The following is a 56,525-nucleotide window of genomic DNA, read 5'->3' as shown; positions in this document are numbered from 1 at the left end:
GCGGAACTGCTGGCTCGCGTAGCCGAGGTAGGCGTCGCGGACACGCGGTGCGCTGAGGAACGCCGACCGGATGGCGATCAGGCGGTCACCGAGCTCCGTACGGGTCTCGTAGCAGTCGTCGGGCAGCCAGATCAGCTCGGTGGCCGTCGGGTTGCCGCTCAACGCCAGCCGGGCGTACTTGCCGGCCTCGTGCAGGGTGACGTCCGGGTCGGTGGTGACCACCGACTCCCGGGGCGGCCGCAGGCCGTGGAAGGCCACCGTCGGGGCGGCGAAGACGCCGATCCGGTCCACGTCGGAGCCGGGGCCGGCCAGCCCGTAGGCGACCGAGCCGACGATCCCGGAGAGCAGCAGGTGCATGCCGGGAGCATGCCGGACCGAACCGCTCCGCGAAACCGGACTTCGGTTGTCAGGTATCACTGCCACCCTCGACGGTATGACGACGACACCGTTGGAAGGAAAGGTCGCGCTGGTGGCCGGCGCGACCCGGGGCGCGGGCCGGCAGATCGCGGTCCAGCTCGGCGCGGCCGGGGCGACGGTCTACGCCACCGGCCGCAGCAGCCGGGCCGGCCGCTCCGAGCTGGACCGCGCCGAGACCATCGAGGAGACCGCCGAGCTGGTCACCGCCGCCGGAGGCACCGGCATCGCGGTCCGGGTCGACCACCTGGTGCCCGAGCAGGTACGCGACCTGGTGGCCCGGATCGACACCGAACAGGGCTGGCTCGACGTGCTGGTCAACGACGTGTGGGGCGCCGACCCGCTGATCACCTGGGAGAAGCCGGTCTGGGAGCAGCCGCTGGACGCCGGGTTCCGCACCCTGCGGCTGGCGGTGGACACCCACATCGTCACCAGCCACTTCGCGCTGCCGCTGCTGATCCGCCGCCCCGGCGGCCTGGTCGTCGAGATCGGCGACGGCACCCGGGCGTACAACGACACGCACTACCGGCTGTCCGTCTTCTACGACCTGGCGAAGGTGTCGGTGACCCGGCTCGCGTACAGCTGGGGGCACGAGCTGGCGCCGCACGGGTGCACCGCCGTGGCGCTCACCCCCGGCTGGATCCGCTCCGAGGCGATGCTGGAACACTTCGGGGTGACCGAGCAGACCTGGCGCGACGGCGCGGCGACGGACCCGCACTTCCTCATCTCGGAAACCCCGGCCTTCGTCGGGCGGGCGGTCGCCGCACTGGCCGCCGACGAGGACCGGGCCCGCTGGAACCAGGCGTCCGTCTCGGCCGGCGAACTGGCCCGGGTGTACGGCTTCACCGACCTCGACGGCAGCCGGCCGGACGCCTTCCGCTACCTCACCGAGGTGGTCGAGACGGACCGGCCCGCCGACGTCACCGGCTACCGCTGACGGCTCGTCGGCCCGGTCGCCGTCAGCGGGTCGGGTGGTCCGGGCCGACGCCGTATCGGGCGGCCGAGCGGGCCGCCGCGTCGGCGAGCAGGGCACGCAGCTGCGGTGGGTCGAGCACCTCCACCTCGGGGCCGAGGCCGAGCAGTTGCGGGTACGCCACCTCGACGGACTCGACGGGCAGCTCGGTCACCACCCAACCCTGCCCGTCGGGTGTGCCGGCGGCGGCCACTGCCTCGTCGTACGCGAAGGGGGTGTCGGCGAGGAAGCGGAGCTGGCGCAGACCGGCGGGGCTGAGCCGCACGGTGACCCGTGCGGCGAGCATGTCCCGCAGGAACGCCTCGGCCTGCTCCCGCCAGTAGCCGCCCAGGTCGAAGCCGTCGTGCCGGGTGAAGGTCGCCGGGTCGGCGACGACGTCGAGCACCCGGTCCACCCGGTAGGTGCGCATCGTGTCGTCGACCCGGCCCACGAGATACCAGGTGCCGCTCTTGAGCACCAGCCCGTACGCCTCGACCCGGCGGGTCACCTCCCGGTCGCCGCGCCGGTACCGCAGGGCGACCACCCCGTCCCGCCACACCGCCCGGGCCAGTTCGGCCAGCCAGCGCGGCGGGGTGGACTCGCGGAACCAGCCCGGGACGTCCAGGTGGAACCGCTGGCCGGTACGGGCCGGGGCGTCACGCAGGCCCGGTGGCAACGCGGCGAGCATCTTCAGCTCGGCGGACGCCACCGCGTCGGCCAGTCCCAGGTCACCGGCGGGGCCGGGCAGTCCGGTGAGGAAGAGCGCCTCCGCCTCGTCCCGGGTCAGCCCGGTCAGCCGGGTCCGGTAGCCGCCGAGCAGCCGGTAACCCCCGGCCCGCCCCCGGTCGGCATAGACCGGCACCCCGGCGGCGGAGAGCGCCACCACGTCCCGGTAGACGGTCCGCTCGGAAACCTCCAGCTCACGGGCGAGTTCGGCGGCGGTCATCGTCTCGCGGGACTGCAACAGCAGCACCAGGGAGATCAACCGGGCGGCGCGCACCCCCGTATCCTGCCGGCCCGACCCGTCGGGCGGTGCCGTCGGGTGCCCGGTGGCGGTGGCCCCCGGCCAGTAGGCTCTGCGGTCGTGAACGGACCCCGTACCCTCGCCGCGCCGGTCACCGGTGCCACCCGCCGCTTCTTCGGCGGCGTGGGCCTGCTCGTGCGTGGCCTCGGCCTGTATGTCCGCAGCCCGGGGCTGATGCTGCTCGGCGTGGTGCCGGCGCTGTTGTCCGCCGCGCTCTTCGTCACCGCGTTCGCCACCCTGGTCTACTTCGTGGACGAGCTGGCGGCGTGGGTGACCCCGTTCGCCGACGACTGGTCGGACACCCCGCGCAGCCTGGTCCGGGTGATCGCCGGGTTGGCCTTCCTCGGGTTGGGCGGGCTGCTCACCGTGGTCGGCTTCACCGCGGTCACCCTGGTCATCGGGGACCCGTTCTACGAGAAGATCTCCGAGCGGGTGGAGGACCGGCTCGGCGGCACCCCGGGCGCGGTGGAGGTGCCGTTCGGGGCGTCGCTGCGGCGCAGCATCGTCGACTCGCTGCGGCTGGTCGGGCTCTCGGTGCTGTTCGGCATTCCGCTCTTCGCGGCCGGGTTCATCCCGGTGGTCGGGCAGACCGTGGTGCCGGTGGTCGGCGCGGCGGTGGGCGGCTGGCTGCTCGCCGTGGAGCTGGTCGGTGCGCCGTTCTCCCGGCGCGGGCTGCGGCTGCCGGACCGGCGGGCCAGGCTGAAGGCGGACCGGGCCACCTCGCTCGGTTTCGGTGTGGCGGTCTTCCTGTGCTTCCTGATCCCGCTGGGTGCGGTGCTGGTGATGCCGGCCGCCGTCGCCGGGGCCGCGCTGCTCGCCCGCCGCTCGCTGGGCCAGCACATCGAGGAGAGCCGAGCCGGCGGCCGGCCGACGGCGTGACCATGGTGGGCGGCCCGCCGGTCGTGGTCGAGCCTCTCAGCGCAGCTCGCGCAGGCAGGACCAGGCGGTGGCCACCGGCCGGTAGCCGAGGCGGGTGTTGACCGCCAGCATCGGCGCGTTGGCCTCGTCGTTGGAGGTGTAGGCCGTGCGTACTCCGCGACCGGCGGCCCGGTGCAGCGCGACCTGCTTGGTCAGTCGGGCCAGCCCCCGACCCCGGTATTCCGGCCGGGTCGCGGTGAAGTCGGACCACATCCGGTCGCCGTCCCGCTTGACCAGGCTGAGCGCGACCAACGTGCCGTCGACCTCGGCGACCGTGCTGGCGTCCCGGTCCAATCCCGGGTTCTCCCAACACTCGGAGCGCCAGTGGGAGTAGCTGATCGCGTCCACCGGCACGTCGCCCGGCTCGCTCGTCGAGGCGACGGCGTCGAGGAGGTAGACCTGGTACGGATCGATCCCGGCGAGCGGGAGCAGCCGTACCCCGGCGGGCGGCTCGGGCATCGGTGGGGCCGGGTGCAGGTCGAGCGCCGAGTAGCGCAGCTCCCGGCTGGGGGCGAACCCGTGCCGGCGGGCGTACGGCAGCGAGTCGGTCTGCGCCCAGGTCCGCACCCGGCGGATCCGGAGGGATTCCAGGTGGGCCAGCGCGGCGGCGAGCAGTGCGGTGCCGGTGCCCCGGCCCCGGTGCTCCGGATGCACGTGCAGGATGGAGATGTCCCCGAAGTCCGGCACTGAGGTCTGCGTGTTCCGGTACGCCGAGGCCCAGCCGACGAGTTGGCCGTCCGCCTCGGCCACCCAGGCCGCCCACTTCTCCTCGGGTGGTGGCTGGGCGATCATCTGCCGGGTCGACGCGATGCCCCGCACCAGGTACGGATGGACCAGGGACCGCAGCGCCACCACCCCGGGCGCGTCGTCGGGCCGGGCGGTGCGGATGCGCCACCCCACCCCCGGTTGGCCGGTGGACCGCGCGGTGTGGTCGCGGGCGGGCGGCAACTGGGGCCGGCGCTGCCGCTCGGTGCTGGTCGGCACGGGCTGCGGTGCAACGGCGTCAGGCATGCCCGCGAGCGTAGGCACCGGCCGGAGTCCACAGCCACACCTTTTCCCCACCCGCCATGCCGATGACTCTGGGTAACGCCTCTCTCTGGCTGCGACTTTCCCACTCTCCGTAATCAACGGTCGACCCCTGCCCTATCACCCTCGCCCCCTTTGCTCTGCTGCCATGGAGGCGACAGGCGTTTGAGCTGCTAGTGCACATTTATTGCTCGGGCGGATGTGGCGTCAAGTCGGTCACCCTCGGTGCCTGTCGCGTGGATGGCAGCAGAGCAAAGGGGGTGAACCTGGGTGGGGTGGGGTCGACGAAATGTTGCTGAGGGTGACGGTCGCGGTCGACGTTCAGCCGTCGCGTGTGGGTGCCCGGTGGGCAGGGGTGGCCCGGCTCACGTGGCCGGGGCGTGCGGCCAGGCCGGAAACCGGGCGGGGCAGGCCGGTGCAGGGGTCAGGCGGACTGTCGGATCACCAGCTCCGTCGGCAACACCACCGCCCGCTCCACCTCCGCACCGTCGGCGAGGGCCAGCAGCAGCCGGGTCATCTTCCGGCCCAACTCGACGATCGGCTGCCGCACGGTGGTCAGCGGCGGCTCGGTGTAGGCAGCCGTCTCGATGTCGTCGAAACCGATCACCGCGACGTCCTCCGGTACCCGCCGGCCCGCCTCGTGCAACGCCCGCAGGGCGGCGTGCGCCATCAGGTCGGAGGCGGCGAAGACCGCATCCAGATCGGGGTACGCGGCGAGCAGCCGACGCATCGCGATGGTCCCCGACTCGCGGGTGAAGTCGCCGTACTCGATCATCTGGGGCAGGCCAGCGGCGACCACGGTGTCCCGGTAGCCGGCGAGCCGTTCGATGCCGGCGACCATGTCCTGCGGGCCCGCGATGGTGGCGATCCGGCGGCGACCGTTGTCGATCAGGTAACGGGTCGCCGCAGTCACCCCGCCGATGTGGTCCACGTCGATGTACGGCACGTCGGCGGCGTCCAGCGGCCGGCCGCTGCACACCACCGGTATCCCCAGCCGGGCGAGCCGGCCGGGCAGTGGGTCCTCCCCGTGCAGCGAGGCGAAGAGCACCCCGTCGACGTGCCGGCCGGTGGTGTACCGGGTGACCCGGTCGTGCCCGGCGGGCGAGCCGGCCAGCATCAGCACCAGCTGCTTGTCGGCGGCCTCCAACTCCTGGGCCGCACCCCGGATGAGCCCGGGGAAGACCTGGTCGTCGGAGAAGACCCGGGTGGCGGCCTCCGGCAGCACCAGGGCGATCGAGTCGGTCCGCTGGGTGACCAGGCTGCGGGCGGCCAGGTTCGGCACGTACCCCAGCTCGGCCACCGCCCGACGGACCGCCTCCTGGATCGGCTCGGCGACCGTGGTGGAGCCGTTCACCACCCGGGACACCGTCGCCCGGGACACGCCGGCCTGCCGGGCGACCTCCTCCAGGGTGGGCCGCTGTGCCGCCGTCATACCCGTTACCACCGCCTCGTCACAGCCCGTTCCGGGAGATCACCTCCTGGTACCACCGGGCGCTCGACTTCGGCGTGCGCCGCTGGTTCAGGTAGTCGACGTGGACGATCCCGAACCGCTTCCGATAGCCCTCGGCCCACTCGAAGTTGTCCAGCAACGACCATACGAGATAGCCGCGCAGGTCGACGCCGCGGGAGATGGCCTCGTGCGCGGCCCGCAGATGCCCGTCAAGGTAGGAGATCCGGTCGGTGTCGTCGATCCGGCCCGATCCGTCGGCGTCGTGGCCGGCACTGTCGTCCGGGAACGCGCCGCCGTTCTCCGTGATCATCAGTGGCAGCCCGGGATAGTCGGTGCCGATCCGCACCAGCAGCCGGGTCAGCCCGGCCGGCTCGATCTGCCAGCCCATGTCGGACACCGGGCCGGTGGCCGGCAGGAACTCCACCGCCCCCTCGGTGCCCGGGTAGGCGCTGCTGCCGCCCCCGTCCGGGCGTCCCGCGACATAGGTCGGTGCGTAGTAGTTGATCCCGAGCAGGTCCAGCGGCGCCGCGATGATCTTTTCGTCGCCGGGCCGGATGAACGTGGGCTCCACCATCCGGGCGACGTGTTCGAGCACGTCGGCGGGGTAGCCGGCCCCGGTCAGCGGGTCCAGGAAGATCCGGTTCTGGAGGCCGTCGACGAGACGTACCGCGGCGGCGTCGGCGGCGCTGTCCGGGTCGGCCGGTGCGACGTCCGCCGGGTTGAGGGTGATCCCGACCGTCTGCGCGCCCGCCGACCGCAGCGCCCGCGCCGCCAGGCCGTGCCCCAGCAACAGATGGTGTACGGCCCGGAACGCCGCCCCCGCGTCCTGCTCACCGGGGGCGTGCACCCCGTTGCCGTACCCGAGGTACGCCGAGCACCACGGTTCGTTGAGCGTCGTCCAGGTGCGGATGCGGTCACCGAGCCGGGCGTGCACGGCCAGGGCGTAGTCGGCGAAGTGTTCGGCGGTCTCCCGGCTGGTCCAACCGCCCCGGTCCTGCAAACCCTGGGGCAGGTCCCAGTGGTAGAGCGTGACGATCGGGTCGATGCCCCGGTCGAGCAGCGCGTCGGTCAACCGGTCGTAGAAGTCCAGGCCGCGCGGGTTGACCGGGCCGGTGCCGTCCGGCCTGATCCGGGGCCAGGCCACCGAGAACCGGTACGCGGCCAGGCCCAGCTCGGCCATCAGCGCCACGTCGTCGGCGTACCGGTGGTAGTGGTCGCAGGCGACGTCACCGGTGTGCCCGGCGAACACCTTGCCCGGCGTACGGCTGAAGGTGTCCCAGATCGACTCGCCGCGACCGTCGTCCCGGGCCGCGCCCTCGATCTGGTACGCGGCGGTCGCCGCGCCCCACACGAAGCCCTCCGGAAATCGAACCTCATTCACGCGGCTACCTCCTTCGTTCGCGACTGCGGGGCTCGCAAGACCGGCTCACTCCTCGCGCTCACGCGGTGCTTCCTTTCGTTCGCGACTGCGGGGCTCGCAAGACCGGCTCACTCCTCGCGCTCACGCTTTGACCGCACCTTCCATGATGCCGCCGATGATCTGGCGGCCGAACACGACGAACACCAGCAGCAGCGGCAGCGTCGCGATCGCCGTGCCGGTGAACACCTGCGACATGTCCTGGTAGTAACCGTCGGAGAGGGCCCGCAGCGACAACTGCACGGTCGGGTTCTCCGGGTCGTTGAGCACAGCGTACGGCCAGAGGAAGTCGTTCCAGGTGGTCATGAACGTGAGCAGGCCGAGCACGGCGGCGGCGGGCCGCAGCGCGGGCAGCACCACGTTCCAGTAGATCCGCAGCGTGTGGCAGCCGTCGACCCGGGCCGCCTCGATCAGCTCGGTGCTGACCGCCTGGGCCGCGTACTGGCGCATCATGAACACGCCGAATCCGGTGACCAGGGCCGGGACGATCACCGCCGGCAGCCGGTCGTTCCAGTTCAGCTTGGTCATCAGCAGGTACAGCGGGATGACCCCGAGCTGGGTGGGCACCATCATGGTGGCAATGATGATCATGAGTAGCGCGTTGCGTCCCGGAACCGCAGCTTGGCGAAGGCGAACCCGGCCAGGGTGGAGAAGAGCACCACCGAGAAGGTGACGCTGACCGCGACGATCGTCGAGTTGACCAGGCCGGTGAGGAAGTGCGCGTCGGGGTTGGCGAAGAGCCGGGTGATGTTCGCGCCGAGGTTGCCGCCGGGGGTGAGCGGTGGCGGCACCTGGCCCATCGCGTCGCTGCTGCGGCTGGCGACCACGAACATCCAGTAGATCGGGAAGATCGACAGCAGGGCGGTGAGCGTCAGTGCCGGGTAGGTGAGCCGGCCGGCCGACCAGATGCGGGTCATCGGTCCCCCTTGCGGGCGCCGCCGCCGAGCCGGCGCAGGATCAGTACGTTGATCGCCGCGACCACCGCGATCAGGGCGAAGAGCAGCCAGGCGACGGCCGAGCCGTAGCCGAAGTTGTAGTGCGGGGCGAAGGCGTTCTCGAACATGTACATGGTCATCGTCTGGGATTCGCGCAGCGGCCCGCCCCGGATCGCGTTGGTGCCGGAGTTGAACAGCCGGGGCTCGGTGAACAGTTGCAGCCCACCGATGGTGGAGATGATCACCGCGAAGATGATCGTGGGTTTGAGCAGTGGCACGGTGATCGACCAGAACTGCCGGGCCCGGCCGGCCCCGTCGATCGAGGCGGACTCGTACAGGTCGCGGGGGATGGCCTGCATCGCGGCCAGGAAGATCAGCGCGTTGTAGCCGGTCCACCGCCAGTCGACCATGGCGGAGATCGCCGTCCAGGCGGCGAACCGGTTCGCCTTCCAGTCGATCGCGTCGACGCCGACCAGATCGAGCAGCCAGTTGATCATGCCGAACTCGCGGCCGAAGAGCACCGCGAAGACGATCGCCACCGCCGCCGTCGAGGTCACGTTGGGCACCAGCACCGCCATCCGCCAGGTGGTCCGCGCCCGCAGCCGGCGGTTGAGCAGGTTGGCCAGCCACAGGGCGGCGAGCAGCTGCGGCACCGTGGAGAGGACGAAGATGCCAAGCGTGTTCACCACCGAGTTCCAGAAGTCGGCGTCGGCCAGCAACTGGGTGTAGTTCTGCGCGCCCACGAAGGCCGGGTCCACCCCCAACAGGTCCCAGTCGTGCAGCGACACCCAGAACGTGTACGCCAGCGGATAGAGCCCGAAGATCGCGAAGAGCAGGAAGAACGGCGTCACGTACAGGTAGGGCGAGTACCTGACGTCGAGCCGGGCCAACCGGTGCTCCCGCTCGGGCCGTCTGCTCCGGGTCCGTACCGCCCCCGGCGGCGGACCGTCGACCTGAACAACCATCTCCCGTGCTCTTCCTCTCGTGGTCCCGGCCTGCACCTGCCCGCCTGTCCGGCGGCGGGGCCACGGCGTGAACCCGTGACCCCGCCCCGCACGGGGTTACTTGGCGGCGGCCTTGCGGGCGTTGGTGGTGGCGTCGGTCCAGCCCTGGGTGGGGTTGCGCTGACCCAGCTCGACGGTGCGCACGGCGTTCTCCACCTCGGTGCGGACGGCCTGGTTCTTGGGGCCCATGTAGACCGGCTTGAGGCTCTTCGCACCGGCGGCGAAGATCTTGCCGACCGGGGCGTCGGAGAAGTACGCGTTGGTCGAGCTGACGACCGCCGGGTCGTCGAGCGCCTGCGGGGACGACGGCAGTGGCCCCTTCTCCTGGAACGCGCCGATCTGGCCCTTGGCGCTGGTCAGGAACTTGGCCAGCTCGATCGCCTCGGCCTGGTGCCGGCTCTGCTTCGGCACCGCCAGGTAGGAGCCGCCCCAGTTGCCGCCGCTGCCGGGCACCTGGGCGATGTCCCACTTGCCCTTGGCGTCCGGCCCGGCGTTGCCCTCGATCACCCCGGTCATCCAGGCCGGGCAGGCGATGGTGGCGAACTTGGCCTGCTTGAAGGCCGACACCCACTCCTCCGACCAGGCCCCGTACCGGCCGGAGAGCCCGGAGTCGATGATGTCGACGGTGGTGTCGTACGCCTGGCGTACCGCCGGGTTGCTGTCGACCACCAGCTTGTCGGCGGTGTCGTAGTAGCTGTAGCCGGTGGTGTTGCCGGCGGTCTGCAACAGGATGGTGTTGAAGGTGTTGGTGGCGGCGTCCAGGAAGGCCGCGCCGGTGTTCCTGGCCTTGAACTGCTCGCCGACCCGTACGTAGTCCTGCCAGGTGGGCCAGAGCTTGGACACGGCCTCCCGGTCGGTGGGCAGGCCGGCGGCGGCGAAGAGGTCCTTGCGGTAGCAGATCGCCATCCCGCCGACGTCGGTGCCGAGCCCGATGAGCTGCTTGCCGTCGGCGGTCAGCCCGCCGTTCCACTTCCACTCCAGGAAGTTGCCCTTGAGGTCGGCGGCGCCGTGGTCGAGCAGGTTGACGAAGTTCTGCGGGTTGGCCTTGTACTCGACCAGCAGCCCCTCCTCGATGGCGACCACGTCACCGGCGCCCTTGCCGGCGGCGAGCCACTGGGTGAGCTTGGGGGAGTACTCGTCGAGGTTGCCGCCGGTGCCCCGCTCCACGATCTTGATGCCGGGGTGGTCGGCCTCGTACTGCCGGTAGAGCTTCTCGTAGCCGAACTGGCCGAACACGTCGACGGTCAGCGTGACCGGTCCGCCGTCGGCGGCCTCGTCGTCGCCGCCGCAGGCGGTGGTGGTGAGCAGTGCGGTGGTGGCCACCAGGGCGATCGCCGCGAGACGGCGGCGGGTGAAGACACCCATGGGTCGGACCCCTCTCAGGTCGGGTGGTGGGGTGTGGACCTGCGTATGAGCGGGCCGTACGGATCGTCGGCCCGGATTCGATCTCTGTGAGAGAGCGCTCTCCCGACAGGGTGGTGGGTCGATGGACTCCTGTCAAGAGAGCGCTCTCTCGGATCGTCGCCGAACCGCAGGGCCGACCGCCCGAGCTACACCGGGGACCCCGAGAGCGGCCGTCCCGCAGCTACGCCGTGCGCAACCGACCCCGATCTACGCCGGGAACGCCGAGAGCGGCCGTCCCAGTCGGAACGGCCGCTCTCGGTACACGGCATGTGGTGGCGGGCGTCAGCCGACGCGCAGGCCCTCCAGCAGGGAACGGTCCCCCGCCACCCCGAGGGTGTCGAAGCTGACCCGGCCCCACAACGCCAGCAGCAGGTCGCTGGCCGAGCCGGTGACCTGCACCCGGGCGTGGTGGTCGTCGTGCCCGAAGACCGTCGCGGTGTCCAGCAGGGCCACCCCCTCGCCGCGCATCCGCAGGTACCAGTCCTGGGCGGCGTCGGTCGCGGTCAGGTGCACCACCCCCTGCCACTGCCCCCGGTTGCGCCGACGGCCGGACGGCAGCCAGGTGTCCAGCACCTCGCTCACCCCGTCGGCGGCGAGCTTCGTCTCGATCGGGTCACCGGCGGCGATGGCGAGCTGGGCGTCCCACCGGTGCACCGCCGTCTCGTGCGCCACCCGCCGCGGCCAGAAACCGGCCTTCTTGGGCTGCGGCATCGGGTTCCAGGCCGGGGCCTCCGGGTCGAGCGCGTCGAACAGGGTCACCAGCTGGTCGTACTCGTGCTGCCAGAGCTGGAGCGGGGACACCCCGGCGGGCAGCTCGGCGGTCTCGTCGCGGCGGGCCGGCTGGGCGGTGTCACCGGCACCGGCGAAGGAGTGCACCCAGTGGTAGAGGCCGGCCAGGTGCAGGGCGAGATCGGACACCGTCCACCCCGGGCAGGACAGCACAGGTGTCTCCGGCGGGGCCTCGGCCACGGCCGCGGCGAACGCCGGGCCGTCGACCCGGAGCGCTCCCAACCAGAAGTCCTTCGTGGCGTGCAGTCTGCTCATCGCAATCCTCCCCGGGGTGACCCGGCGACCAGTGGGTGCCGTGGCTACCCCTCAGCCTAGGGTGAAAGGCGTGTCAGACGTCTACGCCAAACCGACAACGAGCGCCGAACCCGCCGATCCGGCCGCCCTGGCGGGATACACCACCCTGCGCCTCGGTGGCACCGCCGCCCGGTTGGAGACCGCGACCAGCGCCGACGAGATCGTCCGCCGGGTCCGCGAGGCGCACCGCCGCGACGAACCGGTGCTGGTCCTCGCCGGCGGCAGCAACGTGGTCGTCGGAGACGCCGGCTTCCCCGGCACCGTCGTGCTGATCCGGTCGCGGGGCTACACCGTGGTCGCCGAGGACACCGATACCGTCACCGTACGGGTCGAAGCCGGCGAACCCTGGGACGACCTCGTCGCCGCCACCGTCGGCAACGGCTGGTCCGGCCTGGAGTGCCTCTCCGGCATCCCCGGCTCGGCCGGTGCCACCCCCATCCAGAACGTCGGCGCGTACGGCCAGGAGGTCGCCGAACGGATCACCGCCGTTCAGGTGTACGACCGCGCCGGGGACCGGCTGACCACCGTCGCCGCCCCGGACTGCGGGTTCGCCTACCGGGGCAGCATCTTCAAGTACAGCGACCGCTGGGTGGTGCTCTCGGTCGACTTCCGGCTGGACCGCTCGCCGCTGTCCGGGCCGGTCCGCTACGCCGAACTGGCCCGCTCGCTGGGGGTCGACGTCGGTGACCGGGTGCCGTTGGCCGCCGCCCGGGACACGGTGCTGACCCTGCGCGCCGGCAAGGGCATGGTGCTCGACCCCACCGACCCGGACACCTGGTCGGTCGGCTCGTTCTTCACCAATCCGGTGCTCGACCGGGCGGCGTACGACCTGCTGCGGGAGCGCGCCGCCGACCTCGGTGACCCCCCCTCCTGGCCCTGCCCCGGCGACCTGGTGAAGGTCAGCGCCGCCTGGCTGATCGACAAGGCGGGCTTCGCCAAGGGCCACCCCGGCCCCGGTGGCACCGCCATCTCCGGCAAGCACACCCTGGCCCTGACCAACCACAGCGGCACCGCCCGCACCGCCGACCTGATCGCCCTCGCCCGCGAGATCCGCGACGGCGTCCACACCCGCTTCGCCGTCCCCCTCCACCCCGAACCCGTCCTCATCAACTGCACCCTCTGACCCCCCTGCCCCACCCCGCCCCCGCCCGCTCTACCCGTGTTGATCAAGAGGTTTGCGTCATGCCGTTGGCGGATTTTGACGCAAAGCTCTTGATCAACACGGGCAGGCGGGGGGGCGGGGTGGGGTGCGGGGTGTGGGGGTGCGGGTGGGGTGGTCAGGTGGGGGTGATGGCGGGCCAGGGGAGGGTTAGTTCGCCGTGGCGCCAGCGGTGGGGGCGGTCTAGGACGGGCCAGCCGGTGGACCGGAGGGTGTGGACGGCGGCCAGCCAGCGTTGGCGGGGGCCGAACGGGGCCAGCCCGGCGGCGGCGTGCCAGGCGTCGTCCAGGGCGCGGAGCAGGGCGTGGATGCCTTCACCCGGCACGTTGCGGTGGATCAGCGCCTTCGGTAGGCGCTCGGCCAACCGGGCCGGGCTCTCCAGCGTGGCCAGCCGGGCGGCCAGGGTCAGCGTCCGGGGGCCGGTGGAGTCGATCAGCAGCCAGCCGGCCAGCCGGCCCAACTCGTCGCAGGTGCCCTCGACCAGCACCCCGCCGGGGGCGAGCCGGTCGGTGACCGTCCGCCAGGCGTCGGCGACCTCGCGCTCGTCGTACTGGCGGAGCACGTTGAACGCCCGGACCACGGTGGGCCGTAACCCGGCCAGTTCGAAGCCGCCCCGGGCGAACGTCAACCCCGGTGGGTCGGCGGCCGGCGCGGCGGCGGCCACCCGTACCGGATCGATCTCCAGGCCGACCACCCGGACGTCGGGGCGGACCCGGGCGGCCAGCCGGTCGCGCAGCTCGACGGCGGTGACCGGGGTGGCACCGTAACCGAGGTCCACCACCAGCGGGTCGGCGGCGGCCCGTAACCGGTCGCCGCAGGTCTCGACGATCCAGTTGTCGACCCGGCGGAGCCGGTTCGGGTTCGTCGTCCCCCGGGTCACCAACCCCACCGGCCGTTGCCGGCCCCGGTCAGCCATCGCGGGTCACCAACCCCACCGGCCGCTGCCGGCCCCGGTCAGCCATCCCGGGTCACTGCCCGACCCGGTGCACCTTGTGCTGGGCGGCCTGGGCCAGCGGGCGGACCACCAACCGGTCCACGTTGACGTGGTGGGGGAGCGTGGCGCACCAGGCGATGCACTCGGCGACGTCCTCGGCCACCAGCGGCTGCGCGACCCCGGCGTAGGTGGCGTCGGCCTTCCCGGCATCCCCGCCGAACCGGTTCAGGCTGAACTCGTCCGTGCGGACCATCCCGGGGTCGATCTCGACCACCCGGACCGGTCGGCCGCACAGCTCCAGCCGCAGGGTGCCCGCCACGGCGGTCTGCGCGTGCTTGGCCGCGCTGTAGCCGCCCCCACCCTCGTAGACGGTGAAACCGGCGGTGGACGAGACCACCACGACCGTCCCGGTCCCGGAGCGCTCCAGGGCCGGCAGCAGGGCCTGGGTGACCCGCAGCGTGCCGAGCACGTTGACGTCGTACATCCACTGCCAGTCGGCGACCGAGCCGGACTCCACCGGGTCGAGCCCACGGGCCCCACCGGCGTTGTTGACCAGCAGGGTGACCGGCCCGGGGGCGTCGGCGGCGGCGCGGGCCAGCCCGGCCACCGACTCGTCGGAGGTGACGTCGCAGGCCACGGCGGTGGCGCTGCCGCCGGCCGCCGCGATTTCGGCGACCAGGTCGGCGAGCCGGTCGGTGCGGCGGGCGGCGGCGAGCACGTGGAAACCCTCGGCGGCGAGCCGGCGGGCGGTGGCCGCGCCGATCCCGCTGGACGCCCCGGTGACGATCGCGACAGAGGTCATCCGGCCATTCTCACCCTGGCAGCGGGGCTGGCCGCCCCGGGTCCCGTGATGAGGTCCGTCACGCCCGCGACCCGGGGCGAGGTATTTCCGAAGCCCGATGGGGAAGATTGCATCCGGCGTGAAGGTTGACCGAGGAGCGCCGGTCGTGCGGGACGGCATCAACCGTGACAGAGGGAGCGGACGTGGCGGATCAGCACATCGGTGTCGGTCGTCAGCGAGGTGCCCTGCCGTGGCCCCGGCCCCGTCGCATCGCCACCCTGTCGGTGCACACCTCGCCGCTGCACCAACCGGGCACCGGCGACGCGGGCGGCATGAACGTCTACATCCTGGAGGTCGCCAGGCGGCTCGCCGAGGCGAACGTCGAGGTGGAGATCTTCACCCGGGCCACCTCGGGTGACCTGCCACCGGTGGTGGAGATGGCCCCCGGCGTGCACGTCCGGCACGTCACCTCCGGCCCGCTGGAGGGGCTGACCAAGGAGGAGCTGCCCGGTCAGCTGTGTGCCTTCACCGCCGGGGTGCTGCGTGCCGAGGCGGCCCGCCCACCGGGGCACTACGACCTGATCCACTCGCACTACTGGCTGTCCGGGCAGGTCGGCTGGCTGGCCAAGGAGCGCTGGGGGGTGCCGTTGGTGCACACCGCGCACACCCTGGCCAAGGTGAAGAACGCCCAGCTCGCGGCCGGTGACCGGCCGGAGCCGAAGGCCCGGGTGATCGGTGAGGAGCAGGTCGTCGCCGAGGCCGACCGGCTGGTGGCGAACACCCGGGTGGAGGCGTCCGACCTGATCGACCGCTACGCCGCCGACCCGGCCCGGGTCGCGGTCGTCGAACCGGGGGTGGACCTGGACCGGTTCCGTCCCGCCGTCGGGGACCGGGCCGCCGCGACCCGCGCCGCCCGCCGCCAGCTGGGCCTGCCCACCGAGGGGTACGTCGTCGCGTTCGTCGGCCGGATCCAGCCACTGAAGGCCCCCGACGTGCTGGTCCGTGCGGTCGCGGCGTTACGCGAGCGCGATCCGGCCCTCGCCGAGCAGGTGACCGTGGTGATCTGTGGTGGCCCGAGCGGCAGCGGCCTGGACCGGCCCACCTCGCTGATCGAGCTGGCCGCTTCGTTGGGGGTCACCGACCGGGTCCGGTTCCTGCCGCCGCGCACCGGGGACGACCTGCCCGCCCTCTACCGGGCCGCCGACCTGGTGGCGGTGCCCTCGCACAACGAGTCCTTCGGGCTGGTGGCCCTGGAGGCGCAGGCCTGCGGCACCCCGGTCGTGGCCGCCGCCGTGGGTGGCCTGGTGACCGCTGTGCGGGACGAGGTCAGCGGCGTGCTCGTGCACGGCCACGACCCGACCGACTGGGCCCGTACGCTGGCCCGGCTGCTGCCCGACCGGGTGGGCCGGGAGGCGTTGGGTCGGGGGGCGGCCCGGCACGCCCGCAGCTTCTCCTGGGAACGCACCGTGTCCGGGCTGCTCGCCGTGTACGGCGAGGCGGTCACCGGTCACCGGGCACGGTTGGCGGCCCGGCTGGCCGAGGGGCCGGCCCTGACCGGATCCTGGTGACCGGGCCGGATCCGTGGCGCGGTCACCGGACCGGGGGTGCGGTGACCGGGCGCTGTCCGGTGGGTTCGTCACCCCGGCCGTAGAGTGGGTCCGATGAGCGCGAAGAGCGAGCTGGCGGCCCTGATCGAGGCGGTCTGCACCGAGCGGGAGCTGGAGTGGGAGGCCACCGGCGAGGGGTCGTACGCGGTCACCCTGCCCGGCACCCACAAGCTCAAGACGATCTGCAACCTGATCGTCGGCGAGCACGCGCTGCGGGTCGAGGCGTTCGTGATGCGCCAGCCCGACGAGCGGCGCGAGGAGCTGTGGGCGTGGCTGTTGCAACGCAACGCCCGGATGTACGGCGTCGCGTTCTCGATCGACGCGGTCGGGGACGTCTACCTCACCGGCCGGGTCAACCCGTCCGGCGTCGACGCCGACGAGCTGGACCGGTTGTTCGGTGCGGTGCTCAGTTATGCCGACGAGTCCTTCGACACCATGCTGGAGATCGGCTTCGGCAGTTCGATCCGCCGGGAGTGGGAGTGGCGGGTCAAGCGGGGCGAGTCGACCGCTAACCTCGCCGCCTTCGCCCACCTCTTCACCCCGTCCTCGGGAGGTTCGGACCGGTCCTGACGGGTATGCCGCACCGCTGCGGTGCGGCAGTGTGGGACCCGCCGCAGGCCGAGGACGGACTGTCGAGGAGCGTGTCATGGCTCAGCGGAACAGCTCAGGTCGCGGCGCGTCGGCGACCAGGACCACGCGTCAGGCCGGCAATCAGACCCCGAACACGCCGGGCATCTCCGAGTCGGAGATCTCCCGGATGAGGGTCGACGACATCCGGGGTCAGTTGCGCCGCAGGGGAGTCTCCGGGATCTCCGCGTTGCGCAAGCCGGACCTGGTGAAGACGCTCGCGCGGACGTTGCGCGCGGAGGGTCGGGCCGGCGGTGCCGCCCGACGCAGCACCGGCCCGTCCGGCCGGGCGCCGGCCAGGAAGAGCGCCGGGGCGACCGGTGCCGGTAAGGGCACCTCCACCCGACGGGGGACCTCGGCACGGGCGAAGACGTCGGCGGCGTCCCGGGTGAAGACGTCCGCCGCGTCCCGGGCGAAGGCGACGGCGGCGTCCCGGTCGGGACGAGCCGCCCTGTCGCGGCCGGGAGCGAAGGCGGCACCGGCAAGGGCCGCCACCCGCGCTGCGGGCGTGCGTACCGGGCGGGCCACCTCGCGGTCGGTACGGTCCTCGCAGCTCATCACCTCCCCGGCGGACCGGCCGGAACGCCCGGGGCGCAGCCTGGTCACCACCAACCACCAGGTGATCCGGAACTGGGCCGCGGCACGCGGGGCCCGGCCGGCCACCATCGTCGGCACCGAGCGGGCGGGCCGGCCGGGGGTGCTCACGTTCGACCTCCCGGGTTACCGGCAGAGCCGGCAGGTGCGGGTGGTCAGTTGGGACGACTGGTTCCGGACGTTCGACAGCCGCAGGCTGAACCTGATCTTCCAGGAGCAGCTGCGGGACGGCCGGCAGAGCAACTTCTTCCGCACCGAATCACCCGATCGGGAAGACGGCTGAGGGGTTTGCGGGAATCGCTGCCGGGTAGCCGCGTGTTGGCAGTCACGAGACCCGGAAACGGCGTCAGCGCAGCTGGGACGGCCGGTGTTGTGACCGGCGGAACAGTGCTCGCGGGTTGAATCCGGAATCTGGGCGAACTAACTTTATTGCACCGCGTCACGCTCGGAAACGTTCGGGGGAGCGGCGGATCGATCAGATCCGTGCACCGGGCGAGGCGCGCATCGGGTGGAGCACACCGTTGGGGGACGGTGCCACCCGGGAACCGGCGGCGCGAGCGGGCGACGCTTACGGGGGTGAGGGTCGCCCGCCGCCGCCGGGCAGGCGGTACGAGCGCCCACCGCGACTTCCGGTCGCGGTGGGCGCTCTGCCGTTGCCGGTTCCTTCGTGGGCGGGCGGTGCCAGGCCCGGGTGGGCGGGTAGCGCCACGTCGTAGTGTCCGCCGGACCCGTGTGGGCGGGCGGTGCCAGGTCCGGAGCGGGTAGCGGGCAGATGACCTGCCCCCCGAGATCGCTGGGCCTGTGTTGCCGGGCCGTCGCCCGGGTGCGGGTAGCCCCGGGTGCGTCCTTTCGAGCTGATGCCGTTGACGATTCAGGGGCGGTGGCACCTCACCCACGTGGTCCGCCTGCCCGATGCGGGTACACACCTCCCGGTGAGGTGAGTCGTTTGCGTCATCAGCTCCAAAGGACGCTGATGGGGTATGCCCACGCTCTCGCGACTGCCCGGTGTGCGGTCCCGGGCGGGTCCGGGCCGTCGACCCGGGTGAGCCGCCGTGTTCGGCCCGGCTCGGGTGGGCGCGCTGGTGTCGTACTCAGGCGGGGGTGCGGGCGCCGACCGGCTCGGCGGGTGCGGTCGCGGCGGCCTCGGCCGACTGCGGGGGAGGCGGTTGGACGGCGGTGACCGGCACGACCGGGGCCCCGGGGTGGCGCAGGCGGGCCGCCCGACGTTCCCGGGCCGGCCCGGAGAGCAGGTGGGCCAGCGCGGTCGCCATGCCGATCGCGGCGCAGCCCAGCCAGAGTGCGCCGTTGCCGGCGTGTTCCCGGACCACCCCGCCGAGCACCGGGGCGACCGCCCCGGCAACCTGCCAGGACAGCGAGAAGACACCCTGGTAGCGGCCCCGCAGTTCGGCCGGGGAGAGTTCGGCGATCAGGGTGGCGTTGGACGGGGAGTTGAGCATCTCGCCGAGCGTCCAGATCAGCACGGTGAGCCCGAAGAACCAGGCGGCGTCGGCGAACGCGGTCAGCCCGAAGCCGACGCCCATCACCACCGAGGCGAGGGCGAGCACGTGCGAGCGGCTCCGGCCCCGGATCAGCCGGGGGACGAAGAGTTGGCCCGCCACGATCAGCACCCCGTTGAGCGCGATCACCGAGCCGTAGGTGGCGGGGGAGAGCCCGGCGTCGCCCATCGCGATCGGCAGCATCGAGATGTGCTGGAGGAAGACCAGCGCGCCGAACAGGTTGAGCACGACGAACCCCAGGAACACCCGGTCGGCGGCGATGGTGCGCAGCGCACCCGCCCGGGGCGGGCCGCTCGTCGCACCCTTGACGGCGCTGGTCGCCGGGGCGCGGCGGGTCTCGCCGACCTTGACGAAGATGATCAGCGCGGTGGCCAGGGTGGTGGCCGCGTCGACGACGAACAGCAGCAGGTAGCCGGCCTCGGCGGCGAGGCCGGCGAGCACTGCGGCGCAGGCGAAGCCCAGGTTGATCGCCCAGTAATTGAGCGAGAACGCGCGCAACCGATCCCGCTCCGGCACCACGTCGATCATCATGGCCCCGAACGCCGGCCGGGCGGCCTCGGCGAACGTGCCGAGCAGCAGCGCACCCACCGCCACCGCCCAGAGGGGCCGGGCGAAGCCGAGCGTCAGCATCATGGTGGCCGCGCCCAGGTGGGCGGTGAGCAGGGTCGGCCGCCGCCCCCACCGGTCGACCAGGGTGCCGCCCACGGTGGTGCCGACCGCGCCGCCGACCCCCCACAGGCCGATCACCAGGCCGGCCTGGGCGGCGGAGAAGTGGCGGGCCTGGGTCAGGTAGATGGCAAGGAAGACCAGCACGAACGAACCGAGCCGGTTGATCAGGGTGCCGGTCCAGAGGTACCAGAAGGTCCTCGGTAGTCCACCTGTGGTGTCCCGGAACCAACTCCGTACCGTCCGCACGCCCGCGCCCCCGCTCAGGTAATGACTGTTGCCCTCGTAGCGCCTTACAACCTAGTTCCGGGGTCTGACACCGGTCACCCGGTTTTCCACGTGGTGGTCGTCACCACCACTGCCCGCGTGTCCCCGCGCCGCGTGCGGCAGGATGATCGGCATGACTGCGAGCGAGGGACCCACCGTCGGGACGCTGGTCCTGCTGCGGCACGGCGAGAGCGACTGGAACGCGAAGAATCTCTTCACCGGCTGGGTGGACGTCGACCTGACGGCCAAGGGCGAGTCGGAGGCCCGCCGTGGCGGCGAGCTGCTGCGGGAGCACGGCCTGCTGCCGGACGTGGTGCACACCAGCGTGATGCGCCGGGCGATCCGCACCGCCGAGTTGGCGCTGAACGCCGCCGACCGGCACTGGATCGCGGTGCGCCGGTCGTGGCGGCTCAACGAGCGGCACTACGGCGCCCTGCAGGGCAAGAACAAGAAGCAGACCCTGGACGAGTACGGCGAGGAGCAGTTCATGCTCTGGCGTCGCTCGTACGACACGCCGCCGCCGCCGATCGCCGACGACGACGAGTTCTCCCAGGTCGGCGACCTGCGGTACGCGTTGCTGCCGACCGAGCTGATGCCGCGCACCGAGTGCCTCAAGGACGTGGTGGAGCGGATGCTCCCCTACTGGTACGACTCGATCGTGCCGGACATCCTCGCCGGCCGCACCGTCCTGGTGGCGGCGCACGGCAACTCGCTGCGCGCCCTGGTCAAGCACCTCGACCAGATCTCCGACGAGGCGATCGCCAAGCTGAACATCCCCACCGGCATCCCGCTGCGCTACGACCTCGACCCGCAGCTGCGCCCCATCACCCTGGGCGGGGCCTACCTCGACCCGACGGCCGCCAAGGAGGCCGCCGCCGCGGTCGCCAACCAGGGCCGCTGACCCGCAGTGAAGTGCTCCCCGCCCGGCGGAGGTCGCCGGGCGGGGAGCACTTCCCGTCGCGCGGTGCGGGTCAGCTCGTGGCGGGGACGGTCTCCCCGGTGATCAGGTAGACCACCCGCTCGCCGGCGTTCACCGCGTGGTCGGCGAACCGCTCGTAGAACCGGCCGAGCAGGGTGGCGTCGATCGCCGTCTCCACCCCGTACGGCCACCCGTCGCCGAGCAGCATGCCGAACAGGCTCTTGTGCAGGTCGTCCATGACGTCGTCGTCGCGGTCCAACTCGGCGGCGATGTCGGCGTCGGGGTTGGCCAGCACCTTGCCGATCTTCTCGGCCATCCGGTCGGCGACCGACGCCATGTCGGTGAAGACCGGTCGCAGCTCGGCCGGCACCGCCGGGGACGGGTGCCGGCGCAGGGCGGTCTTCGCCACGTGGTCGGCCAGGTCGCCCATCCGCTCCAGGTCGGCCGCGACGTGCAGGGCGGTGATCATCGCGCGCAGGTCGGAGGCGACCGGCGCCTGCCGGGCGAGCAGGTCGCAGACCCGCTCCTCGACGTGTTGGTAGAGGTCGTCGATCTCGGCGTCCCGCGCGATCACGGTCTCGGACGCCTCGCGGTCGGCGGTGAGCAGCCCGCGGGTGGCCTGGCGCATCGCGGCGCGCACCCCCTCCGCCATGTCCACCAGCAGTTGGCTGACAATCTGCAGGTCGGCCCGGAACTCGTCGCGCATCGTCACTTCCTGGGGTCGGTGCCGCCGGCAGCCCCGAGGACCGTCGGCGTACGGGTTGAGCAGGTGCGGGACCCACCGTAGGCGGGGGCGACGGACCGCAGATGAACCCGGGTGAACGACGCGGGGCCCGGGAGTGAATTTCTCCCAAAGCGAGTGTGGTTCGTCCTGTTATGGGCGATAGCCAGGTTAACAATGACCCTACGATCGCCGGGTGGAGTGGGCGGTGGCGATCGTGGTGGCCCTGGGGACCGGACTGGTCGCCGGGCTGCTGCTGTCGCGAACCGTCCACGACTGGCGACGCCGGGCGGCGTCGTCCGGGAGCGAGGGCTCCCGCTGGAACCTGGGGAGGCGTGCGATTCCCGACGACCAGTCCGGCGGGCTGACCGGGCTCGGCCGCAAGACCATCGACTCACTCCGCGCCGGTGTCGTGGTGCTCGGCCCGGACGACGTGCCGGTGCTGGTGAACCCGGCCGCCCGGGCGATGGGACTGCTCCGTACCGGCGCCACCCCCGGCACCATCGCGGCCCATCCGCTGATCCGTACCCTCGCCGGGCAGGTCCGGCGGACCGGGGTGCGGCGCGAGATCGAGCTGGACCTGCCCCGGGGTCGCGACAACGCCGGGGAGAACCCGCTCGGCGTGCACCTGCGGGCGATGGGCATCGGCGGCGGGTACATCGCCGTCGAAGCCGCCGACGTCACCGAGTCGCACCGGCTGGCCCGGGTGCGGCGGGACTTCGTGGCCAACGTCAGCCACGAGCTGAAGACCCCGATCGGGGCGCTGCAACTGCTCGCCGAAGCCCTCGTCGACGCCACCGAACCGGCCGACGGCGCACCCGACCTCTCCGAGGACATGCTTGCCGCCCGCCGGTTCGCCGAACGCATCCAACACGAGTCGACCCGGCTCGGCCGGCTGGTGCAGGAGCTGCTGGAACTGACCCGGCTCCAGGGCGCCGAGCCGCAACCCGCGCCGGAACCCGTCGCGGTCGACTGGGTGATCGCCGAAGTGCTCGACCGGACCCGCACCTCGGCCGCCGCCCGCCGGGTTCAGGTGATCACCGAAGGACAGCGGGGGCTGACCGCGTACGGCAGTGACAGCCAGCTCGCCACCGCCGTGTCCAACCTGGTGGAGAACGCGATCACCTACTCCGGCGAGGACACCACCGTGCGGGTCACCACCCGGGCGGACGACGACCACGTCACGGTCTCCGTCACCGACCAGGGCATCGGCATCGCCCCCACCGACGTCGACCGGATCTTCGAACGGTTCTACCGGGCCGATCAGGCCCGGTCCCGCGCCACCGGTGGCACCGGCCTCGGCCTGGCCATCGTCAAACACATCGCCAGCAACCATGGCGGCCGGGTGGAGGTGGCGAGCACCCTGGGAGGGGGCTCGACGTTCACCCTCCGGCTACCCGCCGGCCCGCCGGACGCCCTGGAGACGATACTGCCGTCCGCTGGGATCGAGCCCGGCCCGGCCGAACTGCGCCGGTCCTGACCGTAGGAAGGAAACACCCCGTTGAGCCGCGTACTGGTGGTCGAGGACGAGGAGTCGTTCTCCGACGCCTTGTCGTACATGCTCCGCAAGGAGGGTTTCGAGGTCTCCGTCGCCGCGACGGGCACCTCCGCCCTCACCGAGTTCGACCGGACCGGCGCGGACATCGTGCTGCTCGACCTGATGCTTCCGGAGATGTCCGGGACGGAGGTCTGCCGGCAGCTGCGACAGCGCTCGCACGTGCCGATCATCATGGTGACCGCCCGGGACAGCGAGATCGACAAGGTGGTCGGGCTGGAAATCGGCGCCGACGACTACGTCACCAAGCCGTACTCGCCCCGGGAGCTGGTGGCCCGGATCCGGGCGGTGCTGCGCCGGCAGAGCCCCGAGGTGACCGAGTCGGGTGCGCCGACGCTGGCCGCCGGCCCGGTCCGGATGGACATCGAGCGGCACGTGGTGACCGTCGACGGGACGACCGTGCAGCTCCCGCTCAAGGAGTTCGAGCTGCTGGAGCTGCTGCTGCGCAACGCCGGCCGGGTGCTCACCCGGGGGCAGCTCATCGACCGGGTCTGGGGTGCCGACTACGTCGGTGACACCAAGACCCTGGACGTGCACGTCAAGCGGCTGCGATCCAAGATCGAACCGGAGCCGTCCGCGCCCCGGTTCATCGTCACCGTGCGCGGGCTGGGCTACAAGTTCGAGCCGTAGGCCGGCGGTGCACGGCGTTCACCCCTGCGGGCTGGCCGGGTGCGGGGCGATCTGACCCTGGCCCAGCCGGGCCGCGCACAGCTCGGCCAGCCTCGCGTACGCGGGTGCGCCGATCAGCGCGGTCAGCTCCGGGCCGTACGACAGGTACATCGGCTCGGTGCCGACGTGCGCGTCGGTCGACGAGGTGCACCACCAGTCCAGGTCGTGCCCGCCGGAACCCCAGCCCCGCCTGTCGAACTCGGCGAGCGTCGACACCAGCACCTTGGTGTCGTCGGGCCGCTTGGTCCACTCCTGGTCCCGGCGGATCGGCAACTGCCAGCACACGTCCGGCTTGTATTCCAGCGGGTGCACGCCGTCGCGCAACGCCTGGCCGTGCAGGGCGCACCCGCCTCCGCCGGGGAAGTCGGCGTCGTTGAGGAACACGCACGGGGCGTCCTCACCCCGGGTGGCGGTACGCCGGGCCGGATTCTTGCCGTCGATGGTGTCGGTCGCGGTCCAGTTCTTCGTACCCTTGCGGAAGTGCTGCCAGGTCTGCGGGGTGAGCCGCTTGACGGCCGCGCGGACCCGCTTCTCGTCGTCGGTGTCGGTGAAGAACGCGCCGTGCGAGCAGCAGCCGTCAGCGGCCCGGCCGGCGACGATGCCGTGGCAGCCCTGGCCGAACACGCACGTCCAGCGGGACAGCAGCCAGGTGAGGTCGGCGCGGACCAGGTGCCGCTCGTCGGCCGGGTCGACGAACTCGATCCACTCCCGGGGAAAGTCCAGCCCGACCTCCCGGCTGCGGGGGTCGCCGGGGTCGTCCACCAGCACGTGCAGCTCCACCTGGCTCGTCACCCGGACCAGCGTACGCGCGCCCGATGCGGCCGGCCGGCGTGCCACCGAAACCCGGTGGCCCTAGGGTCTTCCCATGCGGCTGGGTGTGCTCGACGTCGGTTCCAACACGGTTCATCTGCTGGTGGTCGACGCCCACCACGGCGCGCACCCGTGGGCGGCGCACTCCGAGAAGGTGGTGCTGCGGCTGGCCGAGCAGATCGGCCCGGACGGCGCGCTCACCCGGGCCGGCGCCGACGGGCTGGTCGAGGCGGTCGGCGCGGCGCGCGCGTCGGCCACCGCGCTGGCCGCCGACGACCTGCTGGCCTTCGCGACCAGCGCGGTGCGGGAGGCCACCAACGCGGCCGAGGTGCTGACCCGGGTGCGGGAGGAGACCGGCGTACGGCTGGAGGTGCTCTCCGGTGCGGACGAGGCGCGGGCGACGTTCCTCGCGGTGCGACGGTGGTTCGGCTGGTCGGCGGGGCGGTTGCTGGCGATGGACATCGGCGGCGGCTCGTTGGAGTTGGCGGCCGGCATCGACGAGGACCCGGAGGTGGCGGTGTCGCTGCCGTTGGGGGCCGGCCGGTTGAGCCGGGACCGGCTGCACGTCGACCCGTCGGGGCTGACCCCACCGACCGCCGAGGCCGTGGAGGAGTTACGGGAGTACGTCGACGCGCAGCTCGACCCGGTGGTGGAGAAACTGGCCGGGGTGGGCTGGGAACGGCCGGTCGCCACCTCGAAGACCTTCCGGACGCTGGCCCGGTTGGCCGGGGCGGCCCCCTCCTCGGCAGGGCTGTGGGCGCGGCGCAGCCTCACCCGGACGGGGCTGCGGCAGGTGTTGGGGTTCGTCCGGCACATCCCACCGGGCAAGCTCTCCGAGCTGGAGGGGGTCAGCGCCGGGCGGGCCCACCAACTGCTGGCCGGGGCGGTGGTGGCCGAGGCGGTGCTGCGCCGGTTCGATGTGCCGGCGGTGGACATCTGCCCGTGGGCGCTGCGTGAGGGCGTCATCCTCAGACGGTTGGATCAGCTGGCACCGATGTGACGTACGCCGGTGGTTGCGCGGCTTTTGCGGTTGCTCGTCCGGAACTGTGGTGGCGGGCCGGGCTACCCTCGGGGATGTGACTTCCCGCGTCCCGGTGCTCCTGTCCAGTTCCTCGGTCTTTCCTGAGCGGACCGCGGCGGCGTTCCAGCTCGCCGCGGCACTCGGCTACGACGGGGTCGAGGTGATGGTCTGGACCGACGCCGTCAGCCAGGATGCCGGCGCGCTGCGTGGCCTCGCCAAGCACTACGGCGTCCCGGTGCTGTCGGTGCACGCCCCCTGCCTGCTGGTCACCCAGCGGGTGTGGAGCCCCGACCCGTGGGAGCGGCTGCGGCGGGCCGCCGAGCTGGCCGACACGCTGGAGGCCCCGACGGTGGTGGTGCACCCGCCGTTCACCTGGCAACGCGACTACGCCCGGACCTTCGCCGACGGGCTGGGCACCATCGCCGCCCGGTTCACCGGGCTGCACCTGGCGGTGGAGAACATGTACCCGGTGCGGATGGCCGGTCGGCAGTTCGTCCCGTACGCGCCCGGTTGGGACCCGACCGACGTCGGCTATCCCGCGTACACCCTCGATCTGTCGCACTGCGCCGCGTCGCACAGCGACCCGCTGGCGATGGCCGACCGGATGGGTACCGGCCTGGCCCACGTCCACCTAGGCGACGGCACCGGGGAGGGCCGCGACGAGCACCTGGTCCCCGGCCGGGGCACCCAACCCTGCGCCGAGCTGCTCCGCTCCCTGGCCGGCCGCGGCTTCACCGGCTCGGTCGCGGTGGAGGTCACCACCCGGGGCGCCAAGAGCCGCGCCGTCCGCGAAGCCGACCTCCGCGACTCCCTCACCTTCGCCCGCGCCCACCTGACCGCCCCCACCCCCCTAAACGCCTAACCCACCCCCTCCCCACCCCCCCCACCCCCACTTCGCCTCGGTGATCAAGAGGTTTGCGTCATGTCCGAGCCCGAATCTGACGCAAAGCTCTTGGTCAACTGACGCAAAGCTCTTGATCACCGAGGCGGGGCGGGGCGGGGCGGAAGGGGGGAGAGGGCGGGGGGAGGGGTCAGGGGACCGGGGTGAGGGTGGGTTGCTCGGCGGCGCGTTTGCGGGCGCGGTGGGCGGCGACGTGGGAGCGGGTGGCACAGCGCTCCGAGCAGAACCGGCGGCAGCAGTTGGACGAGGTGTCCAGGTAGACGTTGCGGCAGCGCTCGTCGGCGCAGACCCCGAACCGGGCGCTGCCGTACTCGCAGAGCCACACCGACAGGCCCCACGCCGCGCCGGCCAGGTATTCGGCGCTGACCGACGCGCCCCGGCTGGTCACGTGCATGTGCCAGTCGCTGGAGTCGTGACCCGAGATGCGCGGCTGCACCGGGAACGCCTCCAGCATGGCGTTCAGTTCGGCCACCGCCTGGGCGTCGCGCCCCGAGGTGCCGTACTCGAAGACGTCGCGCAACCGCTTCTGCGCCCGCCGGAAGATTGCCAGGTCCCGGTCGGCGACCTCGTCGCGCATCCACGCGTTGTCGTCCGGAAAGAGGGCCCGCAGGTCGTCGAGGTCGTCCAGGTGGGCGTTGACTAGGTCAACCCCGGTCCTGGCGTACGCGTCGAAGTTCACCCGACCAACGGTAGACGACTCATGCGGCACGCGGCGCGTCGATGTAGTGCGGCAGGAAGCGCGCGTAACCGTCGGTGATCAGACTTTCGCTCTCCCGGATGCCGACGCCTGCGGACCCGCCGTCGACGATCCAGCTGCCCAGCACCATCCGACCCCCGTCGAACTGCGGCAACGCCCGGAACTCCTGATAGCAGAAGCCCTCGTCACCATAGATCCCCGGATTGCTGATCTCCGTGTCGCCGGTGACGATGCGTACCGAGCCGCCCTCCCGGCCGAGCAAGGGCTTCGCCACGTACTCCGGCATTCCGCGCGGTGAGTCCAGGTAGGCCGGGAGCAGCAGCTCGTGCCCCGGGTACAGCTCCCAGAGCACCGCCAGCAGCGCCTTGTTCGACAGCAGCAGCTTCCAGGCCGGTTCGATCCAGGTGGTCGGGGTGCCCGGCTCCAACGCCGGACGGCCGTACGGCTCGGCCAGCATCCACTCCCACGGGTAGAGCTTGAAGCAGGTGGTGACCGGCCGGTCGGCGGCGTCGACGAAGCGCCGGCCGTCCCAGCCGACGTGCTGGATCGGCAGCAGCGTCACGTCGAGCCCGGCCTGCCGGGCCGTCTCGGCCAGATAACCGGCGGTGATCTGGTCCTCGCCGGACTCCTCCTCGTTGGACCAGCACACGTGCACCCGCCGGTCGTGCAGCCCCGCTCCGATCTTGGCCCACGCCCCGACCAGCCGCTCGTGCAGGCTGTTCCACTGGTCGGCGTCGGGGCGGGTGTCCTCCAGCCAGTACCACTGCACGATGCTCGCCTCGACCAGGGCGGTCGGAGTGTCGGCGTTGTACTCCAGCAGCTTCGGCGGCCACGAGCCGTCGTAGGCCAGGTCGAACCGGCCGTACAGGGTGGGTGGGCGTTCGTGCAGCGACCGGGCCACCGCCTGTGCCGCCCAGTCGGGGATGCCGAACTCGGCGTACCGGTTGCGGGCCACCACGTGCTCGGCGGCGGCCACCGACATCCGGTGCAACTCCTCGGTCGCCTCCTCCAGCCGGAGCACCTCGTCGAGGTCGAAGACGTACGCGGCGGACTCGTCCCAGTACGACATGATCTCGCCGTCGGGCAGTTCGGTGTCGACGTACACCAGGCCCTGGGTGCGGATCACCGCGTCGAACTCCGGGCGGGGGGTGACCCGCTCCCGGCGCACCGTCAGCCGCCGCAGGAGGCGAGATGGGTGCCGAAGCCGCCGCGCTCCGGCAGCGCGCCGGCCACCGGGTCGGGTGCGGCGGCCCGGGGGTCGATGCCGACGGTCGGCACCTGCATGGCGAGTGCCACGGTGTCCCCGCCGCCGACCGGCCCGAGGGCGCAGTCGTCATCGTCGTCGTCGGAGGTGAGGTTGCAGCCGGAGAGGGCGAGTGCCAGCGCGGTGAGCGCGCCGATCTGCACGGAGGCCGACCGCAGCCGGCGGCGGGGGTGTCGTTCCACGCTCATGGTTGTAACTGATCCACGCCACCGGCGCGTCCCCTGACCGGCCCGTACCGTGGCCGGAACCGGTGCGCCCCGCCGCCGGGCACGGTCCGCCCCGCCGCCGGGCGCGGTCCCACGGTCGGGCGTTACGCTCGGCTCATGCTCCGTTCCGTCATCCTCGCCGCCTCCCGGTCATCCCAGGTCGAGCGGCTCGTCGCGACGGCCCCCCTCACCCGGGACGTCGTCCGCCGGTTCGTCGCCGGCACCGGCACCGACGACGCGTTGCGCGCGACCCGCGAACTCGTCGCCGACGGCCTGACGGTCACCCTCGACAACCTCGGCGAGGACACCGTCACCCCCGACCAGGCCACCGCCACCCGGGACGAGTACCTCGCCCTGCTGCGGGCGCTCGACGCCGCCGGGCTCACCCCGGCCGCCGAGGTGAGCGTCAAGCTCTCCGCCCTCGGTCAGCGCTTCGACGAGCAGTTGGCCTACGACAACGCGCGGGCGATCTGCGCGGCGGCCGACGAGGCGGGCACCACGGTCACCCTGGACATGGAGGACCACACCACCACCGACTCGACCCTGGACACGCTGGTCAAGCTGCGTAAGGACCACCCGTCGACCGGGGCGGTGCTCCAGGCGTACCTGCGGCGGACCGAGTCGGACTGCCGGGAGTTGGCCGGTGCCGGGTCGCGGGTCCGGTTGTGCAAGGGCGCGTACGCCGAGCCGGAGTCGGTGGCGTACCAGTCGGCCCGCGAGGTGGACAAGTCGTACGTGCGCTGCCTCAACGTGCTGATGTCCGGGGCGGGCTACCCGATGCTGGCCACCCACGACCCGCGCCTGATCGCCATCGGCGAGGACCGGGCCCGCTGGTTCGACCGGGGCCCCGGCGAGTTCGAGTTCCAGATGCTGTACGGCATCCGCCCCGACGAGCAGGCCCGGCTGGCCGGTGAGGGCTACACGGTGCGCACCTACCTGCCGTACGGGGAGGACTGGTACGGCTACCTGATGCGCCGCCTCGCCGAGCGCCCCGCGAACCTGGTCTTCTTCGGTCGGGCCCTGGCCTCGAAGAAGTAGGCCATCCGGGAACACCAGGTCACGACCGGGTGAACGACGCCCGGTGCGCGATGAGTTGTGGGAAGGGATCGCGCAGGTCACAGCCGCCCCGCTACCGTACTGGTAACACGCGCGTTGCCGGCCCGTGCGGAAGCTCCGTCGGGTGGCGCGCGCCGGGCATGGGATGGGTCGGGTGAGCCATGGCCGGGTCGCAGTCCTCCGACGGTCGGCTGTCGGATGTCAGGTTCCTCACGGTCGCCGAGGTCGCCGCGGTGATGCGGGTGTCCAAGATGACGGTCTATCGCCTGGTGCACAGCGGTGAACTCACCGCCGTCCGGGTGGGCCGTTCGTTCCGGGTGCCCGAGCACGCCGTACACGACTATCTGCGTGGGGCGTTCCAGGAGACCGCCTGATCGCGCCGGTCGCGGCCGTACGACCGCACCGATCGCGACGTAACGGGCATCGGCTGGGGGCGCGTTGGTCCTGCTGACGCTCTCCGGCTACCCTGGAGCCGATCCTGAACCGTGCGCCGGTGTGCCCCGCCGCCACCAGGCTGGGTCCAGGTCCGTTGTCCGCAGAGCGGCCACCGGCGTCACCATCTCGACGCCGGGCGTCCGTGCCGAACGTTGCATCGAAAGGCTGTCGTATGGGCTCGGTGGTCAAGAAGCGCCGCAAGCGCATGGCTAAGAAGAAGCACCGCAAGCTGCTGCGCAAGACCCGCGTCCAGCGTCGCCGTCTCGGCAAGTGACCGACGCCGGGTCACCACCCGGCGTCCGGCACAACTTGCCATCTGTCGACCCCCGGAGGCTCAGGTGATCAGGCCGCGGACATCCCGGCTCGATCTCGCCTGCCGGTCAGGGCGTGCGCGATGACCCCCGGTGGCACCCCAGGTGCTCCGGGGGTCGTCGTCGTGACCGGGGTCGGTCGTTATCTGGGGGCGCACGTCGCCGCCCGGCTCGCCGCCGACCCCCGCATCGAACGGGTGATCGGCGTCGACCCGGCCACTCCCGGCCCCGAGTTCGCCGGCCTGCTCGACCGGGTGGAACGCATCCGGCTGGACCTCGACTCGCTCGGCGGCCTGCTGGCCGACCTCGACGTCGTCGCCGTGGTCCATCTCGCCCTGGTCACCGCCCCCGACCCGCAGCAGGGCGGCCGGTCGGGGATGAAGGAACAGAACGTCATCGGCACCATGCAGCTGCTCGCCGCCTGCCAGCGGGCACCCCGGCTGCGCAAGCTGGTGGTCCGGTCGTCGACCGCCGCCTACGGCGCGTCCTTCCGCGACCCGGCGGTCTTCACGGAGGAGACCGAGCCCCGCGAGGTGCCGCGCGGCGGTTTCGGCCGCGACATCCTCGACATCGAGGGGTACGTGCGCGGCTTCCGTCGCCGTCGACCCGACGTGACCGCGACGGTGCTGCGCTTCGCCCCGTTCATCGGCTCCACCGCCGACACCACACTCACCCGGTACTTCTCCCAGCCGGTGGTGCCCACGGTCTTCGGCCGCGATCCCCGGCTCCAGTTCGTGCACTTCGACGACGCCCTGGAGGTGCTGCACCGGTCGGTCGCCGAGGACCACCCGGGCACGTACAACGTCGCCGGGCCGGGGGTGCTCTCGCTGTCCCAGGCGATCCGCCGGGCCGGTCGGGTGGCCGTGCCGGTGTGGGAGCCGGGGCTGTCCGGGGCCGCCGCGATCGCCCGTAACCTCGGCTTCGGCCGCTACGGCCTCGACCAGGTCGACCTGATCGTGCACGGCCGAGTGGTCGACACCCGCCGGCTGACCCGGGAGTACGGCTTCACCCCGCGCTCCACCGCCGTCGCGTTCGACGACTTCATCCGCGCCCACCACGGTGGTGCCGTCCTCAGCCGGGACCAGCTCGCCATGGCCGAGCAGATGGTGCTGGAGAGCATCCGGCAGGTCCGTTCCGCGGTCCGGGACCGTACGTGACCGAGCAGAACGGCCACCGTCGGCTCACCACGCCGCCCGTCCCCGCCCCGCCGTCGCGCAACGGGGCCCGGCCCGAGCCCACCGCCCCCGACCTGGCCCGCCCCGCGCCCAAGTCCGAGCCCGCGCCCGCGCCCAAGTCCGCGCCCGCGCCCAAGTCCGCGCCCGCGCCCGCCGAGCCTGACGCGGCCGGCCCTTCGGTGGCGGACCGGCCCGGTGACCAGTGGGACCGTCGGGTCGCCTCCGGCCTGGCGTTCCTGCGCCGCCGCCTCTCCGGCCAGTACGAGGTGGACGAGTTCGGGTTCGATCCGGAGCTGACCGGGGCGGTCTTCCATCCGCTGCTGCGGCTGCTCTACCGCGACTGGTTCCGCACCGAGGTGACCGGCCTGGAGCACGTGCCCACCGACGGGGCCGGCCTGGTGGTCGGCAACCACTCCGGCACGGTGGCCCTGGACGCGCTGATCCTCTCCGCCGCCCTGCACGACCAGCACCCCGCCCGCCGCTACCTGCGGCTGCTCGGCGCGGACCTGGTCTTCCGGATGCCCGTCGTCTCCGAGCTGGCCCGCAAGACCGGCGGTACGGTCGCCTGCAACCCGGACGCCGAGCGGCTGCTCGGCAACGGCGAGGTGGTGGGCGTCTTCCCCGAGGGGTTCAAGGGCATCGGCAAGCTCTACTCCGACCGCTACAAGCTGCAACGCTTCGGCCGGGGTGGTTTCGTCTCGGCGGCGTTGCGCACCGGCACCCCGATCGTCCCGGTCGCCATCGTCGGCGGCGAGGAGATCTATCCGATGCTGGCCGACATCAAACCGTTGGCCCGGCTGCTCAAGCTGCCCTACTTCCCGGTCACCCCGACGTTCCCGTGGCTGGGGCCGCTGGGCATGGTGCCGCTGCCCAGCAAGTGGCTGATCGAGTTCTGCCCGCCGATCCCGACCGCCCACCTGACCGACTCGGCGGACGACCCGCTGGTCGTGTTCAACCTCGCCGACCAGGTCCGCGAGACCATTCAGCAGACCCTGCACCAGCTGCTGGAACGCCGCCCCGACCCGTTCGGCCCCTGAGCCTGTGTCTCCGGCCGCCCGGCGCGGGGGTGTGGCGCGGTGGCCCGGTCCGGGGAGGGTGCGGCGCGGTGGCCCGGCGGGTCGGCTGCGGTCCGGGTGGCGCCGGGGTCAGGCCGGGTGGCGGCGTCGGTGCAGCGCCCGGCCGGCGGAGACCGCGCCGGCCAGCAGCCCCAGCGCCGCCGTCGACGGTACGGCGATCCGGGCGGCCCGGCGCCCGGTGCGGAAGTCCCGGACCTCCCAGCCCCGCTCCCGGGCGGTACGCAGCAACGCGCCGTCCGGGTTGACCGCCACCGCCCGGCCCACCGCGTCGAGCATCGGCAGGTCGTTGCAGGAGTCGCTGTAGGCGGTGCAGCGGGCCAGCTCCAGCCCTTCGACCGTGGCGAGTTGGAGGACCGCCTCGGCCTTCGCCGGCCCGTGCATCAGGTCACCCACCAGCCGGCCGGTGTACGCGCCGTCAACCACCTCGGCGACGGTGCCGATCGCGCCGGTCAGGCCGAGCCGGGCGGCGATCACCCGGCCGATCTCCACCGGCGCGGCGCTGACCAACCAGACCCGCTGGCCGGCGTCGAGGTGGCGTTGGGCGAGCCGTCGGGTGCCGACCCAGATCCGTGGTGCCATCAACTCGTCGAAGATCTCCTCGGCCAGCCGTTCGACGTCACCGACCCGCCAACCCTCGACGAAGGCGAGGGCGGCCTGTCTGGCCTTCGACATGTCACCGGCGTGCTCGGTGGCCAGCAACCGGAACCGGGCCTGCTGCCAGGCGAACCGGGCCAGGTCACCGGTGGTGAAGTAGCGGCGGGCGGCGAGCCCACGGGCGAACCAGTAGATCGACGCGCCCTGCATCATGGTGTTGTCGACGTCGAAGAACGCAGCGGCGAGGGAATCCGCCGGGGCGGGCCCGAGCGTCGGCGTCGCGTCCGCCCAGCCGGCGGTGTGCCCGTGGGCGTCGGTGCTGACGGTCACCTTGCGGGTGTCGGCCATCGCACCTCCTCCCGCGCCGTCGAGCGTGCCTTCGTTGACGAGCCTAGTCGGGCCGGGACGCCGGTCGACCGGTCCACGCAGGAACTGTGGCGGGTGACTCTGCCGCCGGTCAGCGGTCGATCGGGCAGCCGGCCGGGACAGGGCCGAGGGCGTCGCTGTCGACCGGGGCGGGTGACGCGCAGCTGATCGCGGCGCGCAGCGCGTCGGAGCGCTTGCGGATCGCGTCGAGCAGGGCGAGGGACTGCCGGGTGCGTTCCCGCTCGGCGGAGCCGGCCCCGTCGAGCAGGCCGGCCACCGCCCGACGTTGCCCGGTGACGAAGGTGTTCACCGCGTCCAGCGCCGCCGGATCGGTGTGCTGCGCGGCACCGGTGGTGAGCAGCCGTACGCCCTGCCGGGTGTCGGCGTCCATGTCGTCGAGGACCGCGCTGAACCCGGTCGCGTCGTCGCGGAGCGTCGCCGCCTCGTCGAGCCGGGTCCGGGCGAAGTCGAGGAAGAGTTGCCCGCGGCTGAGGTCCGACTTGGCCAGGGCTAGCTGGGCCCGTTCGGTGGAACGCTTCATGCCGTACAGGGCGTCGCCGGGCACCGCGTTCTCACTGGCGGCGGAGATGCCGGAGACGGCGATCGCCCCGGCCGCGATGCCCACCAGGATGGCGCCCCGGGCCCGGGCCCGGCGGGCGGTCGCCCCGCCCAGCAGCGAACTCCGGCCGGTGGCCTGCGGGGTGCCGGCCGCAGCCGGGTCGGTGGTGTGTTCCCGCTCGGCGGCGGCCACCAGCATGGCCCGCAGGCCGGCGCGGAACTCGACGTCCACGTGGATGTCAGGTCGCTCGGCGACGAGTCGCTGCCCGACCGCCACGAGCCTGGTGAGCTGGTCGTCGGCGCGGGATCGGACGTGGTGGCGTCGGCCGCCGTTGGCCTCGTCGAGAAGCTGGGCGAAGCGTACGGCCCGACGACGGGAGAAAAGGTCGCTGTCCACCGCAGGCACCCCCTCTCGCTGGTCACGGCCGGTCGGCCGCGGTGGTTCCCAGCGACCGGCGGCGGCGTGCACCGTCGTACCAGGGTCGTGGTCGGCGGCGCTGCCCTGGACCGGGACGGATCCGGGGGCGCCGGGACAACCACCGGCCGCACCCGGAGAAACGCTCCGTGCCGGGCACCGGTTACGGGGCGGCCGGCAGCGAAATCACGAAGAGTGATCGTTGCCGCAGGTCAGGGCTGGAAACCGTCGGGTAGCAGACGGGCCAGCGCGCGGACCGCGCGGTACTGCAACGCCTTGATCGCTCCCTCGTTCTTGCCCATCGCCCGGGCCGTCTCCGCCACCGAGAGGCCCTGGAGGAAGCGGAGCACGATGCACTCCTGCTGTTCCGGGTTGAGCCGGGTGACGGCGGTGAGCAGCGCGACGTTGGTGATGTGCTCGACCACCGCCGCCTCGGGGCTGCCCTCCGGTCCGCGGTCCTCCCGGTCGGCGTCGAGTACGTCACCGGTGGTCACCTCCAGCCGGTAGCGGCCGGACTTGAAGTGGTCGGCGACCAGGTTGCGGGCGATGGTGACCAGCCAGGCGCCCAGGTCGCGACCCTGCCAGGTGAAGCTGCCGATCCGTTTGAGGGCGCGCAGGAAGGTGTCCGAGGTGAGGTCCTCCGCCAGTTGGCGGTTGCCGACCCGGAAGTAGACGAACCGGAAGACCGTGTCCACGTACCGGTCGTAGATCAGTCCGAACGCCTCGGCCTCGCCGGCCTGCGCCCGTTCGACCAGCGTCCAGACCTCGGTGGCCGGGTCGGACGGGTCGGGTCGGCTCGGAAAGCCGGTGGGCGGGGTGCCGGTGGGCGTCGCGGTGGTGCCGGCCGGGGCGGGGGCCGGGGCCGTCGGGCGTGCGGTGTCGTCGGTCGGCACGGCCGGGACCAGTGCGGTGTCGTCGGTCGGTACGGCCGGGATCAGTGCGGTGTCGTCGGTCGGTACGGCCGGGATCAGTGCGGTGTCGTCGGCCGGTACGGCCGGGATGACGGCGGTCTCCCCGCCGGTCGGATCGGTCACGGCGGGGGGGTCGCCGACCCGGCGGCTCTGCGTGGGCATGGTGGGTGGCCGGGCGGGTGAGGTCACCCGGCCGGCCGGGGTGGCGTTGCCACCGGGCGCGGCGGGCCGGGGTGCCGCCTCGTTGGGGTGTGGACGCTGGTGCACCCGGCGGGACGCCGCCTCCGGGCGGGCCGGGTCCAACCGTTCGTTCACCGATGCGCGGGGCGTCGGCCCGGTCAGCCCGGTGGGATGATCCGGGTAGCCGAAGGCGGTCATCGGGCCTCCCGAGGGCGCGACACGGCCGGGCCCGGACGGCGGCGGGCAGCCGCCGCGCCGGGTCTGTCCCTGTCGGACAGGGCCGTGTGGTGGGGTGCCGACGCGCGGCAGATCCCCTTGAGGTGCTGGTCCAATGCGCGCACAGGCACGGGGGCCTCCTCGGGCTGAGGGGTGTCGACTCACGGCAAATGGGGTGAGCCGACCCGAGTGATGATAGGGCCAACGTCACCCGTGTGTGCCAAGTCCGTTACACAGGGCCAAAGTATTTGCCGGGGCCGCACAGCCTTGGCGGACCGGTTGTCCGTCGTGGTCGGTTGACTTTCACGTCGCGACTTGATCTGGGGTGGAAATTGCAGCTCAGTGGGGTGGTCGGCGGTCGACGACACGCCGTGGCGCCGGTCCGTTCACCGGTGTTCCCGGCCCCGTCCCGGCGCGGTCGGGGACCCGGATCGGCCCTCCGTTCGGGCGGGCCCGTTGACGCTGCGTGACCGTACGGTGTGTGGGCCTGGCCGGGCGGTCGGGGGCGTGCCAGACTCAGCCACCGCGCGACCGGCTCGGCCGTCCCGGGTGTGGCGCACCGGTGGACGGGCGAGACTGGGCGGGCGTGCCCGGCGCGTGTCGCCGGGCATCCGGCACCCGTGCGCACCGGTCCGTCCACCGCGCGCATCCCCGTCGCGGCCGAGTTCGGCCGCCCCGTACCCGGAGGTCCCGATGTCCACTGCCGCCCGGCTCGCCCTGATCACCCGACCCGGTTGTCACCTGTGCGAGGACGCCAAGGCCGCCCTGGAGCGGGTGGTGGCGGTCACCGGCGACCGGTGGGTCGAGAAGGACGTGACCGGCGACGTCGAGCTGGAGCGCGAGTACGGCGACCGGCTGCCGGTGGTGCTGCTCGACGGCAAGGAGCACGGGTACTGGCGGGTGGAGGAGGAGCGGTTGCTCAAGGATCTGACCACTCCCCAGCTCTAGGGTGGCGCGGATCACTGTGGGTCAGCAGTCGCGCGCGATTGGTGAGGGAAGTCGGGATTGCGCAATAATCGCGCGGCGGCACCCTTGGCGTGCCGGATCGATCTTGCGGGATGGGGGAGCTGGTGGAGGAGTGCCGCGATTCAGCAAGATCGCGATTTGTGCACGTCTTCACAAGCGCCTACTCTGTAGTTTCGACGCGCCCTGCTAGCACGGCCGGCTCACCCGGCCACCGGCGGGGGTCCCCCAACGGGCGGGCACCGGAGCCGGCCGAGGATCGCACCGCACGGAGTCTCATGAGTCAGCACCGTCACCCTGGCGTGCCCGGCCGCGCCGGTGCCGTACCGGCGCTCCCGGACCTCCCGGAGGCGACCGTCGCGCGGCTCCCCGAGTATCTCCGCGCCCTGCACAACCTCGCCGACGCCGGCCACGAGACGGTCTCCAGCGAGGGCCTGGCCGGGGCGGCCGGAGTCAACTCCGCCAAGCTCCGCAAGGACCTCTCCCACCTCGGCTCGTACGGCACCCGGGGCGTCGGCTACGACGTCGCCCTGCTGATCGACCAGATCGAGTTCGTGCTCGGGCTCACCCAACGGCGGGCCGTCGCCCTGGTCGGGGTGGGTAATCTCGGTCACGCCCTGGCCGGCTACGCCGGCTTCGCCGGACGGGGCTTCCGGATCGCGGCCCTCTTCGACGCCGACACGTCCCGGGTCGGCGAGATGATCAACGGGTTGGTCGTCCGGCACGTCGACGAGCTGCCCCGGGTCGCCGCCGAGGAGGCCATCTCGATCGGCGTGATCGCCACCCCGGCCCCGGCCGCCCAGGCGGTGGCCGAGCAACTGGTCGCCGTCGGCGTCACGAGCATCCTCAACTTCGCGCCGTGCGTACTCTCGGTGCCGGACGGGGTCGACGTGCGCAAGGTCGACCTCGCCATCGAGCTGCAGATCCTGTCCTTCCACGAGCACCGCAAGGCGTCGCTGACCGCGCTGCCCGCCACCGGCGGCTCCGCCCTCACCGCCCTGCCCGGCGGGCTCACGACCCCCGACACCCAGGAGGCGATCGGCACGTGAAGCTGCTCGTCGTCGGCGCGTCCTACCGCACCGCTCCCGTGGCTACCCTGGAGCAGTTGGCAGTCGCCCCCGCCGACCTCACCCGCACCCTGGACCGCCTGGTCGCCCAGCCGTACGTCGCCGAGGCGGTGCTCGTCTCCACCTGCAACCGGGTGGAGGTCTACGCCGCCGTGTCCGGTTTCCACGGCGGCCTGGGCGACATCTGCGCGGTCCTCGCCGAGCAGGCCGGCGCCCCACCCGCCGCGTTCGCCAACCACCTCTACGTGCACTACGACGCCGCCGCCGTCGACCACGTCTTCCGGGTCGCCGCCGGACTGGACTCGATGGTCGTGGGCGAGGCGCAGATCCTCGGCCAGCTCCGCGACGCCTACCACTGGGCCTCCGGCGCGGACACCGCCGGGCGGCTGCTGCACGAGCTGATGCAGCAGGCGCTGCGGGTCGGCAAACGGGCCCACGCCGAGACCAACATCGACCGGGCCGGGCAGAGCGTCGTCACCGCCGCCCTGGACCTCACCGCCGAGCTGCTCGACGGTGGCCTCACCGGCCGGCCGGCCCTGGTGGTCGGCGCGGGTGCGATGGGCGCGCTGAGCGTGGCGACGCTGTCCCGCCGGGACGCCGGCCCGCTCACCGTCACCAACCGGGGCGTCGACCGGGCGGTCCGGTTGGCCGAGTCGTACGGGGCGAACGCCGTCCCGATCGCCGGACTCGTCCCCGCGCTCTCCACAGTGGACATCGTAGTGGCCGCCACCGCGGCCACCGAACCGGTCCTCACCGTCGACGTGGTGACGGGGGCGCTCGCCCGCCGCGACCCCGACCGGGGGCCGCTGGTCCTGCTCGACCTCGCCGTCCCCCGCGACGTCGCACCCGAGGTGGCCGGGCTGCCCGGCGTCGAGGTGATCGACATCGACCGGATGGCCACCCTGCTCGCCGACGGCCCGGCCGCCGCCGACGCCGCCGAGGTCGGCCGGATCGTGGCCACCGAGGTCGAGGCGTTCCTGAGCTGGCTGCGCGGCGCCGACGTGGCACCCACCGTGGCCGCCCTGCGCGGACGCGCCGACGACGTGGTGACCGCCGAGCTGCGTCGGCTCACCCAGCGTCGCCCGGATTTCAGCGACGAGCAGCGCGCCGAGGTCGCCCGGACCGTGCACCGGGTGGTGCAGCGGCTGCTGCACCAGCCCACCGTCAAGGTCCGCCAGCTCGCCGCCGAACCGGGTGGCGACCAGTACGCCGCGCTGCTGCGCGAGCTGTTCGACCTGCAGGTGCCGCAGACCTCGCCGGTCGACTCGGTGCCCGACGTGGTCGAGACCGGCCATGGATCGTTCGAGGTCGCCGACGTGCCGACGACCGATACCGACCAGCCGCCCACCGGAGGTGAGCGATGAGTACCCCCCTGCGCCTCGGCACCCGGGGCAGCGCCCTGGCGATGGCCCAGTCCGGCCACGTCGCCGAGGCGATCACCGCGGCGACCGGCCGCGCCGTCGAGCTGGTCGAGGTGGTCACCGCCGGGGACCGGTCGTCCGCGCCGGTGCAGCGCCTCGGCGTCGGCGTCTTCGTCTCGGCGCTGCGCGACGCGTTGACCGCCCGCACCATCGACCTCGCCGTGCACTCCTACAAGGATCTACCCACCGCCGAGGCGAGTGGGCTGCACGTCGCGGCGGTGCCGCCCCGGCAGGACCCGCGTGACGCGCTGGTCGCCACCGGTGGTCGTACCCTCGCGGAGCTGCCGCCCGGGGCCGTGGTCGGCACCGGCGCGCTGCGCCGCATCGCCCAGCTGCACGCCCTCGGCCTGCAACTGGAGGTCACCCCGATCCGGGGCAACGTCGACACCCGGCTCGGCCGGGTGCTCGGCCCGGACGCCGACCTCGACGCGGTCGTGCTGGCCCGGGCCGGGCTGGCCCGGCTCGGCCGGACCGACGTGATCACCGAAACGCTCGACCCGATGCTGATGCTGCCCGCGCCCGCCCAGGGCGCGCTGGCCGTGGAGTGCCGGGCCGACGACTCCGACCTGGTCGAGCTGCTCGCCGTGCTCGACCACGCACCGTCGCGGGCCGCGGTCGTCGCGGAACGGGCGCTGCTGGCCACCCTGGAGGCCGGGTGCTCCGCCCCGGTCGCCGCCTACGCCGAACTCGCCGAAGGTGAGAACGGTGACGAGATTTACCTGCGCGGGGCGGTGATCAGCCCGGACGGTTCCCGAGACCTCCGGCTGTCCCGCACCGGAACGCCCGCCGACGCGGCGGAGATCGGCAAGGCACTCGCCGCCGAACTCCTCGAACTCGGCGCCGACTCGATCCTCGGCCACGAAGGAAGCACCGGCCCGGGGACCCAGCAATTTGGGAGCACAGAATGACCCGCACCCGTAAGCCCGTCGGCCGCATCGCGTTCGTCGGCGCCGGACCCGGTGACCCGGGCCTACTGACCCGCCGGGCCCACGACGCCCTGACCGACGCCGACCAGGTGGTGTACGACCGGGGAGTCCCCGAGTCGCTGCTCGACGTCGTGCGCGCCCAGGCCCGGGCCGACGCCCAGTTCAGCCCCGCCGAGGGCGTACCGGGCGACGTGGCGAAGATGCTCATCAGCGCGGCCCGCTCCGGGCTCAACGCGGTGCACCTGGTCGCCGGTGACCCGTTCGGCCACGACTCGGTGGTCAAGGAGGTGCAGGCCGTCGCGCGGACCGCCGCGCACTTCGAGGTGGTGCCGGGCGTCGGCCAGGCCGAGGGCGTCGCCACCTACGCCGGGGTGCCGTTGCCCGGGGTACGCACCGCCGCAGACGTCGAGGACGTCGGCACGCTGGACTTCGACGCGCTCGCCGCGGCCGTCGCCCGGGGCTCGCTGGCCCTGGCGGTCGACGCCGGTGACCTGGCCGCGGTGCGCGACGGCCTGCTGGCCGCAGGGGTGGACGGCACCACCGGGGTCGGGGTGACCGGCGACGGCACCGGCGAGACGCAGTACACCACCACGTCGAGCGTGGACTCGTTCGTCGCGGCGGCGCTCGGCTTCACCGGCCGGGTGGTGCTCACCGTCGGCGAGGGCGTCGGCCAGCGGGACCGGCTGAGCTGGTGGGAGAACCGCCCGCTGTACGGCTGGAAGGTGCTGGTCCCCCGGACGAAGGAGCAGGCCGGGGCGATGAGCGCCCGGCTGCGCGCGTACGGGGCGATCCCGTGCGAGGTGCCGACGATCGCGGTCGAGCCGCCGCGTACCCCGGCGCAGATGGAGCGGGCGGTCAAGGGGCTGGTCGACGGCCGGTACGCCTGGGTGATCTTCACCTCGGTCAACGCGGTCCGGGCGGTCTGGGAGAAGTTCGCCGAGCACGGGCTGGACGCCCGGCACTTCGGCGGCGTCAAGATCGCCTGCATCGGTGAGGCCACCGCCGACGCGGTGCGCGCCTTCGGCATCCAGCCGGAGCTGGTGCCCGCCGGGGAGCAGTCCTCCGAGGGGCTGCTGGCCGAGTTCTCACCGCACGACGAGATCCTCGACCCGGTCGGCCGGGTGCTGCTGCCACGCGCCGACATCGCCACCGAGACGCTCGCCGCCGGGCTCACCGAGCGCGGCTGGGAGGTCGACGACGTGACCGCCTACCGGACGGTCCGCGCCGCCCCGCCACCCGCCGAGATCCGGGACGCGATCAAGTCGGGCGGGTTCGACGCGGTGCTCTTCACGTCCTCCTCCACGGTGCGCAACCTCGTCGGTATCGCGGGGAAGCCGCACGCGCGTACCGTTGTCGCTGTCATCGGGCCCAAGACGGCGGAGACCGCGACGGAGTTCGGCCTGCGGGTCGACGTGCAGCCGCCGCACGCCTCGGTGCCCGACCTGGTCGAGGCGCTCGCCGCCTACGCCGTCGAACTGCGCGAGAAGCTCGCCGCGATGCCGGCGAAGCAGCGTCGGGGTTCGAAGGTGCAGGGGCCGACCGCGCTCAGGTTCCGCTAGTCGTACTGGGAGGCCCCTCATGCCGTACCCCGAGATCCGGCCCCGCCGGCTGCGCCGTAACGCGGCCGTGCGGCGGCTGGTCTCCGAGACCCGCGTCGACCCGGCGGAGCTGGTCGTGCCGATGTTCGTCAAGGAGGGGCTGACCGGGCCACGGGCCATCGCGTCGCTGCCGGGGGTGCTCCAGCACTCCCGGGACTCGCTGCGCAAGGCGGCGGTGGAGGCGGTCCAGGCCGGGGTCGGCGGGATCATGCTGTTCGGGGTGCCCGAGCAGCGGGACCCGACCGGCTCCGGCGGCATCGACCCGGCCGGCATTCTGAACGTCGCCATCCGCGACGTGGTGGCCGAGGTCGGCGACGCCACCGTGGTGATGAGCGACCTGTGCCTCGACGAGTTCACCTCGCACGGGCACTGCGGGCTGCTCACCCCCGACGGCGGGGTGGACAACGACGCGACCCTGGCCGCGTACGCCGAGATGGCGGTGGCGCAGGCGGACGCCGGGGTCGGCATGGTCGGCCCGTCCGGGATGATGGACGGTCAGGTGGGCGTGGTCCGCCGGGCCCTCGACGCCGCCGGTCACGCCGACGTGGCGGTGCTGGCGTACGCGGCGAAGTACGCCTCCGCCTTCTACGGCCCGTTCCGCGACGCCGTCGAGTCGGCGCTCGACGGCGACCGGCGCACCTACCAGCAGGACCCGGCCAACCTGCGGGAGTCCCTGCGCGAGGTCGAGCTGGACGTGGCCGAGGGCGCCGACCTGGTGATGGTGAAGCCCGCGCTGCCCTACCTCGACGTGGTGGCGGCGGTCCGGGCCGCCGTGGACGTCCCGGTCGCCGCCTACCAGGTCTCCGGCGAGTACGCGATGGTCGAGGCGGCTGCCGCGAACGGGTGGATCGACCGCGAGCGGGTGATGCTGGAGACGCTCACCTCGATCCGGCGGGCCGGCGCGCAGGTCATCCTCACCTACTGGGCGGTGGAAGCCGCGACGCTGCTCCGTCAGCGTTACTGACTCCCGGGGCGGCTTGGTCCGTGCCGCGAGCGCCGTGGCCCACCCTCGTCGGCGTCCCCCGCCCCCGGTCCGCCCTCCGTGCCCTGCCCTGGCCTCTGGGCTTGTGGCCCTCGTTCCTTGCTCCGGCCCCCGTTCCTTGACCTGGCCCCCTGTTTCCTGCCCTGGCTCCTCGTTCCCTGCCCTGACCTCTGGGCTTGTGGCCCCCGTTCCTTGCTCCGGCCCCCGTTCCTTGACCTGGCCTCCCGTTCCCTGATCTGGCCCCTCGTTCCTTGACCTGGGGCCTCCCGGTCCTCGCCACGGCACCCGGTCCCGCTCTCCTGACCCGGTCCCCGCTCCGGCCTCGACCCCGGTCCACACCCCGCCCCGTCCGGGATCCGGCCCTCGGCCCAAGGTCCCCGGCCCAAGGTCCCCGGCCCAAGGTCCCCGGCCCAAGGTCCCCGGCCCAAGGTCCCCGGCCCAAGGTCCCCGGCCCAAGGTCCCCGGCCCAAGATCCTCGGCCCAAGGTCCCCCGCCCAAGGTCCCCCGCCCAAGGTCCCCCGCCCTGCCGTCGGTGAGCTGCTGTCGCTGGCGATGCTGGGTCTAAATTCGGCGGCACCGTCCGGTCGGCGGGCAGCCATCTTGATTACTCTCCGCATTTTCTGGCCTCCCTCCACCTACCCTCATTCGCGCACTTTGCTCTGCTGCCATCCGCGCGACGCTCGCTCTGGGTGCCTGTCGCGGATGGGGCAGCAGAGCAAAGCGTCGGTGGGGCAGTGGGGCGGGGTGGAGAGGGGTTAGACGTTCTTGCTGTTCACGGTGTTCTGATGGATCTTGGGGGGGCGGTGGGGTCGTCCAGGCTTGCGTTACCCAAAGTAATTGAGGCGATGAGGCGACCGAGTAACCCAGCGTGATCGGAAGGGGTCTGTGGAGGATGCGGGTTTTCCACAGGTCGCGGAGTTGTCCACAGGTGACGACGGCGGGGTTGCGGCAGGGCCTGGCCGGGCGCGACGGTGGCGCCATGACCGACCCCGCACTGCCGCCCGAACCCGCTGCCCATCCCACCTCGGGCTCTGGCCCGGCTTCGGCGTCCCACCCCGTCCTGGGCTCCGCTCCGGCCCCGTCCGCTCCGGCCCCGTCCGCTCCGGCCCCGTCCGCTCCGGCGCCGTCCGCTCCGGCGTCGCCCGCTCCGGCCCCGTCCGCTCCGGCTCTTGCAGCTCCGTCCGCCCCGGCTGCGGCCCCCTCTCCCGCTCCGGAGGGGAAAGGGGACGAGCCGCCGACCTTCCTCAGCAGGCCGTTCGACCTGCCCTGGCCGGCGGCGGGCATCGTGCGGGCGGTCCGGCGGCGTGCCGACGCGAGTCAACGGGAACTGGCCCGCTGGGCGGGGGTGCACCACGGCACGGTCGGGCGGATCGAGGCGGGTGCGCTCACCCCGAGCATCGCCCTGCTACGCCGGATCATCGCGGCGGCCGGCTTCCGGCTGGCCGTGGTCGACGAGTTCGGCCGGGTGCTCACCCCGATGCGGGACCGCGACGACACCCGGGACGGTGCCGAGCGCCGCTACCCGTCGCACCTCGACACGATTCTCGACCCTGAACCGGGGGAGTGGTGGGCGGACGTCTACGGGCTCGCCCGACCGCCGGAGACGTTCCGCCGTAACCGGGCCGTCCGGGACGCGATGCGACGCCGGAGCCAGTGGGAGGTGCGGGTGGCGAAGTACCGCAACGTGCCACCGCCGCCCCGCGTGGTGCGCCCACAATGGTGACGGCCCGCCGATCCGGCGGGAAGCCGGACCGACGGGCCGTCGGAGGTGCGCAACCGTCAGTCGTCGTCGGTGATGGTGCCCGTCGCCAGCAGATCGGCGAACCGCAGGTTCAACGGGCCGGCCACCGCGAACGCGATCTTCTCGTCCGCCTCCCGTTTCCGGTCACCGCGCACGGTCACCGGGAACGCCAGCGAGGTCTGCCCGGCGGGCAGGGTCCGGCAGCCGACGTACGGGGTGAAGTCCAGCACGACCGTCGCGGTCAGCCCCACCGTGGCGGCGCAGAGCGTGGTCGGCTGGGACAGCGGACGGGACACGGTGACCTGGAACGTCATCGTGCTGCCACCCTGGTCGCCCTCCACCACGGTGGCGTCGGCCACCCGCAGCGACGGCTGGCTGCGGAACCGGGCCACCTGCGGGTCGTGGTCGCTGGCCCCCCGGGTGCCGTCCCCGGTGAACTCCGCCGGCCAGTCCGCGTTGACGTGCGCCGCCCGGATCTGCACCAGGTCGGCGTGCAGCGCGTCGTTGACGAACAGGTTGTCCAACGTCTGCGCCGCCCCCTGGAAGCTGTACGAGTACGCCGCCGACGGTACGTCGGCCACCAGGTCGTCCCAGAGGTTGTGCAGGCCGGCCCGGTAGAGCGGCCCGAGCTGGTCCGACGGGGTCGGGTTCGCGCCGGTCGCGATCGGGTCGTCCGGGCGGGGGAAGACGTTCAGGTCCCCGCCGTACACCACCCGGGCGTCCGGGTCGGCCGCCTCGATCGCGGTGACGATCGCCGCGCCGTACGCGGCCTGCTCGGTGCGCTGCCCGACCCGGCTGTCCGGCCCGGACGAGTAGTGGTTGCTCAGCGCGTACAGCAGGTAGGACTCCGAGCCGCCGGGCGTCGACTTCACCACGAACTTGCCCAGCTGCGGGGCCCGGGTGAAGACGTTGTTGCCGTCCTTGCCCGTCGAGGTGTCGGTGTCGGCCGGCAGCACCGCGTTGAGCGCCTTCGGGTTCTGCACGTCCGCGTTGGACGCCAGCCCCGCCGACCGGTACTGCACCGTGGGCGCGGAACCCAGCAGCGGATCGGTGGCGGTCGCCCCGGCCAGCGACAACCGGTCCGTGCGGTACAGGAACGCCGAGGTGATGCCCCGGGCGTCCGCGCCGGTGCGGTCGTACGCCGCCGCGTAGGCGGGACCACCGGCGGCCCGGATCGCCAGCGCCAGATCCTGGAGGGTGTCCGGTGCGCCGTCGGCGTTGTCGGTGGTGCCGCAGACCAGGCTGGTGCCGGAGACCGAGCAGATGTCCTGGTCCTCGGCCTCCTGCACCAGGATCAGATCCGGGGCGTGCAGGTCGGTGCGGATCTGCGCGGCAAGCTCCGACAGGTGCTCCCGGTAGTCGGCCTCGCCCGCCGGCACGTAGTCGAACGGCGGGGACACCCCCGGGCAGCCCGCGTTGCCGGTGAAGTCGCAGCCGTCGAACGGGTCGTCGCGGAAGTCGTACAGGTTCTCCACGTTGTAGGTCGCCACCGCGACCTCCCGGGCCCGGTCCGCCGGGCGCGGCGGGTTGTTCGTCGCCGGGTCCACCCCGGCGGTCAGGGCCAGCGACTCCGGCTGCACGCTGAACTTGCTGAAGCCGTACGACACCGCACCGAACGCGTCGGCGGTGAGGGTGTCGAAGGTACGCGCGGGCGGGAGCAGCGCCGTCGAGTCACCGGCGGTGGCCTTCACGCCGCCACCGCCGAGCAGGATGCGCTGCCCGTTGCCGTTGTCGAAGAGCTGCCCCGGCACGTCGTCCAGCGGGTGGGCGTCCCGGAAGACCCGGCGGGCGTACGGGTCGGCCCGCTTCAGCAGCGGATCCGCCCGGTCCACCACCCACACCTCGGAGTCGGCGGTGGAGCCGAACACGTCCCGGGGGCCGGTGACGCCGGAGCCGCTGCGGACCCGCAGGCGGGCCCCCTCGTGCCGCTCCCAGAACCGGTCGGCCGCCGAAGCGTCGGCCGGCGGGACCGCGTCGTCCACCGTCACGGCGGTGTTCGCGTCGAGTCCGGTGTCGAGCCGGCGGACCAGCGAGGCACCGGAGAGCTGGGTCTGGTCGAAATACTCCGACACCCGGCCGCGCAGCACCACCTCGTCGCCGACGGTCGGCGCGTAGCCGCCGATCAGCGTGGTGAACGCGCCCATGAAGACGAAGATCCCGTCCGAGCTGAGCGGGTCGCCGTCCTCGGTGCCGGTGCGGCTCTGCAGGTAGAAGCCGTACTGGTCGGCGCCGGCCGAGGTGCGGGTCAGCGACTTCTGGGTGATCACGCCCCGCACGTCGTACAGCAGCGGGCTGGTGCCGGTGCCGGAGGGCGGGGCGAGCGGCGACCGGTCGGTGCGCGGGTTCTCGTCGTCGCGGGTCGGGCCCTGCACCTGGCCCACCGACAGCACCCCGTTGGCCTGCACGGTGAGCGGGCAGGTGGCGGTGCCGCCGTCGGCGTCCGTCGCGGTCACGGTGACCGTGTAGGTGCCGGCGGGCAGGCCGGTGGCGGTCACCGTCGCGGTCGCCGTGCCCCCCGGCGCGGTCGCCGGGGTGAACGCGGTACGGCTGATCGAGCCGCTCGCCGGGGCCGGGGTGACCGCGGTGACCGCCAGGTCGACGATCGTGTCGTCCGGGTCGGTGCCGGTCACCTCCCGGGTGCCGGTCGCGCCGGCCTCGATGGTCAACGTCCCGCCGCAGGTCAGCACGGCCGGCTGATCCACCGGGCCGCCGCCGTCGAGGGTGTGCGCGCCCAGCCCGTCGAAGGTGTCGGTGGCGAACCCGGCCCACTGGGCGGCCGGGTCGAACGCGTCCGACGGGTCGGTGTCCCCGCTGGACACCGCAGGCAGCCGGCGCAGCGTGTTGTCGGCGGTGCTGGTCAGCCCGCTGCCCCACTCGCTGCCCGGGTCGACGCCCACCTGCCCGATCGCGTCGAGCACGACGGCACCCCGACGCAGCACGATCGCGTCGTCGCCGTTGAACAGGCTCGCGCCGGTGGTCTGGTCGGCCTGGGCGAGGATCGCCGGCCCGGCCGAGGCGGCGGCGAAGACGAAGACGTCCCCGGCGGCGACGGTACCGGTGAGGGCGATGGTGGTGGCCGTGGTGGCCCCGTTGAAATAGAGCTGGAGCTGGTAGCCACCGGCGGTCAGGTCGACCGCCGCGCCGGTGCCGTTGTACAGCTCGATCGCCTTGTTGTTGGACGAGCCTTCGACGTACTCGGAGATGAACAGGTCGGTGGGCGCGGCGGTGGCCGCAGTGGGAGCGACGCCGAGCACCGGTACGGCGACGACGGCGACGGTGGCGAGCGCGGCGAATCTGCGGCGCAGGCGCATGGGGCCTCCACGATGGGTGGACGGGAACCAACGCACGTTAAGGTGCGTCGCTGTCCGCCGTCCATCCCCCCGGGGGCGATGTGGTGAATTCGCGACAGTGCCGCCCGACGCCCTCGATCGGACGCCGCCGGCCGCCCTGCTCAGCGCTGGGCGTCGAGCCGGTGCACCAGTTCGGCGACGTCCACGCTGTATTCGCACCAGTCCCGGTCGGCCTGGTAGCCCAACTCGGCGTTGACCTTCAGCATCGCCTCGTTGGCCTGGGCGTTCCAGGTCTGCACCTCGGTCAGCTCCGGCTCGGCGGACCGCAGCTCCAGCAGCATCCGCGCCTTGATCGCCCGGTCGATGCCGTAGCCCTGGTGGTCACGCACCACGATGGTGTCGTACTGGTCGGCGCGGGTGGGGTGCTGGACCGGCACCACCACCTCGGTCAGGCCGGCCACCGTGCCGGTGCGCTCCTGGAGGGCCAGCACGATGTACGGCTTCATGCCCCGGCGGTGCAGCGTGTCGAGGCTGTCCCGCAGCCGCTGCGGATCGTACGAGCTGGGGCGCAGTTCGCCGTCGTCGACGTCGCGCACCTCGGCCTTGGCCCGCGCGTACGCCTCGATCAGGTCGTCGGACGGCCCACCCGGGTAGAACTCCAGGTGGTAACCCGGGTCGACGCCGGCCGCCATCTCGGTGAGCGCCGTCCAGTCGACCGTGCCCAGGTCGAGCACGCTGCGGGTCTCGACGTACTCGCGGGTGAAGCCCAGCGACGAGTAGAAGCCGATCGCGGGGGTGTCCCCGACGACCTCGACCCCGATCGACTGGAAGCCCTCCTGGTAGACCCGTCGGGCGGCGGTGCGCACCAACTCCCGGCCGAGCCCGCTGCGGCGCACCGCCGGGTGCACCAGGACCTCCAGCACGCCGATGTCCCCGAGCAGCAGCACGTGCACGTGCCCGAGGATGGTGCCGTGGCCGCCTCCGGCCGGCGGATCGTCCTCCGCCACCCAGGAGATGCGTCGTTCGCCGGGCATCACCTCGGAGAGGTACTCCCGCAGGGAATCCTCCCGCCAGGGCGGGTCCTGCGGGAGATCGGCGGCGAGGACCGCGTTCAGCGTGTCCAGTACGGAGCCGATCTCGGCGGACGACGCGGTTCGGGGATCCCACTCGCGCACCATCACGCGTCTAGCTTGCCGTCAACGGCTCTTCGGGGGAAGTGTCCGGTCCGCCAATGTATGCGAACGATCACCTCACGTACGGCTTGCGCGCCCGTACTCGTGGGCCTTGTCGAAGACGTCCTGTGCGTACCGGCGGACGTCGTTGTAGGAGAGGATGGCCCCCCACCAGTCGCCGGGGATGGTCATGTTCCGGCCGCCCTGGCACAGGTAGTTGCCGGCGGCGAGCGCGGTGTCGTCCAGGTCGTGCGGGTCCTTGCGGCCGTCGTTGTCGGCGTCCGCCCCGACCTGCTCCCAGGTGGTGGGGATGAACTGCATCGGTCCGATCGCCCGGTCGTAGACGGTGTCCCGGTCGAACAGCCCGCCGTCGGTGTCCCGGATCAGGGACCGCCCGCCCTTGCCGTCGAGCGGATCACCGATGATCTCCGGTACGGCCCGGCCGTCCGGTCCGAGCGTCGCGCCGTTGGCCTGCCCGTGCCGGGACTCCACGTAGCCGATCGCGGCGAGTGTGGTCCAGCTCAGCCGGCAGCTCGGGTTCGTCCGGGCGAGCACCAGCTCGGCGTAACCGTACGCCTGCATGGCGATCGGGGAGACGGCCACCTTGGTGCCGGTGACCCGGGCCCAGTCACCCAGCGCGTCGGCGGGCCGGCCGGCGGCGGTGGGGGCGACCGGTCCGGTCGGCGCGACCCCGCCCGGTGGGAAGCCGGCCGGCGGCAGGGAGGGGACGCCTCCGCCCGGGAGCACCGGGATCCCGGTGGTCGTGGCGACCGACGGCAACCCGGAGCCGGTGGTGGCGGGGTCGTCCACCGCCACCGGTCGGGGTGCCCGGACCGCGCCTGGCACCACCACCGCGCCGACGGCGGCGGTCGCCGCGACCAGCGCGAACAGGAACAGGGCGGGCAACGTCAGCCGGCCGCTGGGACGACGGGACCAGGCCCGGGTGGCCCGGGTCGCGGCGCCCACCGCCTGCCGTGGTGGCGGCAGGCGGACGGCGTGCGCGAACGGGATCCGCCGCCGCCGACCCGCCACCGCACCGCCACCCGCCGGCGGCTGCGTACCCGGCGTGGCCTCGTCGCCCCCGTCGCCCTTCGCGGCCGACCCGCCCTCGTCACCGGGACCGGTCTTCGCGGCCGGTTCGGCGTCGGTCTTCACGGCCGGTTCGGGTGTGCCGTCGGTGCCGGTCGTCGGGGCCGACTCCGACCCGGGCGTCGTCGGCTCCGACCCGGGCGTCGTCGGCTGCGATTCGGGCGTCGTCGGCTGCGGCCGGACCTCGGGGGTCCGGGGTTGAGCGGCGGCGTCGGCCGTCGGGGAGGCGGGGGCCGTAGGGGCCGGCGTGGACGAGGGGGCCCGGTGGGGTCGGCGGGGCCGGGGGATCCAGCCGCGCCGCGGAGCGGGGGGTACGTCCTCGGGTGGGGTCGCCGCCCGCAGGGGCCGTACCGTCGAATCTTCGCCGCTCACCACTGTTTGAGTATCACCCATGTCGGCCAGGGAGTCAGGTCCGGCCGTAGGGTGGGGGCATGCCCCGGTACGAGTTCCGCTGCCGCGCCTGCGGCGACACCTTCGAGGTCAACCGGCCGATGGCCGAGGCCGGTGCGCCGGCCGACTGCCCCCAGGGGCATGCCGACACGGTCAAGCTCCTGTCCACCGTGGCGGTCACCGGCCGTGGTGGCGGCTCCGGCGCCGGTGGCGCCCCTGCGGGTCCCGCCTCCGGTGGCGGTTGTTGCGGGGGCGGCTGCGGCTGCTGACCGGATCGTCCGGTGACCGGACCGGCTGGTGACCGGGTCGGAAACGACCCGATGTAACGGTGCGGCGCGTCGGTGCGCCAGGGTCAGTGAGCCCCTTGGGTCCGATATCGCCCAACCGTTCTCACGATGCGTGACCGGTTGACCATAGGGCAGCATGAACCCCGACGTCAGGGCGGAGGTGCCACGAATGTCGCCACGGATCCACCTCCCGAGCGGTTGGGTGACCTTCGTGTTCACCGACATCGAGGGTTCCACCCGGCTGGCCCAACTGCTCGGGTCGGACTATCGCCCGGTGCTCTGGGAGCACCGTCGCCTGCTGCGCGACACGCTGGCCGAGACCGACGGCGCGGAGTTGCTGACCGAGGGGGACTCGTTCTTCCTGGCCTTCCCGGACGCGTCGGCGGCGCTGACCGCCTGCCTGACCGCGCAGCGGGCGTTGTCCACCCACGAGTGGCCCAACCCGGAGGCAGCCCCGAAGGTGCGGATGGGACTGCACACCGGCTACGCGGAACCCCGCGACGGCGAGTACGCCAGCCCCGAGGTGCACCGGGCCGCCCGGGTGGCCGCCGCCGCGCACGGTGGGCAGGTGCTCTGCTCGGCGTCGACCGCGCGGCTGGCCGAACCGCTGCCCACCGGGGCCACCCTGATCGACCTGGGCCTGCACCGGCTCCGGGGCTTCGACGACCGGGAACGGCTGTTCCAACTCGTCGCGCCGGGGCTCGGGCGGCAGTTCCCCCGCCCGCGTACCGCCGAGGCGTTGGCGCACAACCTGCCCACCCAGGTCACCTCGTTCGTCGGCCGGGAGACCGAACGGGTCGAGCTGGATCTGCTGATCCGTCGGCACCGGCTGGTCACCGTGGTCGGTGCGGGTGGCGCCGGCAAGACCCGGCTCGCCGTCGAGGTGGCGTCCGGCCAGGTGGAGGCGTACCCGGACGGGGTGTGGTTCGTCGACATCGCCACGGTCACCGACCCGGGGCTGGTGGCGTTCGCGATCGCCGCCGTGCTCGGGGCCCGTCCGGAACCGGGCCGCCCGATCCTGGACACCCTGGTCGAGTACGCGGCCGTCCGGCGGATGCTGGTGGTCCTCGACACCTGTGACGCCCAGCCGGCGGCCTGTGCCGAGGTGATCTCCCGGCTGCTCGCCGGTGGCAGCGGACTGCGGGTGCTGGCCACCAGTCGGGAGGCGTTCGGCCTGCTCGGTGAGGTGGTGTGGCGGATTCCGCCGCTGGCGGTCGACCCGCAGCCGGGGCGTACCGAGAGCGACGCGGTGGCGTTGCTGCTGGACCGGACGGCGGCGGCCCGGGGCGGTCGCCCGCCGGAGTGGACGGAGGCCGCCGACCTGCGCCGGGTGGTGCAGCGGCTGGATGGGCTGCCGTTGGCGATCGAGTTGGCCGCGGCCCGGCTGCGGGTGCTCTCCGCCGGTCAGTTGGCCGCCCGGCTGGACGACATGCTGGGCACCCTCGACGCCGGGCGGGACGCCCCGGAGCCACCCGCCGAGCGGGGTTGGGCGGGCAACCAGCAGGACACCGTGGACCTGGTCGCAGCAGCCTCCGGGCAGACGCCGCCGAGCCCTGCGCACCGGGCGGTGCAGCGTTCCGCCACCGAGCGGCACCTCACCATGCAGGCCACGGTCACCTGGTCGTACCGGACGTTGGGGCCCCGGTCCGCCCGGTTGCTGCGCTGGTTGGCGGTCTTCGCCGGGCCGGTGGACCTGGCCACGGTGGAGTGGCTGTTCGCCGACGACCCGCTCGATCCGCTGTCGGTGCTGGTGGACAAGTCGATGGTGCTGGCCGAGCCGCACGCCTCCGGCAGCACCTACCGGATGCTCGACCCGATCCGGGCGTACGCGGCGCGTCGGCTGGTCGAGACCGGCGAGGAGCAGGCTGCCCGGGACCGGCACGTGGCCTGGGCCCAGCACGCGCTGCACCGGGCCCACCTCGGGGCGGACGGCCGGCCGGTCACCCTGTCGCTGTACGCGGTGGACCCGCTGGCCCGTGAGTTGCGGGCGGCGCTGCGCTGGTCGGCCACCGGGGGCAGTGCGCGGGCCGGGCTGCTGCTGGCCGGTGGGCTGGACCAGTGGTGGCGGGAGCGGGGGCTGTCCCGGGAGGCCCGGCTGTGGCTGTTCCGGCTGTACGGGCGGATCGCCGAGACCGGGGAGGCGATCCCCGAGGCGGAGCTGGCGGCGGCGTACCACCTGCACTCGCTGCACGCCGGTGCGGACGGCGAGTTCGCCGAGGAGCTGCGGTTCTCGCAGCGGGCGGAGGCGGCGGCCCGGCAGGCCGGTGACGCGGGGCTGCTGGCCCGGGTGCTCGCCGGGCGGGCCGCGCCGCTGGTCGACATGGGGCAGTTCGCCGAGGCGGAGCGGGTCTGCCGGGAGGTCATCGACTGGGCGGGCGAGTTGGAGGTCAGCGGGGACGCCCTGCTGGCCGTCTACAACCTGGCGGAGCTGCTGTGGCGGCGGGGTGCGTTGGCGGAGGCGGCGGAGCTGCTCGGGGCGGCCCGCCCGGCGGAGGCGGCCCGGCCGGTGGAGCGGGGCTACCGGTCGGTGGACATGCTGCTGGGCATGGTGGCGTTGGCCCGGCACGACCTGGTGGCCGCGCACGACCACCTGTTGGTGGCGCTGCGGGCCCGGATGGGGCACGGCTACCACGGGCGGGCCTGCGACACGGTGAACGCGGTGGCGGTGCGGTGTGCGCTGGGCGGGGAGCCGGTGACGGCGGCCCGGTTGTTCGGCGCGGCCCAGGCCACCCGGGCCCGGTTGCGGGGCACTCCGGGCATCTTCGCCACGTACTGGCAGGAGCGGCAGGTCGAGCTGCGGCGCACCCTCGGCGACGCGGCCTTCGACGCGGCCTACGGCGAGGGCGGCGAGTTGGGTCTGGAGGAGGCGGCGGCGTTGGCGTTCGCCGTGGAGCACCCGGATCTGGCGGCGGACTCGGTCCGGTTCCGGGCGACCGGTGTGGTGACGCCGCGACCGACCGGCACGGCCACCCCCCGACCGGCCGGCGCGGTCACCCCTCGACCGCTGGCCCGCCGCGATGCGGAACGTCGGGAGGAGTGGGCCTGACCCGCCGCGCCGTCCGACGGGCGCGGCGGCGATCCGGCGGACATGAGCGCGGCGCACAGACCGACCGGTGGGCGTGGGCGTCCGGCGGCGCGGCCCGCGCCGCCGGACGCCCGGCTGCCGGTGGGTCAGCCGCGTCGGGCGGCGGCCCGCTCGGCGTCGGCCTTCATCCGGGCGGCCCGGTCGAGGTCGGCCTGCGAGACGGCGGCGACCGAACCGAAGATGCTGACCGCCTGGTAGTACGTCCAGGCGAGGCTGGTGCAGGCCGGGCGGACGACTGAGTTGTAGGTGGCGCAGACCCGCTTGAGGTCCTCGTAGAAGGCGCTGTCCAGGCGGGCCTTGTTGGCCGAGAAGATCCCCATCGCCTTGTGGTTGCGGTAGCCGAAGTCGTGCCGGTAGCAGGAGAGGTTGAAGGTGAAGCCGAGCGGGTTGTCCGGGCTGGACGAGCAGTAGTCGGTGGACCAGTCGAAGCCGTAGTCCGCCCAGGCGGCCTGGTTGAGGCGACCGGAGTTCCAGGCGTTGTAGCTGCTGGCGCTGGTCTGGGTCCAGCTGCTCAGCACGCTGAGCTTTTGCGAGGTGCTCACCGCGGCGGATGCGGGTGAGCCGACGCCGAGCACGCTGAGCAGGGCGAACGTGCCGGCGGCGAGGGCGGTGGCGAGACGACGGGACAAGTTTTCCTCCGCGGGATGGGCGGTACGGTGTGTCACCGGTTGGTCACCGGAGTTAGATCAGTCTCGATCAATGTCCCGTCGGTGGGGCGTGGTGGAGGCGACGTATTGGTGACATACGTCGAAACAGACGAATGCCCCGGGTGCCGGAGCACCCGGGGCGTCCGAGGACGATCAGCGCACCACCCGCGCCGACGAGGCGGCACTCTCGTTCCACGACCGGTCCAGCGCGGTCACCTGGTAGGTGTACGCCCGACCCGGCTCGGCGGTGCCGTCCACCCAGGACTGCGGCTGCCCCGGGGCGGCCCGGACCGTGCCGACCAGGTGTGCAGCGTCGGCCCGCCCGCACCCCTCGACCGGGCCGGGCCCGTCGAAGCGGTAGACCGCGTACGACGTGGCGGTGCCGAGCTGGCCCGTCCCGTCGGCCGGCTGCCGCCAACGCAGACGTACCCCCTCGGTGGTCCGCTCGGCCCGGGTGAGTGCCGGACGCAGCAGCGGCTTGGCCGGCAGGTGCGCCATGGTCGGCACCAGCGCCGGACGGGAGTAGTGCGCGGCGGCGTAACGGCTCGTCGCGCCGAGCCGGTCGGCCCGCACCTGCACCGCCGAGAAGTGCACGTTGCCGAGCACCTCCGGGTACGCCCGGTTCAGCGTCAGGTGGTCCGACAGTTCCTGCGGGTTCATCCAGTACGTGCCGTAGGCCGGGTCGCCGCTCTTGTAGTCCGCCTGGCCGATGTAGAGCTGCACCCGGGTGCCGCGTACCGTCTGCGCCCACCAGGGCACCAGTCGGGCGTAGTCGGCGGCCGGATACTGGCCGATGTACCAGTAGAGCTGCGGCACGACGTAGTCGATCCACTCCTGCTTGACCCACCTGCGGGTGTCGGCCGAGATGATGTCGTACGACTGGCTGCCGGTGGTGTCCGAGCCGTCCGGGTCGGCGCTGGCGTTGCGCCAGATGCCGAACGGGCTCACCCCGAACTTCACCCACGGCTTGACCGCCTTGACCCTGACCCCCATCTCCTGGATCAGCAGGTCGATGTTGTCCCGCCGCCAGGCCGCCCGGTCGGTGAACCCTCGGTGGTACGCGGCGAACGTCGCATCGTCCGGCACCGGGTACGTGCCGCTCGGGTACGGGTAGAAGTAGTCGTCGAAGTGCACGCCGTCGATGTCGTACCGGCGGACCGCGTCGAGTATCGCGGTCTGGACGAACTCACGGACCTGCGGGACGCCCGGGTCGTAGTAGAGCCGGCTGCCCGCGACGCCGGCCGGCGGGTAGGCGAAGGTCCACTCCGGATGCTGCCGGGCCGGATGGTCCGGGGCGAGCTGTCCCAGGTCGGCACCCGCGCCCCCGGGTGCCGGCATGGAGATCCGGTACGGGTTGAACCAGGCGTGGAACTCCAGGTTCCGCAGGTGTGACTCGGCGACCAGGAAGGCCAGCGGATCCCAGCCCGGGTCCTGCCCCCGCACCCCGGTCAGGTACTCCGACCACGGCTCGTACGGCGACGGCCAGAACGCGTCGGCGGTCGGCCGGACCTGCACCACCACCGCGTTGTGGTGCAGTCGCTGCGCCAGGTCGAGCCAGCCCCGGTACTCCGCCTGCTGGGCGGCGATCCGGTCCGGGGCGGTACGGGAGGCTGCGCTCGGCCAGTCGATGTTCACCACCGACGAGATCCACATCGCCCGGAACTGCCGCTTCGGCACCGCCGGATCGACCGCACAGACGACACCACCCCCGCCGACGGTGCCGCCCCCGCCGCCGAACCCGGCCCCGGCCGCGTCGACCGCCCCCACCGGCCCACCCCACCCCACTCCGCCGACCAGCCCCAGTATCAACCCCACCACACCGACCCGAGCCACCTTCACACTCCACATCCCTTCACCATCTCCCCATCCCACCCCCCACCCCCCACCCCCACCTCGCCTCGTCCCGGCTCGCCTCGTCCCACCTCGTCCCGCCCCGGTGATCAAGAGGTTTGCGTCATCCAGCGCGCGAAAGTTGACGTCGCCTGATGGCCTGGCTAGATGAGCCCATTCAGGACTGCGCGACGAGGCACTA

Annotated in this window: 49 protein-coding genes and 1 pseudogene (1 of these 50 running past the window's edge); 25 read left to right on the top strand and 25 right to left on the bottom strand. The window is 72.9% G+C overall.

The window, feature by feature from the left end; translation table 11 throughout:
• On the bottom strand, positions 1–357 hold the 5' portion of the coding sequence (locus AB0C22_RS28870; protein WP_219464889.1) for a nucleotidyltransferase domain-containing protein. 321 nt of this gene lie to the left of the window's left edge; the window shows 357 of its 678 coding nt (coding positions 1–357); it begins with the start codon at positions 355–357; its stop codon lies off the left edge, out of view.
• Positions 358–433: 76 nt separating this feature from the next.
• Here AB0C22_RS28870 and AB0C22_RS28865 point away from each other — a divergent pair, with 76 nt between their 5' ends.
• The gene (locus AB0C22_RS28865; RefSeq protein ID WP_357538082.1) at positions 434–1,351 is read left to right on the top strand and encodes an SDR family oxidoreductase; all 918 of its coding nucleotides are present in this window, start codon (positions 434–436) and stop codon (positions 1,349–1,351) included.
• A gap of 22 nt (positions 1,352–1,373) precedes the next feature.
• Here AB0C22_RS28865 and AB0C22_RS28860 read toward each other — a convergent pair whose 3' ends face one another.
• On the bottom strand, positions 1,374–2,366 hold the full coding sequence (locus AB0C22_RS28860; protein ID WP_357538080.1) for a YafY family protein: 993 nt from the start codon (positions 2,364–2,366) through the stop codon (positions 1,374–1,376).
• Between the two features lie 84 nt (positions 2,367–2,450).
• On the opposite strand from AB0C22_RS28860, the gene AB0C22_RS28855 reads away from it, so the two are divergent.
• Entirely contained in the window at positions 2,451–3,269 is an 819-nt protein-coding gene (locus AB0C22_RS28855; RefSeq protein WP_208567898.1) for an EI24 domain-containing protein, read from the top strand.
• 36 nt (positions 3,270–3,305) lie between these two features.
• On the opposite strand, the gene AB0C22_RS28850 is transcribed toward AB0C22_RS28855, so the two are convergent.
• The 7 genes and pseudogenes from AB0C22_RS28850 to AB0C22_RS28820 all read right to left on the bottom strand — a co-directional run bounded on the left by AB0C22_RS28850 (position 3,306) and on the right by AB0C22_RS28820 (position 11,588).
• Positions 3,306–4,319 (bottom strand): GNAT family N-acetyltransferase, encoded by a 1,014-nt coding sequence (locus tag AB0C22_RS28850; RefSeq protein WP_357538077.1) that lies wholly within the window; start codon positions 4,317–4,319, stop codon positions 3,306–3,308.
• Positions 4,320–4,758: 439 nt separating this feature from the next.
• Positions 4,759–5,766 (bottom strand): LacI family DNA-binding transcriptional regulator, encoded by a 1,008-nt coding sequence (locus tag AB0C22_RS28845; protein WP_357538075.1) that lies wholly within the window; start codon positions 5,764–5,766, stop codon positions 4,759–4,761.
• Positions 5,767–5,785: 19 nt separating this feature from the next.
• Positions 5,786–7,165, bottom strand: coding sequence for a GH1 family beta-glucosidase (locus AB0C22_RS28840; RefSeq protein WP_357538073.1), 1,380 nt, complete (start codon positions 7,163–7,165; stop codon positions 5,786–5,788).
• A 120-nt stretch (positions 7,166–7,285) separates the two neighbouring features.
• Positions 7,286–8,118 (bottom strand): annotated as a pseudogene (locus AB0C22_RS28835) (carbohydrate ABC transporter permease).
• The gene (locus AB0C22_RS28830) at positions 8,115–9,101 is read right to left on the bottom strand and encodes a sugar ABC transporter permease (protein ID WP_208567903.1); all 987 of its coding nucleotides are present in this window, start codon (positions 9,099–9,101) and stop codon (positions 8,115–8,117) included. Before AB0C22_RS28830 ends, AB0C22_RS28835 begins: the two are co-directional and overlap by 4 nt.
• 96 nt (positions 9,102–9,197) lie before the next feature.
• Positions 9,198–10,505: an extracellular solute-binding protein gene (locus tag AB0C22_RS28825; protein ID WP_357538071.1), complete on the bottom strand. Its 1,308-nt coding sequence runs from the start codon at positions 10,503–10,505 to the stop codon at positions 9,198–9,200.
• A 321-nt stretch (positions 10,506–10,826) separates the two neighbouring features.
• Complete coding sequence (locus AB0C22_RS28820) at positions 10,827–11,588, bottom strand: maleylpyruvate isomerase family mycothiol-dependent enzyme (RefSeq protein WP_219464882.1); 762 nt, start codon at positions 11,586–11,588, stop codon at positions 10,827–10,829.
• Between the two features lie 70 nt (positions 11,589–11,658).
• On the opposite strand from AB0C22_RS28820, the gene AB0C22_RS28815 reads away from it, so the two are divergent.
• Positions 11,659–12,750 carry a UDP-N-acetylmuramate dehydrogenase gene (locus tag AB0C22_RS28815; RefSeq protein ID WP_357538069.1) on the top strand — a complete coding sequence of 364 codons (1,092 nt, stop codon included), beginning with the start codon at positions 11,659–11,661 and terminating at the stop codon, positions 12,748–12,750.
• Between the two features lie 154 nt (positions 12,751–12,904).
• On the opposite strand, the gene AB0C22_RS28810 is transcribed toward AB0C22_RS28815, so the two are convergent.
• The gene (locus AB0C22_RS28810; RefSeq protein WP_357538067.1) at positions 12,905–13,702 is read right to left on the bottom strand and encodes a class I SAM-dependent methyltransferase; all 798 of its coding nucleotides are present in this window, start codon (positions 13,700–13,702) and stop codon (positions 12,905–12,907) included.
• A 52-nt stretch (positions 13,703–13,754) separates the two neighbouring features.
• A complete protein-coding gene (locus AB0C22_RS28805; protein WP_219464880.1) occupies positions 13,755–14,522 on the bottom strand; it encodes an SDR family oxidoreductase in 768 nt (255 codons plus the stop codon).
• A gap of 182 nt (positions 14,523–14,704) precedes the next feature.
• On the opposite strand from AB0C22_RS28805, the gene mshA reads away from it, so the two are divergent.
• From mshA to AB0C22_RS28790, 3 genes are all read left to right on the top strand, one after another.
• Positions 14,705–16,069, top strand: coding sequence for a D-inositol-3-phosphate glycosyltransferase (gene mshA, locus AB0C22_RS28800; protein ID WP_357538064.1), 1,365 nt, complete (start codon positions 14,705–14,707; stop codon positions 16,067–16,069).
• Positions 16,070–16,162: 93 nt separating this feature from the next.
• Complete coding sequence (locus tag AB0C22_RS28795) at positions 16,163–16,678, top strand: YbjN domain-containing protein (protein WP_208567910.1); 516 nt, start codon at positions 16,163–16,165, stop codon at positions 16,676–16,678.
• A gap of 76 nt (positions 16,679–16,754) precedes the next feature.
• Complete coding sequence (locus AB0C22_RS28790; RefSeq protein ID WP_357538062.1) at positions 16,755–17,612, top strand: hypothetical protein; 858 nt, start codon at positions 16,755–16,757, stop codon at positions 17,610–17,612.
• Between the two features lie 808 nt (positions 17,613–18,420).
• Here the strand turns inward: AB0C22_RS28790 and AB0C22_RS28785 are convergent.
• A complete protein-coding gene (locus AB0C22_RS28785; protein ID WP_357538060.1) occupies positions 18,421–19,761 on the bottom strand; it encodes an MFS transporter in 1,341 nt (446 codons plus the stop codon).
• Between the two features lie 151 nt (positions 19,762–19,912).
• Between AB0C22_RS28785 and AB0C22_RS28780 the strand changes: the two genes are divergently transcribed.
• On the top strand, positions 19,913–20,680 hold the full coding sequence (locus AB0C22_RS28780; RefSeq protein ID WP_357538058.1) for a phosphoglyceromutase: 768 nt from the start codon (positions 19,913–19,915) through the stop codon (positions 20,678–20,680).
• A 70-nt stretch (positions 20,681–20,750) separates the two neighbouring features.
• On the opposite strand, the gene phoU is transcribed toward AB0C22_RS28780, so the two are convergent.
• A complete protein-coding gene (phoU, locus tag AB0C22_RS28775; RefSeq protein ID WP_219464876.1) occupies positions 20,751–21,404 on the bottom strand; it encodes a phosphate signaling complex protein PhoU in 654 nt (217 codons plus the stop codon).
• Positions 21,405–21,615: 211 nt separating this feature from the next.
• Between phoU and AB0C22_RS28770 the strand changes: the two genes are divergently transcribed.
• On the top strand, positions 21,616–22,899 hold the full coding sequence (locus tag AB0C22_RS28770) for an ATP-binding protein (protein ID WP_219464874.1): 1,284 nt from the start codon (positions 21,616–21,618) through the stop codon (positions 22,897–22,899).
• 21 nt (positions 22,900–22,920) lie between these two features.
• On the top strand, positions 22,921–23,604 hold the full coding sequence (locus AB0C22_RS28765; RefSeq protein ID WP_091242387.1) for a response regulator transcription factor: 684 nt from the start codon (positions 22,921–22,923) through the stop codon (positions 23,602–23,604).
• Between the two features lie 18 nt (positions 23,605–23,622).
• On the opposite strand, the gene AB0C22_RS28760 is transcribed toward AB0C22_RS28765, so the two are convergent.
• On the bottom strand, positions 23,623–24,435 hold the full coding sequence (locus tag AB0C22_RS28760) for a hypothetical protein (protein WP_219464872.1): 813 nt from the start codon (positions 24,433–24,435) through the stop codon (positions 23,623–23,625).
• Between the two features lie 73 nt (positions 24,436–24,508).
• Between AB0C22_RS28760 and AB0C22_RS28755 the strand changes: the two genes are divergently transcribed.
• Together AB0C22_RS28755 and AB0C22_RS28750 are read left to right on the top strand one after the other, a co-directional pair.
• A complete protein-coding gene (locus AB0C22_RS28755) occupies positions 24,509–25,453 on the top strand; it encodes a Ppx/GppA phosphatase family protein (RefSeq protein WP_357538056.1) in 945 nt (314 codons plus the stop codon).
• Between the two features lie 76 nt (positions 25,454–25,529).
• Positions 25,530–26,336, top strand: a complete 807-nt coding sequence (locus tag AB0C22_RS28750; protein WP_219464871.1) for a sugar phosphate isomerase/epimerase — start codon at positions 25,530–25,532, stop codon at positions 26,334–26,336.
• Positions 26,337–26,505: 169 nt separating this feature from the next.
• Here AB0C22_RS28750 and AB0C22_RS28745 read toward each other — a convergent pair whose 3' ends face one another.
• The 3 genes from AB0C22_RS28745 to AB0C22_RS28735 are packed head-to-tail and all read right to left on the bottom strand — an operon-like array spanning position 26,506 to position 28,524.
• Positions 26,506–27,054: a CGNR zinc finger domain-containing protein gene (locus AB0C22_RS28745; protein ID WP_208568315.1), complete on the bottom strand. Its 549-nt coding sequence runs from the start codon at positions 27,052–27,054 to the stop codon at positions 26,506–26,508.
• 19 nt (positions 27,055–27,073) lie between these two features.
• On the bottom strand, positions 27,074–28,240 hold the full coding sequence (locus AB0C22_RS28740; RefSeq protein ID WP_219464870.1) for a glutathionylspermidine synthase family protein: 1,167 nt from the start codon (positions 28,238–28,240) through the stop codon (positions 27,074–27,076).
• Positions 28,241–28,242: 2 nt separating this feature from the next.
• A complete protein-coding gene (locus tag AB0C22_RS28735; RefSeq protein WP_357538053.1) occupies positions 28,243–28,524 on the bottom strand; it encodes a hypothetical protein in 282 nt (93 codons plus the stop codon).
• Between the two features lie 135 nt (positions 28,525–28,659).
• On the opposite strand from AB0C22_RS28735, the gene AB0C22_RS28730 reads away from it, so the two are divergent.
• The 5 genes from AB0C22_RS28730 (at position 28,660) to AB0C22_RS28710 (ending at position 32,556) form a co-directional block, all read left to right on the top strand.
• A complete protein-coding gene (locus tag AB0C22_RS28730) occupies positions 28,660–29,580 on the top strand; it encodes a proline dehydrogenase family protein (protein ID WP_357538051.1) in 921 nt (306 codons plus the stop codon).
• Positions 29,581–29,759: 179 nt separating this feature from the next.
• Entirely contained in the window at positions 29,760–29,972 is a 213-nt protein-coding gene (locus AB0C22_RS28725) for a helix-turn-helix domain-containing protein (RefSeq protein WP_091242358.1), read from the top strand.
• Between the two features lie 233 nt (positions 29,973–30,205).
• Positions 30,206–30,307 carry an AURKAIP1/COX24 domain-containing protein gene (locus AB0C22_RS28720; protein WP_007465623.1) on the top strand — a complete coding sequence of 34 codons (102 nt, stop codon included), beginning with the start codon at positions 30,206–30,208 and terminating at the stop codon, positions 30,305–30,307.
• Between the two features lie 120 nt (positions 30,308–30,427).
• The gene (locus AB0C22_RS28715) at positions 30,428–31,501 is read left to right on the top strand and encodes an NAD-dependent epimerase/dehydratase family protein (protein WP_219464869.1); all 1,074 of its coding nucleotides are present in this window, start codon (positions 30,428–30,430) and stop codon (positions 31,499–31,501) included.
• Positions 31,502–31,698: 197 nt separating this feature from the next.
• Positions 31,699–32,556, top strand: coding sequence for a lysophospholipid acyltransferase family protein (locus AB0C22_RS28710; RefSeq protein WP_219470394.1), 858 nt, complete (start codon positions 31,699–31,701; stop codon positions 32,554–32,556).
• A gap of 108 nt (positions 32,557–32,664) precedes the next feature.
• Here AB0C22_RS28710 and AB0C22_RS28705 read toward each other — a convergent pair whose 3' ends face one another.
• The 3 genes from AB0C22_RS28705 to AB0C22_RS28695 all read right to left on the bottom strand — a co-directional run bounded on the left by AB0C22_RS28705 (position 32,665) and on the right by AB0C22_RS28695 (position 35,817).
• Positions 32,665–33,537 (bottom strand): HAD-IB family hydrolase, encoded by an 873-nt coding sequence (locus tag AB0C22_RS28705; RefSeq protein WP_219464868.1) that lies wholly within the window; start codon positions 33,535–33,537, stop codon positions 32,665–32,667.
• Positions 33,538–33,646: 109 nt separating this feature from the next.
• Positions 33,647–34,510, bottom strand: a complete 864-nt coding sequence (locus tag AB0C22_RS28700; RefSeq protein WP_219464867.1) for a DUF5667 domain-containing protein — start codon at positions 34,508–34,510, stop codon at positions 33,647–33,649.
• A gap of 230 nt (positions 34,511–34,740) precedes the next feature.
• Positions 34,741–35,817: an ECF subfamily RNA polymerase sigma factor, BldN family gene (locus AB0C22_RS28695; protein ID WP_219464866.1), complete on the bottom strand. Its 1,077-nt coding sequence runs from the start codon at positions 35,815–35,817 to the stop codon at positions 34,741–34,743.
• A gap of 711 nt (positions 35,818–36,528) precedes the next feature.
• On the opposite strand from AB0C22_RS28695, the gene AB0C22_RS28690 reads away from it, so the two are divergent.
• From AB0C22_RS28690 to AB0C22_RS28660, 7 genes are all read left to right on the top strand, one after another.
• On the top strand, positions 36,529–36,783 hold the full coding sequence (locus AB0C22_RS28690; RefSeq protein WP_208568308.1) for a glutaredoxin family protein: 255 nt from the start codon (positions 36,529–36,531) through the stop codon (positions 36,781–36,783).
• 293 nt (positions 36,784–37,076) lie between these two features.
• A complete protein-coding gene (locus AB0C22_RS28685; RefSeq protein ID WP_208568307.1) occupies positions 37,077–37,847 on the top strand; it encodes a redox-sensing transcriptional repressor Rex in 771 nt (256 codons plus the stop codon).
• Positions 37,844–39,229 carry a glutamyl-tRNA reductase gene (locus AB0C22_RS28680; protein WP_357538047.1) on the top strand — a complete coding sequence of 462 codons (1,386 nt, stop codon included), beginning with the start codon at positions 37,844–37,846 and terminating at the stop codon, positions 39,227–39,229. The genes AB0C22_RS28685 and AB0C22_RS28680 overlap by 4 nt, the downstream gene beginning before the upstream one ends.
• Positions 39,226–40,194, top strand: a complete 969-nt coding sequence (gene hemC / locus AB0C22_RS28675; protein ID WP_219464865.1) for a hydroxymethylbilane synthase — start codon at positions 39,226–39,228, stop codon at positions 40,192–40,194. The genes AB0C22_RS28680 and hemC overlap by 4 nt, the downstream gene beginning before the upstream one ends.
• Entirely contained in the window at positions 40,191–41,771 is a 1,581-nt protein-coding gene (locus AB0C22_RS28670) for a uroporphyrinogen-III synthase (RefSeq protein WP_219464863.1), read from the top strand. Before hemC ends, AB0C22_RS28670 begins: the two co-directional genes overlap by 4 nt.
• Positions 41,772–41,790: 19 nt before the next feature.
• On the top strand, positions 41,791–42,774 hold the full coding sequence (gene hemB, locus AB0C22_RS28665) for a porphobilinogen synthase (protein ID WP_219464861.1): 984 nt from the start codon (positions 41,791–41,793) through the stop codon (positions 42,772–42,774).
• Between the two features lie 1,303 nt (positions 42,775–44,077).
• Positions 44,078–44,515: a helix-turn-helix transcriptional regulator gene (locus AB0C22_RS28660; RefSeq protein ID WP_307799405.1), complete on the top strand. Its 438-nt coding sequence runs from the start codon at positions 44,078–44,080 to the stop codon at positions 44,513–44,515.
• Between the two features lie 56 nt (positions 44,516–44,571).
• Here AB0C22_RS28660 and AB0C22_RS28655 read toward each other — a convergent pair whose 3' ends face one another.
• The 3 genes from AB0C22_RS28655 to AB0C22_RS28645 form a co-directional block, all read right to left on the bottom strand.
• Positions 44,572–47,844 carry a lamin tail domain-containing protein gene (locus tag AB0C22_RS28655; RefSeq protein ID WP_357538044.1) on the bottom strand — a complete coding sequence of 1,091 codons (3,273 nt, stop codon included), beginning with the start codon at positions 47,842–47,844 and terminating at the stop codon, positions 44,572–44,574.
• A 140-nt stretch (positions 47,845–47,984) separates the two neighbouring features.
• Complete coding sequence (locus tag AB0C22_RS28650) at positions 47,985–49,001, bottom strand: GNAT family N-acetyltransferase (RefSeq protein ID WP_208568329.1); 1,017 nt, start codon at positions 48,999–49,001, stop codon at positions 47,985–47,987.
• Positions 49,002–49,073: 72 nt separating this feature from the next.
• Positions 49,074–50,459, bottom strand: coding sequence for a lytic murein transglycosylase (locus AB0C22_RS28645; RefSeq protein ID WP_357538042.1), 1,386 nt, complete (start codon positions 50,457–50,459; stop codon positions 49,074–49,076).
• 56 nt (positions 50,460–50,515) lie between these two features.
• On the opposite strand from AB0C22_RS28645, the gene AB0C22_RS28640 reads away from it, so the two are divergent.
• Together AB0C22_RS28640 and AB0C22_RS28635 are read left to right on the top strand one after the other, a co-directional pair.
• Complete coding sequence (locus tag AB0C22_RS28640) at positions 50,516–50,743, top strand: zinc ribbon domain-containing protein (RefSeq protein ID WP_208568300.1); 228 nt, start codon at positions 50,516–50,518, stop codon at positions 50,741–50,743.
• A gap of 187 nt (positions 50,744–50,930) precedes the next feature.
• A complete protein-coding gene (locus tag AB0C22_RS28635) occupies positions 50,931–53,807 on the top strand; it encodes an adenylate/guanylate cyclase domain-containing protein (RefSeq protein WP_357538040.1) in 2,877 nt (958 codons plus the stop codon).
• 125 nt (positions 53,808–53,932) lie between these two features.
• On the opposite strand, the gene AB0C22_RS28630 is transcribed toward AB0C22_RS28635, so the two are convergent.
• Positions 53,933–54,475 (bottom strand): phospholipase, encoded by a 543-nt coding sequence (locus AB0C22_RS28630; protein WP_208568298.1) that lies wholly within the window; start codon positions 54,473–54,475, stop codon positions 53,933–53,935.
• A 171-nt stretch (positions 54,476–54,646) separates the two neighbouring features.
• Positions 54,647–56,341, bottom strand: coding sequence for a family 10 glycosylhydrolase (locus AB0C22_RS28625; RefSeq protein WP_357538038.1), 1,695 nt, complete (start codon positions 56,339–56,341; stop codon positions 54,647–54,649).
• Between the last annotated feature and the right edge of the window lie 184 nt (positions 56,342–56,525).

The organism is Micromonospora sp. NPDC048894 (genome assembly GCF_040649765.1).
GTDB lineage: Bacteria > Actinomycetota > Actinomycetes > Mycobacteriales > Micromonosporaceae > Micromonospora > Micromonospora antibiotica.
This window is presented reverse-complemented; position numbering and strand designations above follow the sequence as displayed.

What these genes read in the sequence shown, in the direction of transcription:
- AB0C22_RS28865 (WP_357538082.1), top strand. Translation starts at nt 434, where the DNA reads ATGACGACGACACCGTTGGAAGGAAAGGTCGCGCTGGTGGCCGGCGCG.
- AB0C22_RS28850 (WP_357538077.1), bottom strand. Translation starts at nt 4,319, where the DNA reads ATGCCTGACGCCGTTGCACCGCAGCCCGTGCCGACCAGCACCGAGCGG.
- AB0C22_RS28845 (WP_357538075.1), bottom strand. Translation starts at nt 5,766, where the DNA reads ATGACGGCGGCACAGCGGCCCACCCTGGAGGAGGTCGCCCGGCAGGCC.
- AB0C22_RS28830 (WP_208567903.1), bottom strand. Translation starts at nt 9,101, where the DNA reads ATGGTTGTTCAGGTCGACGGTCCGCCGCCGGGGGCGGTACGGACCCGG.
- AB0C22_RS28825 (WP_357538071.1), bottom strand. Translation starts at nt 10,505, where the DNA reads ATGGGTGTCTTCACCCGCCGCCGTCTCGCGGCGATCGCCCTGGTGGCC.
- AB0C22_RS28820 (WP_219464882.1), bottom strand. Translation starts at nt 11,588, where the DNA reads ATGAGCAGACTGCACGCCACGAAGGACTTCTGGTTGGGAGCGCTCCGG.
- AB0C22_RS28810 (WP_357538067.1), bottom strand. Translation starts at nt 13,702, where the DNA reads ATGGCTGACCGGGGCCGGCAACGGCCGGTGGGGTTGGTGACCCGGGGG.
- AB0C22_RS28805 (WP_219464880.1), bottom strand. Translation starts at nt 14,522, where the DNA reads ATGACCTCTGTCGCGATCGTCACCGGGGCGTCCAGCGGGATCGGCGCG.
- AB0C22_RS28795 (WP_208567910.1), top strand. Translation starts at nt 16,163, where the DNA reads ATGAGCGCGAAGAGCGAGCTGGCGGCCCTGATCGAGGCGGTCTGCACC.
- AB0C22_RS28790 (WP_357538062.1), top strand. Translation starts at nt 16,755, where the DNA reads ATGGCTCAGCGGAACAGCTCAGGTCGCGGCGCGTCGGCGACCAGGACC.
- AB0C22_RS28780 (WP_357538058.1), top strand. Translation starts at nt 19,913, where the DNA reads ATGACTGCGAGCGAGGGACCCACCGTCGGGACGCTGGTCCTGCTGCGG.
- phoU (WP_219464876.1), bottom strand. Translation starts at nt 21,404, where the DNA reads ATGCGCGACGAGTTCCGGGCCGACCTGCAGATTGTCAGCCAACTGCTG.
- AB0C22_RS28755 (WP_357538056.1), top strand. Translation starts at nt 24,509, where the DNA reads ATGCGGCTGGGTGTGCTCGACGTCGGTTCCAACACGGTTCATCTGCTG.
- AB0C22_RS28735 (WP_357538053.1), bottom strand. Translation starts at nt 28,524, where the DNA reads ATGAGCGTGGAACGACACCCCCGCCGCCGGCTGCGGTCGGCCTCCGTG.
- AB0C22_RS28730 (WP_357538051.1), top strand. Translation starts at nt 28,660, where the DNA reads ATGCTCCGTTCCGTCATCCTCGCCGCCTCCCGGTCATCCCAGGTCGAG.
- AB0C22_RS28725 (WP_091242358.1), top strand. Translation starts at nt 29,760, where the DNA reads ATGGCCGGGTCGCAGTCCTCCGACGGTCGGCTGTCGGATGTCAGGTTC.
- AB0C22_RS28720 (WP_007465623.1), top strand. Translation starts at nt 30,206, where the DNA reads ATGGGCTCGGTGGTCAAGAAGCGCCGCAAGCGCATGGCTAAGAAGAAG.
- AB0C22_RS28715 (WP_219464869.1), top strand. Translation starts at nt 30,428, where the DNA reads ATGACCCCCGGTGGCACCCCAGGTGCTCCGGGGGTCGTCGTCGTGACC.
- AB0C22_RS28705 (WP_219464868.1), bottom strand. Translation starts at nt 33,537, where the DNA reads ATGGCCGACACCCGCAAGGTGACCGTCAGCACCGACGCCCACGGGCAC.
- AB0C22_RS28695 (WP_219464866.1), bottom strand. Translation starts at nt 35,817, where the DNA reads ATGACCGCCTTCGGCTACCCGGATCATCCCACCGGGCTGACCGGGCCG.
- AB0C22_RS28690 (WP_208568308.1), top strand. Translation starts at nt 36,529, where the DNA reads ATGTCCACTGCCGCCCGGCTCGCCCTGATCACCCGACCCGGTTGTCAC.
- AB0C22_RS28685 (WP_208568307.1), top strand. Translation starts at nt 37,077, where the DNA reads ATGAGTCAGCACCGTCACCCTGGCGTGCCCGGCCGCGCCGGTGCCGTA.
- hemC (WP_219464865.1), top strand. Translation starts at nt 39,226, where the DNA reads ATGAGTACCCCCCTGCGCCTCGGCACCCGGGGCAGCGCCCTGGCGATG.
- AB0C22_RS28670 (WP_219464863.1), top strand. Translation starts at nt 40,191, where the DNA reads ATGACCCGCACCCGTAAGCCCGTCGGCCGCATCGCGTTCGTCGGCGCC.
- hemB (WP_219464861.1), top strand. Translation starts at nt 41,791, where the DNA reads ATGCCGTACCCCGAGATCCGGCCCCGCCGGCTGCGCCGTAACGCGGCC.
- AB0C22_RS28655 (WP_357538044.1), bottom strand. Translation starts at nt 47,844, where the DNA reads ATGCGCCTGCGCCGCAGATTCGCCGCGCTCGCCACCGTCGCCGTCGTC.
- AB0C22_RS28650 (WP_208568329.1), bottom strand. Translation starts at nt 49,001, where the DNA reads ATGGTGCGCGAGTGGGATCCCCGAACCGCGTCGTCCGCCGAGATCGGC.
- AB0C22_RS28640 (WP_208568300.1), top strand. Translation starts at nt 50,516, where the DNA reads ATGCCCCGGTACGAGTTCCGCTGCCGCGCCTGCGGCGACACCTTCGAG.
- AB0C22_RS28635 (WP_357538040.1), top strand. Translation starts at nt 50,931, where the DNA reads ATGTCGCCACGGATCCACCTCCCGAGCGGTTGGGTGACCTTCGTGTTC.
- AB0C22_RS28625 (WP_357538038.1), bottom strand. Translation starts at nt 56,341, where the DNA reads ATGTGGAGTGTGAAGGTGGCTCGGGTCGGTGTGGTGGGGTTGATACTG.